At 60.3% G+C, this 57,043-nt stretch carries 51 protein-coding genes and 1 tRNA gene (2 of these 52 cut by a window edge); 22 read left to right on the top strand and 30 right to left on the bottom strand.

The genetic code is table 11. The features are described 5' to 3' along the window. Positions 1 to 903: the 3' portion of a hypothetical protein gene (locus tag J4G38_RS02890; RefSeq protein WP_210518343.1), read on the top strand. The gene continues 171 nt to the left of window position 1, outside the view; 903 of the gene's 1,074 nt are visible here — the last part of the coding sequence; its start codon lies beyond the left edge, outside the window; its stop codon occupies positions 901 to 903. 96 nt (positions 904 to 999) lie between these two features. On the opposite strand, the gene ppk1 is transcribed toward J4G38_RS02890, so the two are convergent. Together ppk1 and J4G38_RS02880 are read right to left on the bottom strand one after the other, a co-directional pair. Beyond that, complete coding sequence (gene ppk1, locus J4G38_RS02885; protein ID WP_226163083.1) at positions 1,000 to 3,057, bottom strand: polyphosphate kinase 1; 2,058 nt, start codon at positions 3,055 to 3,057, stop codon at positions 1,000 to 1,002. A gap of 139 nt (positions 3,058 to 3,196) precedes the next feature. Beyond that, the gene (locus J4G38_RS02880) at positions 3,197 to 3,691 is read right to left on the bottom strand and encodes a SixA phosphatase family protein (RefSeq protein WP_210518342.1); all 495 of its coding nucleotides are present in this window, start codon (positions 3,689 to 3,691) and stop codon (positions 3,197 to 3,199) included. 167 nt (positions 3,692 to 3,858) lie between these two features. Between J4G38_RS02880 and J4G38_RS02875 the strand changes: the two genes are divergently transcribed. Together J4G38_RS02875 and J4G38_RS29360 are read left to right on the top strand one after the other, a co-directional pair. Continuing rightward, positions 3,859 to 4,701: an alpha/beta hydrolase family protein gene (locus tag J4G38_RS02875; protein ID WP_210518340.1), complete on the top strand. Its 843-nt coding sequence runs from the start codon at positions 3,859 to 3,861 to the stop codon at positions 4,699 to 4,701. A 198-nt stretch (positions 4,702 to 4,899) separates the two neighbouring features. Further along, positions 4,900 to 5,739 (top strand): hypothetical protein, encoded by an 840-nt coding sequence (locus J4G38_RS29360; protein WP_262905876.1) that lies wholly within the window; start codon positions 4,900 to 4,902, stop codon positions 5,737 to 5,739. A 175-nt stretch (positions 5,740 to 5,914) separates the two neighbouring features. Here J4G38_RS29360 and J4G38_RS02865 read toward each other — a convergent pair whose 3' ends face one another. Continuing rightward, a complete protein-coding gene (locus J4G38_RS02865) occupies positions 5,915 to 6,892 on the bottom strand; it encodes a PIN domain-containing protein (protein ID WP_210518338.1) in 978 nt (325 codons plus the stop codon). Between the two features lie 381 nt (positions 6,893 to 7,273). Between J4G38_RS02865 and J4G38_RS02860 the strand changes: the two genes are divergently transcribed. Together J4G38_RS02860 and J4G38_RS02855 are read left to right on the top strand one after the other, a co-directional pair. Next, positions 7,274 to 7,834 (top strand): hypothetical protein, encoded by a 561-nt coding sequence (locus J4G38_RS02860; protein ID WP_210518337.1) that lies wholly within the window; start codon positions 7,274 to 7,276, stop codon positions 7,832 to 7,834. Between the two features lie 83 nt (positions 7,835 to 7,917). Next, a complete protein-coding gene (locus J4G38_RS02855; protein WP_210518335.1) occupies positions 7,918 to 8,331 on the top strand; it encodes a hypothetical protein in 414 nt (137 codons plus the stop codon). A gap of 297 nt (positions 8,332 to 8,628) precedes the next feature. On the opposite strand, the gene J4G38_RS02850 is transcribed toward J4G38_RS02855, so the two are convergent. From J4G38_RS02850 to J4G38_RS02835, 4 genes are all read right to left on the bottom strand, one after another. Further along, positions 8,629 to 8,778, bottom strand: coding sequence for a hypothetical protein (locus J4G38_RS02850; protein ID WP_210518333.1), 150 nt, complete (start codon positions 8,776 to 8,778; stop codon positions 8,629 to 8,631). After that, positions 8,754 to 9,146, bottom strand: coding sequence for a GEVED domain-containing protein (locus tag J4G38_RS02845; RefSeq protein WP_210518332.1), 393 nt, complete (start codon positions 9,144 to 9,146; stop codon positions 8,754 to 8,756). The genes J4G38_RS02850 and J4G38_RS02845 overlap by 25 nt, the downstream gene beginning before the upstream one ends. A 146-nt stretch (positions 9,147 to 9,292) precedes the next feature. Next, on the bottom strand, positions 9,293 to 10,600 hold the full coding sequence (locus tag J4G38_RS02840) for a M43 family zinc metalloprotease (RefSeq protein WP_210518330.1): 1,308 nt from the start codon (positions 10,598 to 10,600) through the stop codon (positions 9,293 to 9,295). A gap of 201 nt (positions 10,601 to 10,801) precedes the next feature. After that, positions 10,802 to 14,926 (bottom strand): metallophosphoesterase, encoded by a 4,125-nt coding sequence (locus tag J4G38_RS02835; protein WP_226163082.1) that lies wholly within the window; start codon positions 14,924 to 14,926, stop codon positions 10,802 to 10,804. 199 nt (positions 14,927 to 15,125) lie between these two features. Between J4G38_RS02835 and J4G38_RS02830 the strand changes: the two genes are divergently transcribed. Next, positions 15,126 to 16,439: a Pycsar system effector family protein gene (locus J4G38_RS02830; protein ID WP_226163081.1), complete on the top strand. Its 1,314-nt coding sequence runs from the start codon at positions 15,126 to 15,128 to the stop codon at positions 16,437 to 16,439. Positions 16,440 to 16,481: 42 nt separating this feature from the next. Beyond that, positions 16,482 to 16,553: transfer RNA gene (locus J4G38_RS02825), tRNA-Arg, on the top strand. A 17-nt stretch (positions 16,554 to 16,570) separates the two neighbouring features. On the opposite strand, the gene J4G38_RS02820 is transcribed toward J4G38_RS02825, so the two are convergent. Further along, the gene (locus J4G38_RS02820) at positions 16,571 to 17,119 is read right to left on the bottom strand and encodes an HNH endonuclease signature motif containing protein (RefSeq protein WP_210518328.1); all 549 of its coding nucleotides are present in this window, start codon (positions 17,117 to 17,119) and stop codon (positions 16,571 to 16,573) included. A gap of 48 nt (positions 17,120 to 17,167) precedes the next feature. Between J4G38_RS02820 and J4G38_RS02815 the strand changes: the two genes are divergently transcribed. Further along, positions 17,168 to 18,007 carry a sulfurtransferase gene (locus J4G38_RS02815; protein WP_210518327.1) on the top strand — a complete coding sequence of 280 codons (840 nt, stop codon included), beginning with the start codon at positions 17,168 to 17,170 and terminating at the stop codon, positions 18,005 to 18,007. A 208-nt stretch (positions 18,008 to 18,215) separates the two neighbouring features. Continuing rightward, positions 18,216 to 20,516 carry a GH92 family glycosyl hydrolase gene (locus J4G38_RS02810; RefSeq protein WP_210518326.1) on the top strand — a complete coding sequence of 767 codons (2,301 nt, stop codon included), beginning with the start codon at positions 18,216 to 18,218 and terminating at the stop codon, positions 20,514 to 20,516. A gap of 90 nt (positions 20,517 to 20,606) precedes the next feature. Here J4G38_RS02810 and J4G38_RS02805 read toward each other — a convergent pair whose 3' ends face one another. The 9 genes from J4G38_RS02805 to J4G38_RS02765 form a co-directional block, all read right to left on the bottom strand. Beyond that, entirely contained in the window at positions 20,607 to 21,389 is a 783-nt protein-coding gene (locus J4G38_RS02805; protein WP_210518325.1) for a hypothetical protein, read from the bottom strand. Between the two features lie 796 nt (positions 21,390 to 22,185). Continuing rightward, complete coding sequence (locus J4G38_RS02800) at positions 22,186 to 23,100, bottom strand: Abi family protein (RefSeq protein WP_210518324.1); 915 nt, start codon at positions 23,098 to 23,100, stop codon at positions 22,186 to 22,188. Between the two features lie 111 nt (positions 23,101 to 23,211). Next, on the bottom strand, positions 23,212 to 23,325 hold the full coding sequence (locus J4G38_RS28860; protein ID WP_317198171.1) for a DUF433 domain-containing protein: 114 nt from the start codon (positions 23,323 to 23,325) through the stop codon (positions 23,212 to 23,214). Between the two features lie 237 nt (positions 23,326 to 23,562). Beyond that, complete coding sequence (locus J4G38_RS02790) at positions 23,563 to 23,964, bottom strand: RidA family protein (protein ID WP_210518323.1); 402 nt, start codon at positions 23,962 to 23,964, stop codon at positions 23,563 to 23,565. Between the two features lie 106 nt (positions 23,965 to 24,070). Further along, entirely contained in the window at positions 24,071 to 24,673 is a 603-nt protein-coding gene (locus J4G38_RS02785; protein ID WP_226163080.1) for a Crp/Fnr family transcriptional regulator, read from the bottom strand. 141 nt (positions 24,674 to 24,814) lie between these two features. Further along, the gene (locus J4G38_RS02780) at positions 24,815 to 26,293 is read right to left on the bottom strand and encodes a tetratricopeptide repeat protein (RefSeq protein ID WP_210518322.1); all 1,479 of its coding nucleotides are present in this window, start codon (positions 26,291 to 26,293) and stop codon (positions 24,815 to 24,817) included. Positions 26,294 to 26,369: 76 nt separating this feature from the next. Beyond that, positions 26,370 to 28,751, bottom strand: coding sequence for a ribonucleoside-diphosphate reductase subunit alpha (locus tag J4G38_RS02775; RefSeq protein ID WP_210518321.1), 2,382 nt, complete (start codon positions 28,749 to 28,751; stop codon positions 26,370 to 26,372). Positions 28,752 to 29,041: 290 nt separating this feature from the next. Continuing rightward, on the bottom strand, positions 29,042 to 29,692 hold the full coding sequence (locus J4G38_RS02770) for a YceI family protein (RefSeq protein ID WP_210518320.1): 651 nt from the start codon (positions 29,690 to 29,692) through the stop codon (positions 29,042 to 29,044). Positions 29,693 to 30,266: 574 nt separating this feature from the next. Then, positions 30,267 to 31,226: a ribonucleoside-diphosphate reductase small subunit gene (locus J4G38_RS02765; RefSeq protein ID WP_210518319.1), complete on the bottom strand. Its 960-nt coding sequence runs from the start codon at positions 31,224 to 31,226 to the stop codon at positions 30,267 to 30,269. A 506-nt stretch (positions 31,227 to 31,732) separates the two neighbouring features. Between J4G38_RS02765 and rplU the strand changes: the two genes are divergently transcribed. Both rplU and rpmA read left to right on the top strand, forming a co-directional pair. After that, positions 31,733 to 32,038, top strand: a complete 306-nt coding sequence (gene rplU / locus J4G38_RS02760) for a 50S ribosomal protein L21 (protein WP_210518435.1) — start codon at positions 31,733 to 31,735, stop codon at positions 32,036 to 32,038. Between the two features lie 118 nt (positions 32,039 to 32,156). Next, positions 32,157 to 32,432, top strand: coding sequence for a 50S ribosomal protein L27 (rpmA, locus tag J4G38_RS02755; RefSeq protein WP_168671389.1), 276 nt, complete (start codon positions 32,157 to 32,159; stop codon positions 32,430 to 32,432). Positions 32,433 to 32,781: 349 nt separating this feature from the next. On the opposite strand, the gene J4G38_RS02750 is transcribed toward rpmA, so the two are convergent. The 6 genes from J4G38_RS02750 to hemW form a co-directional block, all read right to left on the bottom strand. After that, the gene (locus J4G38_RS02750; RefSeq protein ID WP_210518317.1) at positions 32,782 to 33,249 is read right to left on the bottom strand and encodes a hypothetical protein; all 468 of its coding nucleotides are present in this window, start codon (positions 33,247 to 33,249) and stop codon (positions 32,782 to 32,784) included. Positions 33,250 to 33,349: 100 nt separating this feature from the next. Further along, positions 33,350 to 34,024, bottom strand: a complete 675-nt coding sequence (locus J4G38_RS02745; protein WP_210518316.1) for a hypothetical protein — start codon at positions 34,022 to 34,024, stop codon at positions 33,350 to 33,352. A 69-nt stretch (positions 34,025 to 34,093) separates the two neighbouring features. Continuing rightward, complete coding sequence (locus J4G38_RS02740; protein WP_210518314.1) at positions 34,094 to 34,858, bottom strand: cyclase family protein; 765 nt, start codon at positions 34,856 to 34,858, stop codon at positions 34,094 to 34,096. Positions 34,859 to 34,878: 20 nt separating this feature from the next. After that, positions 34,879 to 35,535 (bottom strand): alpha/beta hydrolase, encoded by a 657-nt coding sequence (locus J4G38_RS02735; RefSeq protein ID WP_210518313.1) that lies wholly within the window; start codon positions 35,533 to 35,535, stop codon positions 34,879 to 34,881. Between the two features lie 7 nt (positions 35,536 to 35,542). Beyond that, a complete protein-coding gene (locus tag J4G38_RS02730) occupies positions 35,543 to 35,974 on the bottom strand; it encodes a hypothetical protein (RefSeq protein ID WP_210518312.1) in 432 nt (143 codons plus the stop codon). Then, positions 35,971 to 37,134 carry a radical SAM family heme chaperone HemW gene (gene hemW, locus J4G38_RS02725; RefSeq protein ID WP_226163079.1) on the bottom strand — a complete coding sequence of 388 codons (1,164 nt, stop codon included), beginning with the start codon at positions 37,132 to 37,134 and terminating at the stop codon, positions 35,971 to 35,973. The genes J4G38_RS02730 and hemW overlap by 4 nt, the downstream gene beginning before the upstream one ends. Before the next feature lie 167 nt (positions 37,135 to 37,301). Between hemW and J4G38_RS02720 the strand changes: the two genes are divergently transcribed. Further along, a complete protein-coding gene (locus tag J4G38_RS02720) occupies positions 37,302 to 39,167 on the top strand; it encodes a BamA/TamA family outer membrane protein (RefSeq protein ID WP_210518311.1) in 1,866 nt (621 codons plus the stop codon). A 199-nt stretch (positions 39,168 to 39,366) separates the two neighbouring features. Continuing rightward, entirely contained in the window at positions 39,367 to 39,750 is a 384-nt protein-coding gene (locus tag J4G38_RS02715; protein ID WP_210518310.1) for an Hsp20/alpha crystallin family protein, read from the top strand. Positions 39,751 to 40,046: 296 nt separating this feature from the next. Here the strand turns inward: J4G38_RS02715 and J4G38_RS02710 are convergent, their stop codons facing one another. Together J4G38_RS02710 and J4G38_RS02705 are read right to left on the bottom strand one after the other, a co-directional pair. Next, the gene (locus J4G38_RS02710) at positions 40,047 to 40,370 is read right to left on the bottom strand and encodes a hypothetical protein (RefSeq protein WP_210518308.1); all 324 of its coding nucleotides are present in this window, start codon (positions 40,368 to 40,370) and stop codon (positions 40,047 to 40,049) included. Positions 40,371 to 40,376: 6 nt separating this feature from the next. Further along, entirely contained in the window at positions 40,377 to 40,652 is a 276-nt protein-coding gene (locus J4G38_RS02705) for a VF530 family protein (protein ID WP_210518306.1), read from the bottom strand. Between the two features lie 98 nt (positions 40,653 to 40,750). Between J4G38_RS02705 and J4G38_RS02700 the strand changes: the two genes are divergently transcribed. Beyond that, positions 40,751 to 41,599 (top strand): glycoside hydrolase family 25 protein, encoded by an 849-nt coding sequence (locus tag J4G38_RS02700; protein WP_210518304.1) that lies wholly within the window; start codon positions 40,751 to 40,753, stop codon positions 41,597 to 41,599. Between the two features lie 82 nt (positions 41,600 to 41,681). On the opposite strand, the gene J4G38_RS02695 is transcribed toward J4G38_RS02700, so the two are convergent. Further along, positions 41,682 to 41,903, bottom strand: a complete 222-nt coding sequence (locus tag J4G38_RS02695) for a hypothetical protein (protein WP_210518303.1) — start codon at positions 41,901 to 41,903, stop codon at positions 41,682 to 41,684. A gap of 70 nt (positions 41,904 to 41,973) precedes the next feature. Here J4G38_RS02695 and J4G38_RS02690 point away from each other — a divergent pair, with 70 nt between their 5' ends. The 3 genes from J4G38_RS02690 (at position 41,974) to J4G38_RS02680 (ending at position 44,558) form a co-directional block, all read left to right on the top strand. After that, the gene (locus tag J4G38_RS02690) at positions 41,974 to 42,408 is read left to right on the top strand and encodes a septal ring lytic transglycosylase RlpA family protein (RefSeq protein WP_226163077.1); all 435 of its coding nucleotides are present in this window, start codon (positions 41,974 to 41,976) and stop codon (positions 42,406 to 42,408) included. A 40-nt stretch (positions 42,409 to 42,448) separates the two neighbouring features. Continuing rightward, the gene (locus J4G38_RS02685; RefSeq protein ID WP_210518302.1) at positions 42,449 to 42,643 is read left to right on the top strand and encodes a hypothetical protein; all 195 of its coding nucleotides are present in this window, start codon (positions 42,449 to 42,451) and stop codon (positions 42,641 to 42,643) included. A 364-nt stretch (positions 42,644 to 43,007) separates the two neighbouring features. Then, positions 43,008 to 44,558, top strand: a complete 1,551-nt coding sequence (locus J4G38_RS02680; protein WP_210518301.1) for an alpha/beta hydrolase — start codon at positions 43,008 to 43,010, stop codon at positions 44,556 to 44,558. Positions 44,559 to 44,570: 12 nt separating this feature from the next. Here the strand turns inward: J4G38_RS02680 and J4G38_RS02675 are convergent, their stop codons facing one another. The 3 genes from J4G38_RS02675 to glgP form a co-directional block, all read right to left on the bottom strand. Continuing rightward, positions 44,571 to 44,945, bottom strand: coding sequence for a hypothetical protein (locus J4G38_RS02675; protein WP_210518300.1), 375 nt, complete (start codon positions 44,943 to 44,945; stop codon positions 44,571 to 44,573). 80 nt (positions 44,946 to 45,025) lie between these two features. Then, on the bottom strand, positions 45,026 to 45,688 hold the full coding sequence (locus J4G38_RS02670; protein WP_210518299.1) for an SOS response-associated peptidase: 663 nt from the start codon (positions 45,686 to 45,688) through the stop codon (positions 45,026 to 45,028). 181 nt (positions 45,689 to 45,869) lie between these two features. Then, on the bottom strand, positions 45,870 to 47,522 hold the full coding sequence (glgP, locus tag J4G38_RS02665; RefSeq protein ID WP_210518298.1) for an alpha-glucan family phosphorylase: 1,653 nt from the start codon (positions 47,520 to 47,522) through the stop codon (positions 45,870 to 45,872). Positions 47,523 to 48,047: 525 nt separating this feature from the next. Here glgP and J4G38_RS02660 point away from each other — a divergent pair. The 5 genes from J4G38_RS02660 to J4G38_RS02640 all read left to right on the top strand — a co-directional run bounded on the left by J4G38_RS02660 (position 48,048) and on the right by J4G38_RS02640 (position 55,888). Further along, the gene (locus J4G38_RS02660) at positions 48,048 to 49,478 is read left to right on the top strand and encodes a hydrolase (RefSeq protein ID WP_210518297.1); all 1,431 of its coding nucleotides are present in this window, start codon (positions 48,048 to 48,050) and stop codon (positions 49,476 to 49,478) included. Between the two features lie 191 nt (positions 49,479 to 49,669). Next, positions 49,670 to 51,565: an alpha-amylase family glycosyl hydrolase gene (locus tag J4G38_RS02655; RefSeq protein WP_210518295.1), complete on the top strand. Its 1,896-nt coding sequence runs from the start codon at positions 49,670 to 49,672 to the stop codon at positions 51,563 to 51,565. Positions 51,566 to 51,716: 151 nt separating this feature from the next. Beyond that, complete coding sequence (locus tag J4G38_RS02650; protein ID WP_210518293.1) at positions 51,717 to 52,424, top strand: SDR family oxidoreductase; 708 nt, start codon at positions 51,717 to 51,719, stop codon at positions 52,422 to 52,424. A gap of 119 nt (positions 52,425 to 52,543) precedes the next feature. Then, a complete protein-coding gene (locus J4G38_RS02645) occupies positions 52,544 to 54,367 on the top strand; it encodes an alpha-amylase family glycosyl hydrolase (RefSeq protein ID WP_210518291.1) in 1,824 nt (607 codons plus the stop codon). 108 nt (positions 54,368 to 54,475) lie between these two features. Continuing rightward, a complete protein-coding gene (locus J4G38_RS02640) occupies positions 54,476 to 55,888 on the top strand; it encodes an MFS transporter (RefSeq protein ID WP_226163075.1) in 1,413 nt (470 codons plus the stop codon). A gap of 53 nt (positions 55,889 to 55,941) precedes the next feature. On the opposite strand, the gene J4G38_RS02635 is transcribed toward J4G38_RS02640, so the two are convergent. Continuing rightward, on the bottom strand, positions 55,942 to 57,043 hold the 3' portion of the coding sequence (locus J4G38_RS02635; protein WP_210518289.1) for a protoporphyrinogen/coproporphyrinogen oxidase. It continues 200 nt past the right edge of the window; the window shows 1,102 of its 1,302 coding nt (coding positions 201-1,302); the start codon falls outside the window, past its right edge; it ends in the stop codon at positions 55,942 to 55,944.

Genomic DNA, 57,043 nt, shown 5'->3' with positions numbered 1-57,043 from the left:
GAGCGGATACCGGGCAACTTCAGCATCCGCAGCAGCGGCGTGGGCGGCGTGCCCGACTACCGCACTGACGTGAGCAAAAATGCCAACCTCGTCATCAAGGCCTACGCCCCGCTGCTCAACCACCCCCACCTGAAGCTGGTGCTGGGCCTGAACTACGACCGCCAGGAGTACCAGTTCCGCGAGCCCGCCACCAGCGACCAGTACGGGCTGTACGGCAACATCGAGAACAAAGGCCTGAGCATCATCGGGGCGCAGCTGGCTGTGATTCGGCCCGTCGACGCCGTGCATTGGTACCTGTTCCGCACCAAAACCGAGCTAAACGGCGACTACAATTCCGACGAGCTGGACATCAACAACTACCTCAAAGTCACCTCCGAATTCATTTATGGCTGGAAGCGCAGCTCCACCTTTGCCTGGGGCCTGGGCGTGCAGCTGGGCTACGTGCTGGGCCGCCAGAGCATCTACCCCGTGCTGGTCTACAACCGCACGTTCAACCCGCGCTGGGGCGTGGAGGCGCTGTTCCCGGCCCGCGTGCTGGTGCGCCGCAACCTTTCGCCCACGTCGCTGCTGTTTGCCGGCTACGAAGTGGTCAGCAACAACTACAACCTCAAGCTGCGCAACACGTTTCCGACCCCCAATAACCCCGCCGTGCGGGCGCTGGAGCTGCGCCAGATTGACGTAAAATTCCGCCTGCGCTACGAGCACGAGCTGCTGTCCTTCCTCTGGACCGGCGTGGAGGCCGGCTACCGCTACAACTACGAATTCAACGCCTTCGACCGCACCGACAACACCCGCGACCGCATCATCAACAGCCAGCTTGGCGGCACGCCCTACGCCAGCCTCGATTTGTTCATTGTGCCGCCCAGGAAGCTGCTGCAAAAGGCCGAACGGAGCCGGAAGTAGCGCAGGAGGGCAGGAGTACCCCGAAATTTTAGTTCGGCCCGTTAGAAAGTCACTTTCGTTCACGCGGGCCGAACTAAAATCCCGGGGCACTCTGCCTTACTTCCGCTGCCTCCTCTTCAGGCCCTTTAGCCAGGCATAGGTGGCTTCCTGGGCCCGCAGGGGCTTCTCCCCTGCTGCGGGCAGGATGTAATTATTCTCAAAATCGCGGGCTTTCACATTGTCCTGGCGCTGTAGGTCGAGCAGGTGGCGCACTTCGGCGCGCAGGGCGTCGTCGAGGATGGGGAAAGCTACTTCCACGCGCCGGTTGAGGTTGCGGGTCATCCAGTCGGCGGAGGACACGTAGACTTTTTCTTCGCCGCCGTGGGCAAAAACGTACACCCGGCTGTGCTCCAGAAACCGGTCCACGATACCGCGCTGGCTGATGTTTTCACTGAAGCCCGGCTGGCCCGGCACCAGGCGCCCAATTCCGCGCACCACCAACTCGACCCGCACCCCGGCGTGGCTGGCGTCGTACAGCTTGCAAATCATGGCCTCGTCTTCCACGGCATTCACCTTGAGGATGATGTAGGCTTCCCTGCCTTTTTTGGCCTGCTTGATTTCGTAGTCAATCAGGGCGTTGAGGCTGGAGCGCAGGCCGAAGGGTGCCACCAGCAATTGCGCCAGCTCCGGCACCGTGGTCTGGTCGCGCAGGTAGCCGAACACGGCGGTGGCCTCCCTGGTTAGTTCGGCATTGGCCGTGAACAGGCCGTGGTCGGTGTAGAGCTCGGCGGTGCTTTCGTTGAAGTTGCCGGTGCTGAAATAGGCGTACTCGCGGGTGGTTTCGTCGGCCTCGCGGCGGGCAATGAGCAGCAGCTTGCTGTGCACCTTCAGCTCGGGCGGCGTGAAGATGACGTGGGCACCGGCCCGCTGCAATTTGTCGGCCCAGAACAGGTTCGACTCCTCATCAAACCGCGCTTTGAGCTCCATCACCACCGTTACCTGCTTGCCGCGCCTGGCGGCTTTCAGCAGGGCTTTCACCACTTCGCTCTTGCTGGCCACGCGGTAGAGCGTGATGCTGACGGCCGACACGCGCGGGTCGGCGGCAGCCTCGCGCAGCAGGCGCGTCACGTAGTCGAAGCTCTGGTACGGGAGGTGCAGCAGGTGGTCGCGCAGCCCGATGGCGGCCAGCAGGCTGCCCGTGCGCGGCAGCGTGGGGTGCGGCAGCGCCGGCCAGGCCGGGTAATGAAAGTCGGCCTCGTCAAAATCCGGAAAGCCAAAGAAGTCGCGGAAATTGTGGTAGCGGCTGCCTTCCACCAGCTCCTCGTCGGTGATGCCGGTTTTCTGCTTGATGGCCCGCAGGACTTCCTTCGGGATTTCGGGGTCGAAAAGCAGGCGAGCGGGGAAGCCGGTGGCGCGCTTGGCCAGGCTGCTGCGGATTTTCTCCATCAAATCGCCCGATACTTCTTCTTCAATGTCCAGCTCGGCATCGCGGGAAAGCTTGATGGCATTGACCTCGACTTGCTTATAGGCCGGGAACAGCTCAGAGGCGCCCATCCGAATCACGTCATCGAGAAACAGGACGTAGCGCTCGTCGCCCTCGTCGGGCAGGCGCACGAAGCGGCCGCCGTGGCGCCTGGTGGGCAGCTCCATCAGCAGCACCCGCTCGGCGGCCGGCTTGGGTTTGGCGGCGGTGGGCTTGCTGAGCAGGAAGGTGAGGTACACGGCCTGGTCCTTCAGAAACAGGTGGTGCAGGCCATCGTCGAGCACCACGGGCGAGAGCAGGTCCTGCACCTTGTCGCGGAAGTAGCGAACGGTCCATTCGCGCTGCTTGTCGGTCAGCTCGGCCTCGTTCAGCAGATGAATGTGGCGGCGGTTGAGCTCGGGCAGCAGTTCCCGGAACGTGGTCCCGAATTCTTCCTGCTGGCGCGCCACCTCGGCCAGCACCTCGCGCAGCTGCCGCTTGGGACTCTCGCCGAGCTTGGCGCGGGTTTTCTTCTTCAGCTTCGTGAGCCGCCGCAGCGTGGCCACCCGCACCTTAAAAAACTCGTCGAGGTTGCTGCTGAAAATGGCCAGAAACTTGAGGCGCTCCAGCAGCGGCACGGCGGCGCACTGGGCTTCTTGCAGCACCCGGGCGTTGAAACGCAGCCAGCTCAGGTCGCGGGAAAGGGTTTTCAAAAGCAGTTTAAAGTTAAAAGTGAAGGGTTAAAACCGTCTACTCTCTGCAGAGGACGTGCTTGCCACCCGTTTAGCCGGCTTGTACGATACGACCAGGTAAGAAGCTACGCCGATTTTTTTAACTCCTCACTTTTACCTTTTAACTAACATTGCGCGGGTAGTCGTAGAAGTAGAACTCGGCGTTGGCCTTGCTCACCTCCGCCCAATGGTCGCAGCTGAAGCGCAGGCACACCACGGCGGCGGTGGGCATCTCGTTCAGCGCAGAGGGCGACAGCTCGTTGGCCGTTTCGGTGATGGTGGGGTTGTGGCCCACCAGCAGAGCCGAGCCCGCGGTATCGGGCAGGTTGTGGATAATGGTGAGCAGGCCGTCCATATCGGCCCCGTAAATGCCGGGCTCAACCGTAATTTTATCGTGCGGAAACTGCATTTCGCGGGCCACCAGCACGGCGGTGCTCATGGCGCGCACGGCCGGCGAGCTCACGATGATATCGGGGCAGATGCGGCGCTTGGCGAGGGCCTTGCCCATGGCGGGAGCGTCGTCGCGGCCACGGTCGTTGAGGGGGCGTTCCTGGTCGCTGAGCTCGTCGAAGCTCCAGCTGGATTTGGCGTGGCGAAGGAGATAAAGCGTTTTCATGAGGGCGAAGCTAGCGGGGTTTTGCTTACCGTGGCGGTTAGGAAAAGGTTATGTCAGGTATTTCAGCCGCTGGCCCGAATATCCCGAAATTCTATTTCGGCCCGAGCGAACGATGCGGCGATAGATGGCGGCCTCATCGCTCCTCCCCTGTTTCTTATATTCACAGCATGCCGAAACGACGAAACCTCTGCGGCCTGGCCGGCGGGCTGCTCGCCTTGTGCCTGCCGGGCAGCTGCCAGCAGCCCACCGAAACCGCCAGCCAAGCCACAACAACCGCCGGAGCCGGCCAGTGGATTGGCAGTGGGGAGCAGCGGCTGTGGACCCAGACGTACCGCAGCGCGAAGCTTAGCGCCCACCCCACCCTGCTCGTGGTTGTGCACGGCGATGCGGCATTCAACCCGCCTGACTACCAGTACACCCTGGCCCGGCAAGTAGCCGAGGCCAACCCCAGCGTGGTGGCGGTGGGCCTGCTGCGCCCCGGGTACACCGACCCGGCCGGGCGCCAGTCGGCGGGCCAGCGCGGGGAGGCCGCCGGCGACAACTACACGCCCGCCGTCATCGATGCCATCGCGGGCGCGCTCGTCATGCTCAAGGCCCGCTACCACGCGGGGCGGGTGGTGGTGGCGGGCCACTCCGGCGGGGCCGCCATTACCGCCGACTTGCTCGGCCGCCACCCCGGCCTCGCCGACGCGGCCGTGTTGGCTTCGTGCCCGTGCAATGTGGCCACCTGGCGGGTGCACATGAAGCGCCGTGTGGGGGGGCCGGTATGGGACCTGCCCGTCGAAAGCGTGTCGCCGGAGCAGGTAGTGGCCCGCATCCCGTCCACCACGCGGGTAACGCTGCTCGTGGGCACTGCCGATTCGATAGCCCCGAAGGCGCTTACCCAGGAATATTACCGGCGGCTGCGGCAACGAGGCATCCCCGCCAAGGTGCTCGAACTGCCCGGGCTGGGCCACGAGATTTTCTTATCCAAGGCTGTTCAGCAGGAAATCGCGCTGCTGTTGCATTAAGTGAATACCCTCATGACTAAAAAACGGTCATGCTTCGCTACGCGCTGCATGACGTTCTGCTCTTGCCCTGCCACCCCCGCTCTGCCACCATGCTCCCCACCTACCGCCGCCGCTTCCAGAAACTGCGCGTGGCCCGCAGCCGCCAGCACGGCGAAGCGCCCTACAAGCCCGCCCTGCTGCTGGCCGTGCTCGAAGGCATTGCCCGACGGCTCCATCCAGGGCAACCGCATCGAAATCACGCCCGGGCTCATCGCGGCCTTCAAAGCCATTTGCACCGATTTGGGCACCTCGGCGCTGTTCACGGCGGCCAACTTCGCGCTGCCCTTCTACCACCTGCGCTCCGATGGCTTCTGGCACCTGCACACCTGGCCCGGCCTCGAAATCCTGCTCACCCGCTTGGGCTCCATCCGCAGCTTCCGCCACCTGCGCGACGTGGTGGCCTACGCCGCCCTCGATGCCGACCTCTGGCTGCTGCTGCAAGAGCCCGCCCAGCGCGCCGCCCTCACGCAAGCGCTGCTCACGCGCTACTTCCCCCAAACGCAGGGCCGCTACCGCGCCCGCGCCGGCGAGCAGGCCCTGGCCGACATCCGCCGCCAGATGCTGGAAGAGCCCGCCGCCCTCTACCGCCACCATGTCGTGCCCGCCGATGAGCTCGACCTCACCGTGCGCAGCGGCGTGTTCAAGCGCGTGGCGCTCGAAGCCCACGACTACACCTGTGCCGTGTCAGGCCTGAAGCTGCTCAGCACCCGCAGCAGCCCCGTGCCGCTGCTCGATGCCTGCCACATTGTGCCCTGGGCCGTGAGCCACGACGACACCCTCCCCAACCGAAGGTCAGCGAAGCTAATGGCCTCGCGCTGTGCCCCAACCTGCACCGCGCCTTCGACCGCCACCTGTTCTGGATTGACGCCGACTACCGCGTGCGCCTGGCCAACAATTTCGGCGAGCTCAGCGGCGGCGACTACGGCGTGCGCCGCTTCGAGGGACAGGAGCTGCCGCTGCCCCAGCGCCCGGAGTGGCGGCTGGGACGGTAGAATTTGAAGGCGCAGGTGGGTGGTGAGAATCAAGCTTTGTAAAGAAAAGCCATTTCCTTTTACATAGGTCAAGACCCTTTGTAAAGGAAAACGGCTTTTCTTTCTACGTTGACCATTTAATATTCAAATTGCTCTCGCGACTGGAGTAGCGATACTTAATTCTCACACAGATTGTGCGAGAATTAAGTATCAAGAAAATCCCAATCATCGCCCATTACCCAACGGATAGCGGAGAGCTTGCCATTGAGCATGCCCCACTCGAAGTCACTATATGGCCCTAAGTTGGCTTTCCCGTATTGCTCCTCTTTGCTCTTAGCGGCTGCTTTTCCCAAATCCACATCCTTTTGGGTAACGTCATCTATACCTAATCTGGCTTTATAGACCTGATTTTGATGTCTGTTATACCAGATTTTATCATAAAGCTCTTTCTCTACTCCTAGCATTTCCGTGAATGTTCTGGGCACTTCTTCCCATTCTTGCTCGGCTTCAATGTCACTCATAAGCTCAGGCATAAAGTGACGCAGAGCTTCTATCAGCGTCACGAAGTAATAGGATTTGTTGGCGGAGAAACTGGCTGCGAAGTCAGGATGCGGATACTTCTTATTGGTAGCACCGAAGTCTTCTTTATTGTGAGTAACAAAAGCGAATTGAGTTTCTTCTGTTCCTATGTCTTTGATGGCTTCCGCATACACTTCCATAAGAACAGCATCTGCCATACTATTCTTTTGGAGATGAAAAGGAGCCCTTTTATCAATGGCTCTTTGCGCAGCTTTTATAAGCACTGCCTCAGTTGAAGCAATTGCTATTGAACTGCTCAGTATTTTCTCAATCCTTGAAATATTGAAAGCAGCCGTTTCAGTTAAGGATGACAGCTTGTGTCTTACATCATCTAGTTGGCTTACTGCAATGTCTTTCTCTACAGAGTCTCCAAACTCACTTATTATGCCTCTCACTTTCGCAAAAACGCTGGACAGGCTCTTGGTGGCGTCATGAATTACTCGTTTCTTATTCCGCTCAAATTCATCGATGACAATCTGAGGAACAATAAATGCTACCTCTTCAAGCCGAATTAATCCTTCAATAATACCTATGAATTTATTCTGGTCAGCACCCTTTGCCAAGTCAAGCCAAGTGCAGGTATCCACGAGAATTTTTACCATGATGAGAGTATTAACGACTGGGTTATTGAGCCGATAAGAAATAGAAGCTGTTTAGGAAGTCGCCAGCTAGGGGTAGAGACGCATATTTGCGTCTCGTCGTTGAACGATAAAGGCAGTATTCGTTCGACGACGAGACGCAAATATGCGTCTCTACATCAATAGGCCGACTTCATAAACAGCTTCGTCTTAAAGCTACAAAGAAGCCCCAGCCGCCCCGCAGCTGGGGCTTCTTATTGCACCTCTCCCCACCCCGTTACACACCTCCCAAAGAATAAAACCCATGTAACAACCGTTGTTACATCGCGCCGGATTTTCCTGAGCGATGTAACAAAAAGGCCCGCTATACCCCGTGCACTACCTTCTGACTCGCTGGCAGCGGCTGTGCGGGCATATTTCGGCCTGACGCAGGCGGAGCTGGGGCGCTACCTGGGCGTGGCGCGGGAGCAGGTGGCCTTCGTGGAAGCGGGCAAACGCTCGTTTTTGCTGGAGGCGGAGCGGCGGCTGCGCCAGCTGGTGCTGCTGTTGCCGCCCGAAGCGGAAGCGGAGCCTCCGGCTACCCCAGCGGCTGGGGTGACCGAGCCCCTGACCGCCGCCGAGCTGGCAGCCCTGCGCAAGCGCCTGCGCCGCTGCCGGCACGAGGCCGCCCAGCTGCGCTACCAGCTGGAAACGGAGGCCAACCGCACCCGGGCCCAGACGCGCCGCCAGCGTGGCCTGGCGCAATTAGGTGCAGGCCTGCTGCCCGCCGCCGGCGCGCTCACGGCCGAGGAAGAGCGGACCCGCAAGTGGCTCACGCAGCTCGCCCCTGCCCCGGTGCATCCGCCCCTGTCCGGCGGGGCGCAATCCCTGTTGGCGGCTCGCTTGCGGGGGCTCACGGCCGAAGCCGATGCGCTGGCTGATTTACTGGCCAGTAACGATGGTAAAGTTTCTGAAGACCAGAAATAAAAATGGCGGGTCGTGCAATTCGCGGGCGGGCTTACCGTTCAGCTAGCGAACCTCATTTCTTCACCTAACTCATTTAACCTACTATGGCTTACTCCGTGAATTTACTGACCACTGCGGCCGAGTGCGACGCTGCCCTCGCCCTCGCCGCCACCGAGCTGCGCGACCTGAACCACCGCGGCGACAACCTCGACTACACCCGCGAGAACACGACCGACAGCGCCACCGAAATTCAGGCCGAGATGGCCAGCCTTACCGCCGAAATCGGGGCCCTGAATACCATCATTCCCACGCTGGCCGCCGGTACCAAGGCCCGCAAAACCAACGAGGTAAACCTGCGCCGCGCCACCAACCGCCAGGCCGACCTCACCGACCGGCAGGAATCGCGCGGCCCGGTGGCCCTGCTCACCCGCGAGCTTGATTTAGCCCAGGTGCAGGTTCAAATCACGGAAACCAACGCGTACATCGCCGCCGTCACGGCCCGCAAAGCCGTGGTATAGATGTCGCGCGAGTAGCCCAGGCTACCAGGGCGGCCACCTCCCGCTAAACAAAAAAGCCCCGACCATCCGGCCGGGGCTTTTTGTTTAAGTACTCGTGCAAAAGTAAACGAATAACAGAACGTCATGCAGAGCGCAGCGAAGCATCTCGCTTGTGGTAGTAAATCAATCGTTTATCGATGTGAGCGAGATGCTTCGCTGCGCTCTGCATGACGGTTACTTTTGCTTGACTACTTAGCGAATGGGAAAGCTACTCTTTCACGAAACGCTGGTGCGTGGTCGAAGCACCGACTTTCAGCGTCAGCATATAGGTGCCGGGGCCAGCGCCGACGCGTTCAGCTGGCCATCGGTGAAGGTCAGGCCTTTCACTTCGGCCCCGCGCAGGTCGTAGACACGCACCGAGAAGGGCTGCGCCTGGTCGGCGCTCAGCGGACGGGCAATGCGCAGCACGTCGGTAGCCGGGTTCGGAGTGTGTATTGGTCGGCCAGGCCGTTGCCCGGGCGGGCGGCACTGCCATCGAGACGGGCACCGCCCGAGATGGTGACGGTGTAGTCCCCGGTTTCGCCGTAGCTGAAGCTGCCGCAGCTGGTGGTGGCGCTGTTGTCGCTCATCACCACGCGCAGGCGGGTGGCGCCGCTTTTGGCCGAAGCGGACACCGTGAAGCTGCCCGTGCGGGTAGTGGCACTGGTGCCGGTACGGCCGAAATAAACGGGGCTGATAACGACGCCGTTGGCCGCCGCCGCGCCGCCGGGAAACTGGGTGTAGCCCAGGATGCCGCCGCCGATGGTGCCCGCCCACAGGTTGAGGTACTGGCCCATAGGCCAGGCGTTGAGCCCACCGGCCCGGACGCCACCCAAATTCCTGGAACTTGCAAGCACTCAACGGGCTGAACGCAACAACGCCCTGCCGTTAGGGCAAGGCGTTGTTGCGTTTAATAGAAGGTGGAATCAGGTACTGCCGGGGCTTACTGCTTCTCAAAGCGCTGGCGCACGGTTTCGGTGCCATCGCCGATGGCCACGTAGTAGAGGCCCTTGGGCAGGTCGGTGACCTGCACCTGGCCCCGGCCGTCGTAACGGGCCTGCGACATGGCGTGGCCGCTGAGGTCGAACACCTGCACGGTGTATCTGGCGGCGCTGGCGCCGGCCGGCAGGGCCAGGGTCAGCCGTTCGCTGGCCGGGTTGGGGTAGAACGACACGGGCGTGGTTGCGGCCAGGGCCGGGCGCGGCGCCGTGCCACCCAGCGAGGTCAGAATACCGACCCGGGCACCGCCGGGAGCGAACAGGGCGTTCATGCGCGAGCTTTGGCCGGTGGAAAACATGTACATGCAGGCATCGTCCACATAGTCCATGTAGTTCATGCTCATGTCGCCCGAGTTGGAGCAGGACACGTGCGGAAAGGCCGGGCAGCCGTAGTTTTCGGCACCCTGGTTGGGGGTGTCCGTCACGAGGTCGGAGCCGGTGCAGGCGCCGTTGTCATCGCCCCAGATGTGGCGCAGGTTCAGCCAGTGGCCCACTTCGTGGGTAGCGGTGCGGCCCAGGTCGTAGCTGCTGATGTAGGTGCCGGCCGCGTACTTGGCGCGGCTGCCGAAGGCCGAATACAGAATCACGACGCCGTCGGTACTGGCCGAGCCGCCGGGAAACTGCGCGTAGCCCAGCAGGCCCTGGCCCAGGTTGCAGGCCCACAGGTTGAGGTATTTGGTGGCATCCCAGGCATTGTCGCCGCCGCGCTTGGAGTTTTTCACAGCATCGTTGGTGCTCCACGACGAGGTTTTGGTTTGCTTGTGGATGACGCCCGTGGTGGCCAGGCCGGCGGGGTCACGCCGGGCCAGCACAAACTGCACGCCCACGTTGGCCACCAGGCCCGCGTAGATGCCGGGCGTTTTGTTATAGTCGCTGTTCAGCTTCTGGTAGTCTTCGTTCAGCACCGCAATCTGGGATTGCACCTGGGCGTCGGAGATATTCTGGGCGGCCGTGTTGTACAGCACGTGCACCACCACCGGAATGATGACCGTGCCGGCCGTGGTGCGCTGCAGCGTGGGGTTGGCGGCCAGCTGCTGGGTCTGGGCTTCGATGCGGGCCATGCGCTGGGCCAGCGCGGGGTCGGCGGCCAGCTGGGCTTGCAGCACTTCCATGGTGCCGCAGGCGCGGTGCGTAATGGGTGTGGTGGTGGCTTCGAGCTGATAGCCCACCGCCATGCGGCTTTGCAGGTCCTGGGCCAGGGCCGGGGCAGCACTGCCCAGCAGGGCCAGCGCGGAGAAATAAAGCTTGTTCATGTAGGAGTTGGTCAATAGGTTAAAAAAGGTGGGATGAAGCACCTAATTTAAGAAAAATTTGATATTTCCCGAGTTTTTCTTGCTAAATTTTCAATTATATCGCAGGATAAAAGCGAAAATGGGCAACAGAAGCAGGTTTCCCTCTTCTGTTGCCCATTATTAATTTCCCGCAATTTCAGCTTTCCACGGAAATCCGTTGGGCTAAAACAGGAAGTCGAAGCCCACGAATACCAGCTTCTCCTCCCCTACCGAGTACGTGGCGTTGACCACTGCCGCTTTGAGAATGTCGATGTACACGCCGCCACCGAAGCCGCTGTGGAAGGCAGCGAGGCCGGAGTAGGTGCCGGTGTCGTTGTCGGAATACACGCGGCCCACGTCGGCCAGGCCCATGATGCCGAACTTGCCGGGGAACAGGTAGGCATTGAAGGAAAACAGCTCCAGGCGCGGCTCAAAGTTGGCGTATACCACGGTGCGGCCCGCAAAGCGGGTGCGGCGGTAGCCGCGCAGGTTGGTGGTGCCGCCCAGGGTGTTGGCCTGGTAGAAGCGGTAGTCGCCGTAGTTGTGCTGGTAGCCGATGCGGCCGGCATAGGTGAGGTGGAAAGGAAAGTTGGGCGTGAGGTAGGCCCGGAACTCGGAGGTAATGCGGCCGAAGTTCAGGCTTTCCCGGTTGAGCTGCCAGTTGTACTGGAACTCGTTGAACCAGCGCAGGCCGATGCGGGGGTTTTTGGCCGAGGAGCTGGCGTCGATGTTCAGGTACATCAGCCCGCCGAGGTACTGGTTGGTCTGAAAGTCGGAAGCGCGCACGCCAAAGCGCCGGTTCTCGTAGGTGACCACGCCGTTCTTGTTGGTGAGGCTGTCCTTGATGACCGAGCCGATGGGGTCCTTTTCAATCCGGAACTGGTCGAACTGCGGCCCGATGCCGAACTTGAGGAAGCTGAACAGCTTGCGCTCGAAGGTGGGCGCGATGGTGAAGCGGTCGAAGCGCACGCGGTAGGCGCTGTTCACGGTGCGGTTGGTGACCACGCCGCGGTTTTCATCCTTGGTCGCCAGGTTCACGGTATTGTTGCCGATGCCGAAGAAGTTATACAGCAGCTGCGGGCCGTAGTACTGGGCCGCGATGTGTAGGTCCGTCTTCTTGAAAATGCGGGTGAACTGGCCCGTGTAGCGGATGTTGTAGGCCTCGCGGGCCGGCGCGAAGTTGGCCGTGATGGTCTGTTCCCAGGAGTAGGGCTCGCGGCGGAAGCCGTAGTGGCGGTAGGTAGCACCGCCGCCCAGCAGAAAGCCGTCGTCGATGTTGTACCCAAAATACAGGGCCGGGCCGAAGTAGTCGAGCCGGTAGTCCTTGAGGTCGAAGCGGTGCGGGTAGTCGTAGCGGCTCACCTCGTAGCCGGGCTCCAGGCGCAGGCGGGCTTCGGAGCTGGGGGTGATGACGTTGCCGGTATCGGCGTCGTACACCTGGGTTTTGTGGAGCAGGCCGCCCACGTGGTCGCGGGTGGTGATGCTGTCACGGCCCGTGCCGGCAATAATGCGCAGCTTTGCGCCGCTGTGCACGTCGCCGCGCACGTCGTACACGTCCTTGCCGCCGATGCCGTAGAGACGAACCTCGTCGGTCACCTTGTCATCAAACATGCGGTCGTACAGCACCTTGGTGAGGTCGCCGTCCTTGTTGATTTTCCGCATCACGACGTGGGTGTGGTGGTCGGGCAGGCGCTCCACGGTGAATTTCTCGTTCTTCTTCGAGCCCCGGATTTCCACGATTTCGGCCAGCACGTCGGCATATTTGCCGGCCAGGTCGGGCAGCAGGTCGCGGCGGCTTTTCAGCTTGGCGATGATTTCCTTGCCGTGCAGGTCGTAGATTTCCTTGGGCCACTTGTCGAGAAACGCTTTTTCGATGATTTCATCGGTCAGGTGGGCCTTCATGTAGTCGGCCTCGGCAATCCACTGTTCACGGGTCACGGCGCTCATGAATACCCGGTCGTTGCTCAGGCCGGTCTGGTTCAGGCCCTTGTAGTCGGCGTAGTCGTAGCCAAAGTTCTGGAAGTTGCGGATGGCAAACTTGCGCGAAATCAGGTACGGCAGCACCCCATCGCCCTTGAAGAAGGCAATGTCGCGGTCCTCGGGCACGGCCGTGAAGGTGCGGTCGCCGTCCTTGTTCTTCTTTTCGCTCCAGCGCCACTGGTCCTCGTGCCGGTCCCAGTCGCCAATCCACATATCAAACAGGCGCGAGCGGGCGAAGGCTTTCTCGTCGACTTTGTTGTCGTTGTCGTCCAGCAGGCGGCTGAGCATCTTCTCGGTGCCCACCAGGTTTTTGGCAAAGCCGAGGCTTTCCACATTGTCCTGGCTATCCTTGGCGTCTTCTTCCAGGGCGGCGGGCAGGTTGGCAAACTGGGCGTAGTACTGCCCCAGCAGCGGGTCCTGCGGAATGTAAACCGGCACCGGATTGGTGTGCAGAATGCCGGCCGCCGTGCCCAGCGGCGGCAGCACAAACGAGGCGTACGGGTGCTGGGCCGAAATCTGGTCCTGTAGCACGGCCTTGGCCAGGCCGGTGCGCAGCTGCTCGGGCAGCACGGCGGCGGGGTCCTTGTCGATGCCGCGCAGCGAGAAGTTGTAGCCGGCTTCGTTGCGCACTTTCAGCGAGGCGGTTTGCTTGCCGCCGCCGGTTTTGTAGGGCATCAGGCCGCCTTTGTCGTTGGCCAGGTCCAGGGTGCGGAGCTTCACGGGCGTGGCCCATTCCTTGCGGTAATGCTCGCCCAGCAGCCAGTTGTGGAAGCCGCCGTGCTTGTCGTAGCTTGGGTTGATGGCCACGGTCACGGAGCTGTCGCGGAAGTCGGGGCGCTTCGTGGGAATCGGGGCTTTGGCAATGGCTTCGGCCTCTTTTTCCTTTTTCTTCTCCTTGTCTTTTTTCTTTTCTTTGATGGCCTCCTCGGTCTGGGGCAGCTTCTTGCCGTTGGCCTCGCCATTGGTGGTGCTTAGGGCCGTATCGGAAATCGGCTGGGCGGGCGGCTGAATGGCAATGCTGCCGGTGGTTTTGGCGTAGAGCGGCGTACGGAACACGCGGCGGGCCGTCTGGCCGTTGCCCTGCGGGATAAAATACTCGGCCCACACCTGGCCGTCGTCGTAGTAGTTCACTTCGGCCCAGCCCTTCTCTTTATCCGAGAAAATGGCCCCGCCGCCATCGCCGGGCTTTACGTGCTGGGTTTTGCAGCCCGAACCGCTGATGATGAAATGGGCGCTGCCTTCCTTATAGTATTGCAGGTTGTGCTCGTGCCCGGCCGCGTAAATGACGTTTGGGTACTTGGCAAAAATATCGAGCAGCCCCTTGCGGTACGCCTGGTACAGCGGGTGCGGAATGTCCTGGCTGATGCCGCCGTACTTGCGGGCAAACGGGTAGATGGAGCCAATGACCGGCAGCGGCAGAAAGGCGTACTTGAAAACGATGCTAAGCGGAAAAATATGGTCGGCGAGGGTGAAATAGCCGCCGTGAATGCCGTCGGAAAACAGCGGGTGGTGGGCAAACACCATGATGTGCTTGTCCTTGTTGCGGGCGATAATTTCTTCCACGGCCGCAAATACGTCGTCGGGGTTATCGGCCCCGCAGGCGCCGTTGAGGCCGAAGGGCCGGTTGGTGGGCGCCGTCAGAAACCACTGCGAGTTCAGGGCAATCAGCACCAGGTCGTCCTGCACGCGCACTTCGAACGGGCCGGGGCAGCCGTCGCGCGGCAGGAAGAAGTCGCCGGTGTAGCCAAACTCCACCGAGTCCTTCCGCATGTAGTTTTCCACGAAAGCCTGCTCGCGGTTCACCTGGGCCAGGCCGCCGGCCGCGCCCTGAATCCAGTCGTGGTTGCCGGGCGTCATGTACTTTTCGCCGGGGTAATTTTTAAATACATCGAGCTGGGCGGTGAGGCGTTCTTCGGCGTTGTGGCGGTCGTAGGCGCCTTCTTCGGGCATGCCGTAGTTGTACACGTTGTCGCCCAGGAAGATGGTGGTGCTGTTTTTGCCGGCTCGCATAATTTGCTGGCGCAGGAAATTGAGGCTGGGCTCGCCGCCCTTGGCCACCGGAATGGGGTTTCCCACGTCGCCGATGAGGAACACGCGGTAGCGAATCCGGGTCGAATCGGGCGGAATATTCTTCTGCCAGCTCACGCCGGTTTTGCGGTAGTTGGGGCGGCTGCGGTGGGGGTTCTGGTCCGATTCGCCGGGTTCGGGCAGTTCCCGCTGGGTGCCTTTGGACTCCTTGAGCGGTTTGAGCGGCGCGGCAAGTTGGGCACTGGCGGCCAGAGGCAGGCAGCAGGCAAGCAGAAAAGTGAGGCGACGAAGTAGGGTCATGTAAGCAGGTGCGAAGCGAGGCCGCCGGGTGTCGGCGGGGCAATACGTAAATTTACAACAGGCGCGGTCCCGGCCCGAGTACGGCCCGTTACGCAAAGCGCAGTAGTGCGGTTAGGGCCGGGGGTTTTAACTTACGTCTGATGCTTCGCGTTGAAAGCCGGCGAGCCCGCCGGATAAACCGGCCGTAGCTTCGCTTATCATGGAAGAAATTGTCCCCAAATCCGTCGAGCTGGCGGCCGCGCCTGCGCCGGCCGAACCCACGGACGTGCCAAAGAACGCCCCGGCCGAAAAGCCCGCCAAGGCTCCCGCCTCCGCCCTTGTGAAAGAAGCGCAGGCCGATGTCACCGAGTTGTTAACGAAGGGCTTGTCGCCCATGCTCACCTACCACTCGCTGCGCCACACCGAGGCCGTGGTGAAAGAATGCCGCGCCCTGGCCACGGCCGCCGAGCTCACCCCCGACGACACCGAAGCCCTGCTGCTGGCCGCCTGGTTTCACGATTCCGGCTACCTTGACGTGTACGACGGCCACGAATTCCGCAGCATGGAGCGCGCCGCCGCCTGGCTGGCCGAGCACGGCGTGCCCACGCCCCGCATCGAGCTGATTCAGGGCCTCATCAAAGCCACGCACCGCGACTCCACGGCCGAAACCGACCTGCAAAAGCTGCTGGTGGATGCCGACATGAGCAACCTGGCCCGCGACGACTTCCGCTCCCGCGCCGAGCTGCTGCGCACCGAATGGGAGCTGGTGCTGGGCAAGTCCTACACGAACCCCGAATGGGCCGAGCTCCAGCTTAATTTCATGCTGGGCCACAAATTTCACTCGGAAGCCGGCAAGGAGCGCTACCGCAAGGAGTTCAAGAAGAACGTGGACGAGCAGCGCGACCGCCTCAAGAAAACCGAGAAGAAGGACAAGAAAAAGAACAAGGAGAAGAGCGAAACCTTCGCCGAGCCCAAGCGCGGCATCGAAACCATGTTCCGCACCATGTACGGCAACCACGTGAAGCTGTCGGCCATGGCCGACAAGAAGGCCAGCATGATGATTCAGCTCAACGCCGTGCTTATTTCCGTCATCATCACCTACCTGGGGGCCAAGATGGGCAAGGCCGGCAACCTGGCCCCGCTGATGGGCAACAACCCCGTGCTGGGCATCCCTATCAGCATTTTGCTGATTACGGCCCTGGGCTCGGTCACCACGGCCATCCTCTCGGCCCAGCCCGACGTCACCAGCTTCAACTGGCTGAAGAAAAGCCCCGAAATCGCCAGCAACCGCCGCGTCAACCTGCTGTTTTTCGGCCAGTTCACTAAGCTCAGCCTCGACCATTTCCAGAGCGGCATGCGCGAGATGATGCGCCAGAAAGAAGCCATCTACACCAACATGGTTACCGACGTGTACTACCTCGGCGAGGTGCTCGCGCGCAAATACGCCCTGCTGCGTTCCAGCTACACTATTTTCATGGTCGGGCTGATTCTCACGGCCCTGTCGTTCGGCATCGCACTGCTGTATAAGTCGTAGTTTATCCTCTGGCAGCGAGCCCCGTTCTTATCTTTGCGGCATGGCTGCGTAGTTCAACGGATAGAATAGGCGTTTCCTAAACGCTTGATATGAGTTCGATTCTCGTCGCGGCTACTTTAATAATCAAGCACTTACAAGAGTCTGTTTTCAATCTGAAAGCAGACTCTTGTTTTTTTATATCGATTCCGGCTTGTTTTCCAGCGCGGCCGCAATGAAGGCGGGGACAGAAGTCCGTGGTCGAATTCCCAGTGATGATTGGGACACAGCACCACCAGATTGCTCAGCTTGTTGACTTCGGCCACGAAATCAACTGGCAAAAACTCGTTAATGGGGTTGATATGACACACCTCGTAGTGCGTATCATAGCCGCAAACCGTACACGCTTTGGCTCTGCTTGACTTACGGTATATCATCCGCGCCAGGCTGCGTATCTGAGCCGCGTACTGTGGTAAGGCCCTGGCTTTGAGCTGGTGCAATGCCACCGTCCACCAGTCAACCAGGCTGGGGTTGCAGTTATCACAGGTCGTCCGACGGGTTAGCAAAGCCGCGCCGCAATGCTTACAGCTGCGTGCGGTGCGCTGGCGACTGGGAAAAAGATGTCCGTCTACCCGGTTGGCACAAGAGCGGGAGCAATATTTCGCGTTCGCTGTTTGCGCGCCGCAGTGCAGGCAGTTATTCATGGCCCAAATTACCGGATATTGCCGGTCAATTCCCTCGCTCATACCCGGATGAATCCCCTCATTACCCCCGCCGAGCTACTGGCCCTGCTCCCCACCAGGCCCGTGGTCCTGCTCGATGCCCGCAGCGGCCCCACCGCCCGCCAGGCCTATGAAGCTCAGCACCTGCGCGGGGCGCTGCCCATTGATTTGGACCAGGACCTGGCCGGGCCGGCCGCCAATCCAGCCGAAGGGGGCCGGCACCCGCTGCCCGATTTGCCGGCCTTTGCGCGGGTGCTGGGCCGGCTCGGTATTGGCCCCGACTCGCAGGTAGTGGTGTACGACGACAAAGCCGCCGCCAATGCCGCCGCCCGCTGCTGGTGGATGCTACGCGCCGTGGGCCACGCGGCAGTGCAGGTACTGGATGGCGGCCTGGGAGCCGCTCTTACGGCCGGCGTGCCCACCAGCGCGGGGACGGAAACGCCCATCCCCGCCCCGCCCTATCCCGTTGATGTGTGGCAGCTGTCCACGGCCACGGCCGATGACGTAGAGCGCGCCACCCAGAGCAGCAGCCACTTGGTTATCGACGTGCGCGAGGCCGGCCGCTACCGGGGCGAATTTGAGCCCATCGACCTGGTTGCGGGCCACATCCCGGGCGCTGTCAGTGTGCCCTTCGGCAGCAACCTCGCCGAGGATGGCACCTACCTGGCGCCGGCAGAGCTGCGCCAGAAATACCAGGAAGTTTTCGGCAGCCATGCCCCGGCGGAGGTGATTTTCCACTGCGGCTCGGGGGTCACGGCCTGCCACTCGCTGCTGGCCATTGCCCAGGCGGGCTGGCCGATTCCGCAGCTGTACGTTGGTTCCTGGAGCGAATGGTCGCGGAGCGGGCGTCCCATTGCCACCGGCGAATAAGCGGTAGAGCCGCAATAGCTGCAGGCTCGTCGTTGCTGATGTTGTTGTAACTCCGTAGGCGCAGTTCCAGTCGTTCGACGACGAGACGCAATATTTTGCGTCTCTACAATCCATATACTCACCTGAAAATCGCCCCGTTCAGCGGTAAGCACGGCGGGAGAGTGGAACGCACGGCTTCAATTCCTGATGCGCTGGCATAATTTGCCGCATGAAGCATTTTCTGCCCCTGCTGTTGCTCGCCGCAGCCCACCCCGCCTCCGCTCAAAAATCACCCGAAAACCTCGTCCAGTACGCGCACCCCATGGTGGGCACGCAGAAGATGGGCCACACCTACCCCGGTGCCACCGTGCCCTTCGGCATGGTGCAGCTCTCGCCCGATACCGACACCCTCAGCTACGAGCAGAACGGCAAGTACAACCCCGACATCTACAAGTACTGCGCGGGCTACAACTACGATGACCGAACCATCGTCGGCTTCAGCCACACGCATTTCAGCGGTACGGGGCACTCCGATTTGGGCGACTTCCTGCTGATGCCCACCACCGGCCCGCTCCAGCTCAACCCCGGCACCGCCGACCGCCCCCAAAGCGGCTACCGCTCCGCCTTCTCGCACCAGAACGAGGTGGCCGAGCCCGCCTACTACAAGGTGAAGCTCGACGACCACAACATCACCGCCGAGCTCACGGCCACCGCCCGCGTGGGCTTCCACCAGTACACGTTTCCGGGCACGGAGCCGGCCCACGTCATTCTCGATATGATGGCCGGCATCTACAACTACCCCGACAAGAACGTGTGGAGCTACGTGCGCATCGAAAACGACTCGCTCGTGACCGGCTACCGCCAAACCACCGGCTGGGGCCGCACCCGCACCGAGTACTTCGCCATGCAGTTCTCGAAGCCCTTCAAAAGCTACGGCGCCAAGAAATACGACGCCAGGGAAACCTACCGGGGCTTCTGGGGCCGCTTCGACCAAAGCCAGAACTGGCCCGAGCAGGCCGGCCGCCAGCTGCGCCTCTACTTCGATTTCACCACCGTGGCGGGCGAGAAAATCAAGGTCAAGTTTGCCCTCTCCTCCGTGAGCAGCGCCGGCGCCCTGGCCAACATGCACGCCGAGCTGCCCGGCTGGAACTTCGACCAGACCCGTCGCGACGGCCAGCAGCTCTGGCAGCAGGAGCTAAGTAAAGTCACCATTCAGACGCCCAACCGGGCCGATAAGGAGAACTTCTACACGGCCCTTTACCACGCCTGCCTCAGCCCCACCGTGTACCAGGACACCGACGGCCAGTACCGCGGCCTCGACCAGCAAACCCACCGCGCCGAGGGATTCGTGAACTACACCACCTTCTCGCTCTGGGACACCTTCCGGGCCCTGCACCCGCTCTTCAACCTCCTCCAGCCCAGCCGCAACGCCGATATGGTGCAGTCCATGCTCGCCCACTACGACCAGAGCGCCGAGCACATGCTGCCCGTCTGGAGCCACCACGCCAACGAAAACTGGTGCATGAGCGGCTACCACAGCACCTCCGTGGTGGCCGATGCCGTGCTGAACGGGACCATGCCGCCCGCCCAGGCCGAGCGCGCCCTGGCCGCCTGCGTAGCCACCGCCCGCCACCGCTGGTACGACGGCCTTGATGCCTACATCGACCACGGCTACGTGCCCAGCGAGCGCAGCGGCACCTCCGTGTCCGCCACCCTGGAGTTTGCCTTCGATGACTGGTGCATTGCCCAGCTCGCCCAGAAGCTCGGCCATGCCGATATTTACCAGGAGTTCAGCAAGCGTGCCACCAACTGGCAGAACGTGTTCGATGCCCACACCAACGCCATGCGCCCGCGCCTGGCCGACGGCAGCTTCCGCCCCAAGTTCGACGTGCTGAGCACCAACGGCCAGGGCTTCATCGAGGGCAACGCCTGGAACTACACCCTCGCCGTGCCCCACGACCCCGCCGGCCTCATCACGAAAATGGGCGGCAACGCCCGCTTCGTGCCCCACCTCGATTCGCTCTTTACCATGCACCTGCCCGACTCGTTCTTCGCCGAAACCGAGGACATCACCCGCGAGGGCATCATCGGGGGCTACGTGCACGGCAACGAACCCGCCCACCACGCCGCCTACCTCTACAACTACACCGACCAGCCCTGGAAAACGCAGGCCCAGGTCCGCAACATCCTCGCCCGCCAGTACCACCCCACCCCCGACGGCCTCGGCGGCAACGACGACTGCGGCCAGATGAGCGCCTGGTATATCTTCTCGGCGCTGGGGTTTTATCCGGTGGCCCCGTCGTCGGGCCAGTACGCGCTGGGCAGCCCGCTCGTCCACGGCGCCGTCCTGCACCTGGAGAATGGCAAGAAGTTCACCATCCAGGTCAAAAACCAAAGCCCCAAAAACGTCTACGTGCAGTCGGTCACGCTCAACGGGCAGCGGCGGGCGCAGCCGTTTCTCCAGCAGCAGGACGTGGCGAAGGGCGGCACGCTGGTGTTTGTGATGGGCGCGCGGCCGGCGCGGAGGTGAAGCGGGTTACCCAAAGTATCAGCCCATAAATTCAACTTGAATCCATCAATTAAACAGGCAGGCTCACGGAGACTGATAGTCGAAAATCCTTCATGCGGCAAGCCCCCCCCAAAAACAACCCCGCCGCTGCCGAAACGGCAGCGGCGGGGCGCAACAGGCGAGGCCGGGCCGGGGCCTAGTAGCCCTCCTTCTGGAAGCCGAACTCGCGCAGCACGTTTTATAGGTGTCCGGGTGGTGGGCCTTGATGAGGCTGATGAGGGCCTTGAGCACCTTGCGCAGGGGCTTTTCCTGCACGTTTTTCTGGCCGACCGCGCCGGCGGCGGTGCTTTCGGTTTTGGTGCGCTTGCCCACCAGTTCGGCGTATTCCCGGGCGATGGGCGTCCAGAAGGCCTGGCCGTACTTGCGGGCGTCGTAGCCGTGGGCGCTGATGGCTAGCACTAGCCTGGCCAGGGCCTTGGCGCGGGCGGGGCGGGCGCTGGGCAGGCGCTTATTCCGGCCCTCGGTTTTGAGGCCGAACTCGTCGTAGTAGGCCTTGTCGGCGTCGCCTTCGTGGTCTTCGGCCAGGTAGCCTTTCACGAAGTTCAGGGCTTTGTCCACCTGGGCATCGAGGGTGCGCAGGCGCTGGGCCTGCGGGCTGCGGTCGTTGCCGGCCGCGTCGGCGGTGTCGAGGCTGTCGAAATAGGCCTGCGCCTGGGGCAGGAAGGCCGCCTTGGTTTTCCAGAGCAGGTCGCCGAGCTCGGAGGTTTGCCAGAATTTGGCCGCGTTCAGGCCCAGGGTGGCCAGCTCCAGCTGGCCGAAGGGCAGATTGGGGGTGTAAGTAGGCTCGTTGCCGGATGGGTCGGAGGCAGGCGTACCGGGAGCTTCAGGGCTCATAAACAAATTGTGGTTAGGTGAATGGAGGGCCGGAAGGCAGCCGTTAGTCTTCGTATTCCACCCGCCTGTTTCGTCCCGCAGGGCTACTCGGGTTGCGAGTACCGGTCCGGGACGGTCCCGGACCTTGCCCCGAACCGGAATAGGGCCCTGGGACGGTCCCGCAGGCCTACTCGGGTTGCAAGTAGGCCTGCGGGACCGTCCCGGACCAGTACCCGCAACCCGAGTAGCCCTCCGGGACCGTCCCCCGGCCCCAACCGCCCACCCGCCGCGACCGGGGCCGCAGCGGCTGGAGAAGATTGAGTTTCTACTCCGTTTTCAATTGTACTTGAAAGGTGCCTCCTACTGAATCACCAACTACCCAAACGTAATAAGTGCCATCCTTCAATTTGCTTAAGGGTAGAACTATTTCGTTCCTCTCGCCCGCCTCGGTGCTTCCTGTTCTATGAAGTGGCTTATAAGCGCCTTTTCGCTTTATCATACTGCCATAGTTTTCTTCATCCCAAATGGTAACTGACGTTCTAGATAATTGAGGCAACACCAGTTCCAATTGCTCGTCTCGCTTTCGGCTCACGACAATTGGCTTGCACACCGGTCCTAACCCGCAAGCTTCCATGTATTCGAAACTTACTCGGATGGCTCTGGGAAGCTGACCATCCGGTATCTGCGCGCCGCTCGAAAATGCTAGCGTCAGGATGATTCCTAATAGAAGGCATTTCATATCGCAAGCTAATGGCCCAACCGCCAACCAGCCGCGACCGGGGGCGGCAGCGGCTGGCAGAAGCTTAGAGTTGCTTTCCTATTGCCAGAAGGCATCTTGTTCCCAACCGGCAGGAAAGCCCATTTCCTGCGTCGGAACCGCCGCGAATGAACGTAGCAATTGCTTCAACTCATGGATGAATGCGACGGCAGTTGGTCCATCAACAGCCTTTAGCAGGTAAACCATGCACGCCAGCAGTCCATATAAATCTGCATTGGGGAGTGACGAAGCATTTGCAGGCCACGCATATACCGGCTGTTTTACGGCTAGCGTCGGGCGCACGGTCAGCTTGCGGTTCCAGACGCGGCTGTGATGGGCGCAACGGTTGCGTATGTTGCACAGGGCCGTAATCCAGCTCACCAATATTGGCTGGCCGACGCCGAAAAACCGGGCTACATCGTTGGTAATAGCCGGCTTCAAGTGGGTAAATACTTTCGACAACGTTCCAAACGATACCACTTCGAAGACCATCCAGGCTGGCGGCAAAGCAGGCGAGGAATACTTACTGAAATAGTGCTTGATGAAAGCTTCGCCCGACCTTTTTACTTCTTTGCGGATATGTCGGACGTTGGCATTGTGAATATCCTGGCCTTTGCTATCGGTTCGGCCCAAGGTGTACTGCCGGTCCTTATACCAGAATGGTCCGGCCTTTACAGCTCCCTGATAAGCTAACTGAGCCCGCAACGCCACTTCGATGGGGCTGATTCCTTTGAAAATCAAGGAGCGTAACGCCTCATCAAAATTGTAGAGCGTCAATACATCCTCCAAAGTAGTGCCGGCTCGAAACTGATGCCCTTGCCCAGTCTGAAAGTAGAGAAAATACCCCGCTAAACGGTAATAGCTCAATCTACCCAGTGCCTTCTCTGCCTCGGCCACGTCCGGCACTACCAATCCCCGGCTGATAAGCAGATTTACTTGGTCGGTGAGCGTCAGGGCAAGCTTACGGTATCTCATCGACGGGCAAAAAATAACCCGCCTGGTGCGCGTTGGTCGTGAAACCTAGAGGCGTGGCGGGTTTTGTTGTTGCAAATATAGAACGACGAGGCGTTAAAACAAGTTTCCCGATTATGCCGCGTAGGCCTGGCAGGCGCGGAGGTCCTCCGCTTCCAGGTCCTCATAGTCGGCCAGGATTTCGGCCTCCGTCATGCCGGACGCGAGGTATTCGAGCACGTTCTGCACCGGGTAGCGCAGCCCGCGCACGGTGGGCTGCCCGTGGCTAGCTATTCGGGTCGAGGGTGATGCGCGGATGCGCCGCTGAAGCAGCAGTTTCCATGTGGCTAAGATACGAAAGCGCCGCCCCGACCCCGGCCCTACCCGCCCCCGGGGCCACAGCAGCTGAAGAAGCTTAAGTTTCAAAAACAAACCAGCCGCTACCGGGGCGGCAGCGGCTGGGGATGTCGACTTTATAGGGCGCCACTAGCGCACGGCCGTGGCTTCTACTTCCACTTTCAAGCCCTCAAAGGCCAGGAAGGCCACTTCCACCATGGTGGCGGCCGCCTGAATTTCGTGCCGGGCTACCCAATCGGTGAATACCTCAAAACACCCCCCTTCGCCAAACAGCGCGGCGGTATCGGTGGTGTACAGGCGCAGGTGCACGATGTCGCGGCACTGGTAGCCGGCCTCGGTTACTACCTGCTCCACGTTGCCGAGTACTTGGTGGAGCTGGGCCCGCATGTCGCCGGTGCTGGGGTTGCCCTGGGCGTCGATGGCGGCCTGCCCGGCGCAATAGAGCGTGGCCGACGCTTGTTTCACTTCTACGGCTTGCTGGTAGGCGCTCTGCGCTTGCCACTGCCACGGGTTGATTGCTCGCTTTTCCATGAGGGAGATTATTAAATGCGCCCGGCCCAGGAGGGCCGCTGCGCAGGGTGAGGTTGCGGAAGCAAAGGTCCCGGCCCGCCACACCTCCTCTCCGTGACCTAGCTCACTATTTTGGGCCCGGCTCGGCCAGCCGGCTCAGGGTTTCGCGCGATACGCCCAGATAGGCCGCCAGCAGCGTCTTGGACACCCGCTGCGGCAGCGTGGGGTACTGACGCAGCAACAGCTCGTACCGCTCGCGGGCCGGCAAGGACAGCAGCGACAAGATGCGCTGTTGCGCGGCCACCCCGCCCCGCGCAAATTTGACGAGGAAGAAGCGCGCCATTGGGGGCAGGTGGCGGCAGAGGTACTCGTAGCCTTCCAGCGGCAGGCACCACACGGCCGTGTCTTCGAGGCACTGCAGCGACAGCGTGGCCGGCGTCTGGGCCAGGTAGGCCGCGAAGTCGCCCTCCCACCAGTCTTCTAGCGCAAACGACACGACGTGGGCCCGCCCCGCCGTGTCGGTGTGCACCAGCTTCAGCAGCCCCGTCACCACGAAGTACAGCTCCCGTACCCGCTCCCCTTCCCGAATCAGAAACTGATGCTTGCGAAACTGCCGGCTCGTGAACTGCGCCAGCACCAGCGCAAATTCCTCATCGGTCAGCGACACTATTTGTTCCAGATGCTGTCGTAATTGCTCCTGCATGGCCACTAACATACGCAGCCGCTTCATTTCGGCAAGCATGCTGCTCCACCCGCCAGCCGCCACCCCGCCACCCCGGTCCCGCAGCGGCTGAAGAAGCTGAGGTTTCAAAACCAAACCAGCTGCTACCGGGGGCGGCAGCGGCTGATTGAAGCTTAAGTACTGGCGGAATTATGCTGCCTTTCTAATCGTTTTTACCGATTTCCTTGCCGATGCCTTTGCCGTAAAAGCATTTTTAATTAGAAACCTCGCTTGTGTGTCTAGTGCTCTATACCTGGGCTCCCCGACAATATCTGATTGAAATTTATTCATGAGTCTTACACCCTCTTTTGTGTCCACTAAAAGAATCGTGTGAAAAGCAATAGCATAGTCAAAAAAGAGCTTCTTATCTGGATGCTTAGCGTATTGCTCAGCATAAAATTCTATTATATCTAATGCGTTATAGAACTGGCCAGCTCTGCCTGCCTTTTCATATTTCTGAATCTGTTCAATAATATTCTTATAATTCCTACTCAATTCATTTGGGCTATTGTCAAGTATAGCGAAGAAACCTCTGTTTAATAAAACAGTAGCAGAGTTAGGCATAACTAAAGCAGCCTTTTCGGTATACTTTCGGGCAGCTTCTACATTGCCAAGGTCATAGGAATACCTTGCCAGCGGCGCATATGTAACTATTGCCTCGCGGCTGCCGCTTAGCAATTTTTCGTACTCTTTAAGAAAACCCATTGTTAGGTTTGGGTCCTTGCCTGAATTATGATAATCCAAGAATACTGACTGGCAGAGACCGGACAGTATTTGTACTAGTCGGCTAGCCAAAAAGAACTTTTTATTCTTACGTATTCTCTCTTCTTCCGATATAGATTCATCATTCGCACCAACTAAATCAGTACTGTAATTGATTGGCGTTATTAAGCGTTTCAGAATCTCCAATCCAAGCTCTGGATTGCCATTGCAGACAGAACTTAACCCTAGGTAGTAATAGAGTATATCTCTTAACTCTAATCTTGTCTTTTTAGTACCCTCATATTCATCAGCCATTGTAAATGACCATTGATTAGGGTTTCTTAACGCCACCTCCTTATTTATATCGACAATTACACCGAATACCGGAAATTTAGTAGGCATTCCATAAGTGCGAAAAACTGCACTATCGATTATGAACTTTTCTTTATCATCAACTTTACCTATATCAGCCTTTATGTGAAGCAATTGTTTCAGGCCATAATCATTATTCTTTAAAAATTCATTTGCTTGAAATTCGGTTGAAAACAGATTAGAATCCAACTCAATAAACTTAATGCCGCGCACTTCCGACTTCACTTCTGAGATTATGGGCTTTATAATTCTATGAATTTCTTCCGCGCTTCTGTTTTCGTGATTAATTATCACTCCAAAAGTAGTATGACGTACTGCTAGTTTATACTTGAACCGGGCGTAAAACCATACACCAGTCACCAAGAAGAGTACTAGTACCAAAAAGGGCAAAGAATTTTCATTGGGCTCAAACCCTTTGACATACTTCTTTACCTCAAAGAAATGTACATAAACGACAGAAATGAGCACTAGCACTAGTGCTATCGGCCTTCTCCAGTTTTTTACTAAAAAGCTTTTGAGTAGAGAAAGTAGCTCTGAAAATAATTTAGAAAGCATCTTTATGAAAATAAATCACCCTGCGAGATTTATAATACTCTCTCGCAGGGTGATTATATATTATGCAAATTAACCCTTACGACCCGCAGGCCTCGCACCCGTCCGGGTTATCCAGCGAGCAGCTCATGTCGGATTGGTTTTGCTCCACCAGGGCCATGGGCTCCAGGGTTTCGGCGGCTTGCTTTTCCACCGTGAACTTGATGGCGTCGGCGGCGGCTTTGGTGCGCAGGTAGTACATGCCGGTTTTCAGGCCGCGCTTCCAGCTGTGGAAGTGCATGCTGGTGAGCTTGCCGAAGTTCACGTTTTGCACGTGCAGGTTCAGGCTCTGGCTCTGGCAGATGTAGGCCCCACGGTCGGCGGCCTGGTCGATGATGCGGCGCTGCGAAATCTCCCACACTGTCTTGTACAGGTCCTTGATGTGCTGCGGAATGCGGGCAATGCCTTGCACCGAGCCGTTGGCCGCGATGATTTCCTGCTTCATGGCGTCGTTCCAGAGGCCCAGGGCCACCAGGTCCTTCAGCAGGTGCTTGTTCACCACCATAAACTCGCCGCTGAGCACGCGGCGCACGTAAATGTTGCTCGTGTAGGGCTCAAACGACTCGTTGTTGCCCAGAATCTGGGCGGTGCTGGCCGTGGGCATGGGCGCCACCAGCAGCGAGTTGCGGGCCCCGTGCTTCACCACCTCGGCGCGCAGGCTTTCCCAGTCCCAGCGGCCCGAGTCGGGCGTCACGCCCCAGAGGTCAAACTGGAACTTGCCCTGGCTCAGGGGCGAGCCGGGGAAGGTTTCGTAGTACCCATCCTTGATGGCGAGGTCCTTCGAGGCCGTCATGGCCGCAAAGTAGATGGTTTCGAAGATGTCCTTGTTCAGGCCCGAGGCTTCGTCGCTCTCGAAGGGCATGCGCAGGGCAATAAACGTGTCGGCCAAGCCTTGCACGCCCAGCCCGATGGGGCGGTGGCGGAAGTTCGACTTCTGCGTCTCGGGCACCGGGTAGTAGTTCACGTCAATCACCTTGTTCAGGTTCAGCGTGGCCTGGTAGGTTACCTCGTACAGCTTGTCGTGGTCGAAGGTCATGTTGCCCGCCTTGTCGGTCACGAGGTAGCGGGGCAGCGCCAGCGAAGCCAGGTTGCACACCGCAATTTCGTCCTTGTCGGTGTACTCAATAATCTCGGTGCACAGGTTGCTCGACTTAATCGTGCCCAGGTTTTGCTGGTTCGATTTGCCGTTGGCCGCGTCCTTAAACAGCATGTAGGGCGTGCCGGTCTCGGTCTGGCTTTCCAGGATGGCAAACCACAGCTCCTGCGCCTTGATGGTCTTGCGGCCCCGGCCCTCGCGCTCATACTTCAGGTACAGCTTCTCGAATTCCGGCCCCCAGGTGGTGTCCATGCCGGGGCACTCGTGGGGGCACATCAGCGTCCAGTCGCCGTTTTCCTCCACGCGCTTCATAAACAAATCGGGCGTCCAGAGGGCGTAAAACAGGTCGCGGGCGCGCATTTCCTCCTTGCCGTGGTTCTTCTTCAGGTCCAGGAACTCAAAAATATCAGCGTGCCAGGGCTCCAGGTAAATGGCGAAGGCACCCTTGCGTTTCCCGCCGCCCTGGTCCACGTAGCGGGCCGTGTCATTGAACACCTTCAGCATGGGCACCAGCCCGTTCGAGTTGCCATTGGTGCCCTTGATGTAGGAGCCCGTGGCCCGCACGTTGCTCACCGACAGCCCGATGCCACCGGCCGACTGCGAAATCAGCGCGCAGTTCTTCAGCGTGTCATAAATGCCGTCAATCGAGTCGTCCTTCATCGTAAGCAGGAAGCAGCTCGACATCTGCGGCTTCGGCGTGCCCGCGTTGAACAGCGTGGGCGTGGCGTGCGTGAACCACCGCTCGCTCAGCAGATTGTAGGTTTTGATAACCGACTCAATGTCGTCCTTGTGGATGCCCACCGACACGCGCATCAGCATGTGCTGGGGCCGTTCCACCACCTTGCCCTCCAGGCGCAGCAGGTAGCTCCGCTCCAGCGTCTTGAAGCCGAAGAAGTCGTAGTTGTAGTCCCGGTCGTAGATGATGGCCGAGTCCAGGGTGTGGGCATTCTTATGAATCACCTCCCACACGTCGGTAGCCAGCAGCGAGGCGTTGTCCCCGTTCTTCGGGTCCTCGTAAGTATAAAGCCGCTTCATCGTGGACGAGAAGGACTTCGAGGTCACCTTGTGCAGGTTGCTCACCGCGATGCGGGCCGCCAGAATGGCGTAGTCCGGGTGCTTGGTGGTGAGCGAAGCGGCGGTTTCGGCGGCCAGGTTATCCAGCTCCACGGTGGTCACGCCGTCGTAGATGCCGTCAATCACCTTCTTAGCCACCTCAATCGGCGACACGAAATCCATGTGCAGGCCGTAGCAGAGCTTCTCGATGCGCGCCGTGACTTTGTCAAACTTCACGGATTCGCGGCGGCCGTCGCGTTTAATTACTAGCATACCAGTGGTGTTTGGTTGTGGGTTTTTTCGTATAAAAAGCAGCCGGCTTTGGCAGGCCCGGCGGCAACTTGTTCGTACAGTTGTGAAAGAGTGGCACCGAAAGCGCCGGGCTGTGGCAGCCCTTGGGTATTCAATCCCGGAAATTACCGCTTCTGTTTTCGAAGGACAAGCAAAAATTCCAGAAGTTTTCCACAAAGGACTCAAAATAGGACGCCCGGCCACTTTTTAGAAGCAGCCGGGCGGCACGAAGAGGAAACAGGAATAATGACTCTGAATATTCCGGTATTAAACTACCGGCTGGCCGTCACGGCCGCCACTGGCTGGCAGCTCAGTATCACGCTTATTTCAATCGACTTGGCGATGTTATTCCGCACCAGCGCCGGGATTTTGATTTTGTAATCGGCCGGCGCCACCGAGAACTTAGACGTGACCACCAGGGCATTGTCGCGCAGCTGCAAAGTGCCGGGCACGCGCACCTTCCGCTTCACATTGTGAATGGTGAGCAGGCCCTGCACATACACGGGTTGCGGGCCAAGGCGCAGCTGCGCCTCATCGGGCATGGTCACCAGCTTGCCCGTGAACCGGGCCCGCGGGTACTTCTCCGATTCGGCGTAGTTCTCGTTGAAGTGCTCCTGCATGAGCGTGTTCTTGAACTGGAAATCCCGCATCAGCATGGAGAAAGCCAGCTCGCCCGTGCGCATCTCAAAAATGGCCGCCACCTTCCCATTCAGCGCCTCAATATCCTCCAGCGGCGCCGAGGAGAAGAAGGTGATTTGGCCGGTGGCCGTGGTATAGCGCGGCAGTCCTGCTATTCCTCCCGGCAGCGCCGCGGCAGGTGCCTGGGCCGCAGCAGCAGCAGCTGGGGTTTGCGGTGTGGTGGGGTTTTGCGCGGCCGGCGTCATCGCCACCAGGCCGAATAAAAGGAGTAACCCGTATTTCATATGACAACTTACCAATGGACACGAACGAAAGCAATAGCCGCAGCGCGGAGCCGGTATTCAGCAACTCGCTACTGCTCAGCCAAAGGTTGCTTACCGTTCCGAATTTATCACCATCCCGTCTCTACTGAATACTAAATTCACAGGAAGAATTGTTGATTTTGTTCACCTTCCCCCAATTGTACGGCAGTGCTAATCTCAAGCGTCTACTTGCGGCGGACCAGCCACCGCAACCCGCCCAGCACCTGCACCGCCCCCCACCGCCAGTGCGCCAATGGTCACGGGTGGCCCCAGGGCTTTGCACGAGCAGGTGAGAAACACAGGCTCGCTATTCACCCGCAGCCGGCGGCGGCAAAAGGTACTGGGCGTGATGTTGGGGTCGCCCTGGCCGGGCAGCGGCTAATTACCGTACGTTTCGATGGAGTAAATTATGGCATTCAATACCAGTAACTTACCAATAAAAACCCACTAAAAAGCCCGAATCCAAACTGGAATCGGGCTTTTTAGTGGCCTCCGCGAGGCCGCGCGGTTAACTATTCTGGTATACGCGGACTCGCAGCGTCCGGGCTATAGTGCCTTAGAAATCCTCGTCCAGCGAGAAGACGTTGTCGTTGCGCTCGCTCATCACGCCGGATTTCTGGTACTCGGCCACGCGCTTCTCGAAGAAGTTGGTTTTGCCCTGCACCGAAATCATTTCCATGAAATCGAAGGGGTTGGTGGCGTTGTAGATTTTGGCGCAGCCCAGGGAAACCAAGAGGCGGTCGGCCACAAACTCGATGTACTGCGCCATGTTCTTGGCGTTCATGCCGATGAGGCTCACCGGCAAAGCATCGGTCACAAACTCCTGTTCGATGCGCACCGCGTCGGCGATGATGCCTTGCACGTGGGCTTCAGGCAGCTTGTTCACCAAGTAGCTGTAGAGCAGGCAGGCAAAGTCGCAGTGCAGGCCTTCGTCGCGCGAAATCAATTCGTTCGAGAACGTGAGGCCGGGCATCAGGCCGCGCTTCTTCAGCCAGAAAATGGAGCAGAAAGAGCCGGAAAAAAAGATGCCTTCCACCGCCGCGAAGGCAATGAGGCGCTCGGCGAAGTTTTCGGAGTTAATCCACTTCAGGGCCCACTCGCCTTTTTTCTGGACGGCAGGCACGGTTTCGAGGGCGTTGAAGAGGTAGTCCTTCTCCTTGGGGTCTTTGATGTACGTGTCAATCAGCAGCGAATAGGTCTCGCTGTGAATGTTTTCCATCATAATCTGGAAGCCGTAGAAGCAGCGGGCCTCGGGCATCTGCACTTCCTGCATGAAGTTCACGGCCAGGTTCTCGTTCACGATGCCATCGGAGGCGGCAAAGAAGGCCAGGACGTGCTTGATGAAGTGGCGCTCGTTGTCGTTCAGGCCGTTCCAGTCCTTCTGGTCCTGGCTGAGGTCTATTTCCTCCGCGGTCCAGAACGAGGCCTGCGACTTCTTGTAGTACTGCCACACCTCATCGTTCTGGATGGGAAAAAGCACGAAGCGGTTGGGGTTTTCGGCGAGGAGCGGCTCCATAATTGCGGGACGGTTAGTGGCGGGTTTCGGCGAGAAAGATGGTAGGCAAACTGCCACTATCGGGCTGATGTTTGGCGGAGGCCTCAGAAATTTCGGTCACCTTTCAACATCAAATATAGCCCGGCCGGCGAGGCAGATTGCCACCGCTTTTAGCTTTTTTATTCACTAATTTTTAGTTAAGACCAATCTTTTTCACTCACAAATGCAGGAATTTTTGCGCCTCGATTAGCCGAAGGGCTTCACCAAATCCTCCTCAAAATCAGGCATTTTCGCACCACTTATCCACATTCACTCTGTGGATAAGCTCACTTGTCCCCAAATCGGGGCCGACCACGTGCCGATTGCGCAATTTCTTCACCCGGCCTTAATCTGCGCTTCATCTGTCTCCGGGCGGTTTTGGGACGATGGGCGCGGGCCAGCCAATGACGATTAACAACTTAGGCTTGGATATGCAAAACCAAATCCGTACTTTTGCCTTCCCATTTCAGAAAAACCCGCGAAAGCTGATGTACGCAATTGTCAACATAGCTGGCCAGCAGACCAAGGTTGAGGCCAACAAATTCGTTTACGCTCACAAACTGGCCGGCAACGTCGGTGACACCGTAACGCTGGGCAACGCCCTGCTGACCGATGACAACGGCACCCTGACCATCGGTGCACCCGAGTTGAACGTAGCCGTAGTAGGCACCATTCTCGCCCACGTAAAGGGCGACAAGGTGCTCGTCTTCAAAAAGAAGCGCCGCAAGGGCTACCAGAAAATGAACGGCCACCGCCAGTCGTTCACCAAAGTGATGATTAACAGCATCGGCTAGTTTTAGTTGAGCTTTTAGCTGATGGCCTTTAGCCGTTAGCTTATTGTTCTACTGGCAGTTGCCTTTATTTTAACCAGACGCTAACAGCTAAACGCTGTTAGCTAACAGCTCCAACAAAATGGCTCACAAGAAAGGTGTCGGCTCGTCCAACAACGGCCGCGAATCGCATTCCAAACGTCTCGGCGTGAAAATTTTCGGGGGTCAGGCCCTCGTTGCCGGCAACATCATCGTGCGTCAGCGCGGCACGGCTCACCACCCCGGTGCCAACGTTGGCATGGGCAAAGACCACACGCTGTTTGCGCTGGTCGACGGCGAAGTGCAGTTCCGCAAGGGCCGCAAAGACCGTTCGTTCGTGACGGTTATTCCCCGCGAAGTGGTGTCGGTACCGGCTTAATTGCTGACTGATTTAAATTGAAAAGGGCTGCTCCATCGGGCAGCCCTTTTTGCGTTGGAGATAGCGAGGCGGGCTTACCGGCCGAAGTACACGCCCAGGTTGAGCTGGGTGGTAAGTAGTCAGGCAAAAGTAACCGTCATGCAGAGCGTAGCGAAGCATCTCGCGGGCAGCAATAATTAACACAGTTAAACAATTGATTTACTGCCACACGCGAGATGCTTCGCTACGCTCTGCATGACCGTCTTTTACTCGTTTACTTTTGAACGGCTACTTAATGTTAAGGTTGCTCGGTGGGTTGTGGTAGCCGAAGCCTGCGTCGGAGCGGACAGGGCCCAGGCCAATGCCGGTATTAAAGCTGAACAGAAAATTGCGGCCCAAGCGGCGCTGCATGCCCCTGGGCTTCCAGGGCCAGGTAATTGCCCACAAAAGGGCCCTGGGCGCGGTTGTGCCGCTCGCGGCCGGCCTGGTTGTAATAGTGGCGGGCGCCCACGCCCAGCGCTCCGGTGGGAATGACAAAGCGCTGGTCGCCATAAGCGACGTTCTGGGTAGATAGCCGGAAATCGGAATCAAACTGACCGCATAAAGTGAACCTGGAGCCGAGGGAATATTCGGCACCGATTGAAACTGGTAAACGCGCCGCTAGCCCATAAAAGCCACTCCACCGCAAGGACCGTCCGGGGTTCAGTCCCACTTTTAGCAGTAGCTTGGAAGCGCTGGCAACGGTTGTTTGGGCTGGCGCGGCAGGCACCGTTTGGCCCAGGCTGCTACAAGCGGCGGCCAGCAGCAGGCCGGGCAAGAGGGGAAGACGAAAGCGCATAAGCCCGCAGCAGATAAAGTGGAAATTCATCTGCGGGATGCCAGGGCCACTGTTTTGGTTGCACGAGGGGCGGCGGGCGCACCACGCGGCGGCCGTGCGGCTACCGCCTGAAGTATAGGCGCATATTGACTTGTGCGGCCACGTCGAGGCGGGAAATGGCGGCTCGGTCGGGCCCGTACCGGGACAAGACCTGCACGCCCAGCCCGGCATTAAAATCGAACAGCAGCGGCAAGGTGGCCCAGCGGTGCTGGGTGCCCCAGAACCCGTAGAGCGCGGGCGTGAAGCTGAGCGTGATGCCCCGGCCACGCCGGCCGCCGGTGCCCCCGGCAAAGTCGGCGTTGCCTTCCAAGGCCAGGTAGTCGCGAGCGAAGGGCCGCACCCGGAGCGAATCGAGCGGACGGAGATGGCGGTAGTAGTAGCGCAGACCCAAGGCAGCGTCGTTGCCCTGGGCCGGGGCCGCCCCGCCCCGCCGGCCGCCCCGGCCCATCACATCGGCTTCGGCCTGGCCGTAGAGGCTGAACTGAGAAGTGAGGCGGTACTCGGCACCCACGGAAATCGGGAGCACAAGCACCCGCCCGCGCGGGCCAAATGCATAGGCAAAATGCGACAGGCGCAGGCCCGCTTTCAGCCACAGCCGGTGCTCGCGCCGGGCCGGCGCCTTGGCCATAGGGGCTGCCGCCAATGAATGCATCTGGGCTTTGGCCGCCGGCCCGGCCAACAGCACGGCGCTGAGCGCAACAATGCCTAACCCCCTGGTTGACGACTGTAAAAACATTGGCAAGCAGGGGGTAAGAACAACAGCCGGATGGGTGCGAAACAAATGTACTTCGCTCGCGATGGGTTCTTACTGCAGGGCGTAGAGCACCGGCTTGCTGGGGCTGGCGTCGAGCTCCAGGCTGGTGATTTGGATGTTGAGCAGGTACAGGCCATCGGCTACTTCGTCAGGAACGAAAATCAGTTCCGTAATGGTGGCGCCGTAGCGGGGCTGCGCGGGGTATTGCCAGAAGGCGTGGTGGGCCAGCAGCTGGCCGGCGTCTTCTTCGCGGTCGACGCTGGGAAGGTCGAGTAGGAAATGCTGGACGTTGTATTCGACCAGCCACTCGGCCAACGCGGGCTCGATGTAGGTGGGGTTGGTGCCGGAGTAGTGGCGGCGGCGCTTGGCGGGGTCGTTGGGCAAAGTGCGCAGAACGAGGGCTTCGGGAATGGAGCGGTCGAGCTGCCGGGCCAGGGCGGCCTGCACGTCGGCCAGTAGCACCACCAGGTCGCCATTGGGCTGGGGCACTGGGGCCACGCTCACCAACCGGGCCACGAACAGGAAGCGGCGCAGGCACTGGTTGAGCGTGATGGCCGGGTCGGGCGAGATATGGCCGTAGCATTCGGTGTGGGTGCCGTTGCCGTGCGGCGTGACGTGCACGCGCTGGTAGTTGGTGCTGCCGCCCAGCGCCACGCTGCCCACGAAGCTGCCCACCCGAATGGTGTCGAACTGCACGGGCTCGGCCCAAAAGCAGTTCACCTGGTTTTCGCCGGGAGCCAGCGGAAGGGAAATATCAATCGGCGCGGCGGGGTCGTAGGAATAGGTGCGGCCGGCGTGGGGGAAGGTTGGTTTCACAGGGAGCAGGGGGGCATGGGCTAGTTTTCAGCGGCAAGTTGGTTCAAAATCTGGCTGATTTCGGCGGCGCGACTGATGATGATGAGGTGGCCACCGGCCAACTGATACTGGCCGGGCGCGCCCCCGGCAGGCAGCAGCCGGTCTTCGGTACCGTGAATGCGGACGACGGGCGGTGCCGGCCGGCCCGGCCACTGCAACAGCTGCGCGATGGCCCAACGGGTGAAGTCCGGGTCGGTGTCGCACAAAATTTGTCGCAACAGCTGGTAGTCGCGCCCATTTCTGACGCCAAAAAACCATTGGGCTACGCGGGGTATCCGCGGCAGCAGCTGCGGGGGCAGCAGGTGGTGCAAGCCCGTGGCGCGGGCCAGCTTGCCCAGCCACGGCAGCTCCGACGGCCCCGCAAAGCTGGAAATAAGCACTACCTGCGCCAGGGGGCGCAGCTGGGCCACTTCCAACGCCAATACGCCGCCGAAGGAAACGCCCACCAGCCAGCAGACCTGCGCCGCGGGCACCGCCGCCGCGAGACGCGCGGCGTAGTGTGGCAGCGGCTCGTTGCGGCTTTGTGGAGGCAACCATTGCAGCACGTGCGTTTCGCCCCGCAGATGCAGGAACTGAAACACGCGCTCATCGGCCCCCAGCCCGGGGATGAGGTAAAAAACCTGGAGTGAAGCGGGCATGCGCCGGCTACGAATCGAGCCGCACGAACACGCCTTCGAGGTAGAAGATGTTGTGCGGCTGCGGGTCATCGGGGCCTTCCTCGTCGGTTTCGTCGTCCTCAGCGGCGGGGTACGTCACCGACAGTTTCAGGGCCACGCTGGGCAGGGGCACGGGCGGCTGCTCGTCGGAATTGTATTCGAGCAGCGCGGGCCAATCGGCACGGGCCAGGGCATCGGCGACTTCTTCCTGCAAGGTTTCGGCGCGGTCGTGCGCGAGGCTGAGAAGGGTGTCGAGGGCCTTAAATGGCAGGGCCAGGTGGAAGAAATGCGTGTCGTTGTCGAAGAACGTGGTGGCCCACACGGTCACGTCGTCGGTGTTGTCGAAAACGATGGCGACGATGTAAATCTGTTCAATGAAGAAATCGGCGTCATCGGCCAGGCTGTCGCTCAGGAGTTTCATTCGGCTACGGCAGGGGTTTGGAAGAGCTCCAGCGTGATGTGGTCGGCCAGCAGCTTGCCCGCGTCGGTCAAGGTAAGGACTTCATTCTGGATAGTGGCCCAGCCGTTGGCCTGCAGCTCGGCGAGGTAGGCGGCGCGGGTGCCCGGCAGGTCGAGGCCGTGGTGAGTGCGCAAATGGGCCAGGTCGCAGCCGCGGGCGGTGCGCAACGTGGTGAGCAGGTACTCGTTGGCGCGGTCGGTAGCCGTAAGAACGTCCACGGTCACGGGCACTTCGCCGCGCTCCAGCACGGCGACCACGTACTGCGGGTTGTTGGCGAGGGTGAACTGGCGGTTCTGGCCGTCGTAGCTGTGGGCGCTGGGGCCCAGGCCGAGATAGGGCACGCCGCGCCAGTAGTTGCCGTTGTGGCGGCTCTCGCGGCCGGGCTGGCAGAAGTTGCTGATTTCGTACTGCTCGTAGCCGTGGGCGCGCATGGCGGCCAGCAGCATCTCAAACTGCGTGGCCACGAACTCATCGGGCGCGGGCTTGAACGTGCCTTTTTGCAGGCGATGCCCGAAGGCCGTGCCCGGCTCGATGGTGAGGGCGTAAGCCGAAACGTGCGGCACACCCAGCGCAAAAGCATTGGCCAAATCGGCCTCCCAGATGTGGTGGCCCGGCGCGGGCACCCCGTAAATCAAGTCGATGGAAATATTCTCGAAGCCGGCATCCTGCGCACGGCGCACGGCCGTGGTCGATTCCTCGGCGGTGTGGGCGCGGTTCATCAGGCGCAGGTGCGGCTCATAGAAGCTTTGCAGGCCGATGCTGAGGCGGTTGATGCCGGCGGCTTTTAGTTCCTGAAGCTTGGCAGCGCTCAGGTCGTCGGGGTTGGCTTCGAGGGTGATTTCGGCCTGGGGCGCAACCGTGAACTGGCGGTGGATGGCCGTAAAAATCTGGTCCAGCTCACTCACGGAAAGCAGCGACGGCGTACCGCCCCCGAAGTAGATGGTTTCCAGTGTCGCATTGGCACCCAGGTAGTCGCGCCGCAGCGCCATTTCCTGCCCAATTGCCTCTACCAAACGGCTTTTCAGCCCCAGCGAGGTGCTGAAATGGAAGTCGCAGTAGTGGCACGCTTGCTTGCAGAACGGAATGTGGAGGTAGAGGCCAGCCATGGTTTTGATGAACATCGGGCAGTGAGCAATCCATTCCAAACGCTTCGGAAAGGTGGCCCTGGATGCCGGGTGGCAATGGAATCTGAAGCTGCAAAGGTAGCCGGGCGGGGCGCAAGCCATTCGGGGAGCCGGCCGTTTTACCTTCGGGAAATTAAACGCCGGCTTTCGCGTTATCGCCCCGAATGACTACTCGGTTACTGTTGTGCTATTGGGGAATGCTGGTCCTTGGCTGGCTGGCCGGGCAGCCGGTGGCCCGCGCCCAAACGCCCAGCCTGGACCCCAACGCGCCCAATCAGCCGGGCCTGGCCTCCCCGGCCCTGCCGCCGCGCGCCGCGCCGCCCGCCACCGCGCCCGCCCGCCGGGCCCTGGCTCATCCGCGCGTGCTGGTTCTCGATGCCGAAGCCGCCGACCGGCCCCTGCTGCGCCGCTACAAGCTGAAAGCCAGCGTGCCCGATTCGCTCAGCGCGCTGCGCGAAGTGCGGGAGCTGGTGCTGGCCCTGCAGGGCGATGCTTACCTCACCGCCTCGGCCGACGAGATGCACTGGACCCGCGACACCGTGCGGGTGCGCCTGTACGTGGGCGAGCAGTTCCGCTGGGCCTACCTGCGCAACGGCAACCTCGGCGATGGCTTGCTGACCCGCGCCGGCTACCGCGAAAAGTTCTTCCGCCACACGCCGTTTGTGCCCGAAGACTGGGCCCGGCTCCAGGAGCGCATTTTGGTGGAGGCCGAAAACCAGGGGTTCCCGTTTGCCACCGTCGGACTGGATTCCATCCACCTCAGCGGGCACGACATTGCCGGGCGCGTGGTGCTGAAACGGGGTCAGGTGGTGGTTTTCGATTCGCTGCAAATCGTGGGCAACTCCAAGACCAAGAAGCGTTTCCTCACCAAATATCTCCAGATTTTCCCCAACCAGCCGTTCAGCCAGCAGCGGGTGGCCGCCGCCGCCCAGCTGTTGCGCCAGCTGCCCTACGTAAAGCTGCGGGCCGAGCCCGAAGTCCGTTTTGCCCGGGGCCGGGCGCGGGTGTACCTGCTGCTCGACGACCGGCCCTCGAACCAGTTCGACGCCATCGTGGGCATTTTGCCGAACTCGAACGCCAGCCCGACGGGCGTGCAGTTCACGGGCGACGTCACCATCAACCTGCGCAACATCAAGGGCGGCGGCAAGCAGCTGGGGCTGCAATGGCGCAAAACCGACGCCGCCTCCCAGCTGCTTGATGTGCAGTACGTTCACCCCAATTTTTTCGGCACGCCGCTGGAAGTGGCCGGCTCGTTCAACCTGTACAAGCAGACCGACGCCTTCCTCACCCTGCGCCCACGCCTGCAGGTGACTTACCCCACGGCGCGGGCCGGCCGCATCAGCTTCTTCGCCGAGCAGCGCAGCTCGTATCTGCTCGACACCCTGCTGAAGGAGAAGACCGTGCTGCCCGATACCATTGATTCCCAATACAATTCCTACGGCCTGGCCTACGCCTGGAACAGCCTCGACGACCTGTTTTTTCCGCACCGCGGCTACCTTGTGAATGCCCAGGGCGCCGTGGGCACGAAAACCATCATCAAAAACGCCGAAATAAAGCCCGAGCTCTACGATGGCCTGCCGCTGCACTCCACGCAATATTCCTTTGCGCTACGGGTGGAGCGCTACCTGCCGGTGAAGCGGGCGGGCGTGCTGCTGCTGCGCCTGCGGGGCGAAGGGCTGCTCAATTCGCGCCTGTTCACCAACGATTTGTTCCGGCTGGGCGGCTTGAATTCGCTGCGGGGCTTCAACGAAAACCAGTTCTACACCAGCTCCTACGCCGTGGCCACGGCCGAATTCCGGCAGTTCATCGGCCCTGATTCTTACGTGTTTGCGTTTGCCGACCAGGCCTACGCGCGCCACGACATTTCCGACGACCGCCGCGTGGAGCAGCCCACCGGCCTGGGGGCGGGCCTGAGCTTTCGCACGGCGGCGGGCATGTTCCAGTTCGTGTATTCGGTGGGGCAGTACAGCAGCCAGGGGTTTGAGCTGAAGTCGTCCAAAATTCACTTCGGCCTGACAAGCCGCTTTTGAGGCCCGCCGAAGCGCCCGCCATTTCGTCCGCTATTTTCCGGCTCAAATACTGCTTTCCGCCACTGTGGCCGGAACCGGGAAATTGCGGCTAAATTTCCCGTCAATACGACTGATATTCAGCATTGGTAACCCATAATTCAGATTGGTACATCATTTGTAATTACGGGACCGAAGCCGCTCCTAAAACCGGCTCCCTTCCATGAAATTTATCAGCCCGAAATTTATTCGTTCCATTGCCCCGCAGCTCGACTTGCTCAACACCATTGGTGGTGGCGTGGCCCAGCCCCAGCTTCGCGTCGACCAGCGCCCCAAAGGCGTCGTGCTGCGCGTGGCCATGCCCACGGTGTCGGCCGACAGCTTCCGCGTGGTACTCAACCAGCAGAAGCTCACCGTGTTCGGCGAGTACCGCCACGAGCCCGATGACCAGATGGCCGCGCCCCTCTTCGTTCAAACCCTTGACCTGCCCACCAACCTGGACCTGGCCCGCATCGATGCCGTGCACGAAGGCAATGAGCTGCGCGTGCGCATCCCCTTCCTGAACCCCTCCGACCAGCAGCGCGAAATCGACATTCGCCACAACTGAGTAGAGAGTTGGTTTGGGAATTTTATTCAGGCGGTCATGTCGAGCGCAGCCGAGACGTCTCGCATGCAGCAGTAAATCAATCGATTGGTTTGCTTGAAACCCGCGACATGTCTCGGCTGCGCCCGACATGACGTTCCTTAATTAAATTAAGGCATAAGCTTACTCTCCTCTCGATAACGCCGGGACCGACCGGCACCACAGTCCACTGATAACGCCGGGACCGACCGGCCGAGTACCTCGTCTTTTGGGTTTTCACTCTTGAGCCACCGCCAGCAGCGGTGGTTTTATTTTTGTACCTACCCAAACAGCGGGATAATCAGCACAAAGCTCATCAGCAGCGCGAGGTAGAACCAGCCCATTATCTGGCCCCGGTACCGGCGCGGCATGCGGTTGCTGAGCACCAGCATGGCTACGATAATCAGCAGCAGATGGGCCACAAAAAACACCATCGTCTTCACCCAATTGCTGACAATGGTGTTTTCGGCCTGGTATTGATTCGATTCGCCCAGCCCCGACGTGAGGTAGCGCAGGCCGTAGAACGCCACAGTTTCAAAAACCACAAACAGCCCTAGCCCCGCCAACAGCGCTGTTTTCGAGGATTTTTCGGATACGTCGGCCATGGTGAGTTACGGGCGGGGACGGCCCTGCACTTCGGCGGCGCGGGCTTTGATGTACAGCTCCTCCACTTTGGTGCGGGCCCAGGGCGTGCGGCGCAAAAAAGTAAGGCAGGACTTGATGCTGGGGTTTTCGGCGAAGCAATTCATCCGCAGGCGCACGTCCAGCTCGGGCCAGCCGTAGGCGGCCACGAGGTACTCCAGAATGGTGGCGAGCTTGACGCCGTGCAGCTCGCTGATGAGGTGGCCGGATTCGTCGCGGGCATCGGCGGCGCGGAGGAAGGACATAGGAATGAAAAGCAGCTGGAACCGCAAAGTTGGCGAAAACCCACGGCCCGGCGCACGATGGTGGCCGGAAGCGCGTTATTTTTGACGTTCACCGCCCCATGCCGCCCTCCCCCACCACCGCCCCTGCCACTTCGGCCATTCCGCGCCCGGCCCCGCGCTGGCCGTGGCGGCGCGGGCTCCTGGCGGCACTGCTACTGGGGCTGCTGGTGGGCTTTTCGTACTACCTGCGCCATCAGGTGCAAATGAACCGCTACGCCCGGCGGGCCTGGGCCACTTTCACCAAAGGCGGCCTCACGGGCCACGAAAAAACCCCGCTGCTGGCCGGCTACTCGGTGCACGGCATCGACGTATCGGCCTACCAGGGCCGCATCGACTGGCCCGAGGTGGCCCGCAACCGGGTGCGGTTTGCCTTCATCAAAGCCAGCGAGGGCGCTACTCTGCGCGACCCGCGCTTTGCCCGCAACTGGCGCGAAGCCCGCGCCGCCGGCGTGCTCTGCGGCGCCTACCATTACTTTCAGCCCAACCGCGACGGCCAGACCCAGGCCGATTTGTTTGCCCGCACCGTGCCCCTCGCGCCCGGCGACTTGCCGCCCGTGCTCGACGTGGAAGCCGCCAATTTCCACGACGTGGCCATCTTCCGGCGCGAAGTGGCCCGCTGGCTGCGCCTCATCGAGGCCCACTACGGCGTGCGCCCCATCCTCTATTCCAACCACAGCTTCTACCAGCGCCACCTCGCCGGCCATTTCGACAACTACCCGTTGTGGCTGGCCCACTACGAAGTGGAGCGCCCCACGCTGCCCCGCAGCAAGTGGATAATCTGGCAGCACTCCGACGAAGCCTACGTGCCCGGCATCCGCGGCGTAGTCGATTTCAACGTATTTCAGGGCAATTTTGAGGACCTGCAAGCGCTGCGGGTGCCCAAGCCCGTGGCGCCCGCCTACCGCTAGGCACCCAAAAAAACGCCCGGCCCGCCGCCTCCGAAGAAGCCAGCGCGCCGGGCGACCAGAGAGGCTCAACGAGCCCGGTAGCCTACATTTTGTCTTTCGACGCCATTTTGCCATCCTTCTTCATCATCTTGCCGTCTTTCTTGGCCATTTTGTCTTTCGACGCCATTTTGCCGTCCTTCTTCATCATCTTGCCGTCCATTTTGTCGTCTTTTTTCATCATCTTGCCGTCGCCCTGCTGAGCGTGAGCGGCCAGAAACGTACAGGAAAGCGCTACGGCCGAAGCCAATTTGAGGAGGTTTTTCATCGTAGTATTTGTAAAACGGTGTTGGAGTGAGAAATGTGGACGAAAGGTTACCCGCAATCATAAAGTTTAGATGAAGATATATTCCCAGGCCAAAATCTTGCACCTCAAACCGTTTTGCCTGCTGATGCTCTCCCTGGCGTTTTTCGCCTCGTGCAGCAGCAGCCGGGGAGTGAGCAAAGGCGCCACCGGCTCGCGAGGTGCCTACACCCAAACCGGCCTGGGCTCCTACTACGCCGATAAATTTGTGGGCCGGCCCACGGCCAGCGGCACCACCTACCGGCCCGGCGAAATGACTGCCGCCCACAACACCCTGCCCTTCGGCACCCTCATCCGGGTGACCAACACCCGCAACGGCCGCTCCGTGGAGGTAACCGTAACCGACCGGGGCCCGCACACCAAAGGCTACATCGTGGACGTGTCGCGCCGCGCCGCCGCGCAGCTCGACATCATCGGGGCCGGCGTGGTGCCCGTGCAGCTCACCGTAGTGAGGGCAGCCAGCCGCTAAAGCCTTTCCCCTATTAGCTTTCCCCCAAAATCCACCCTGCATGAATATCCGCAAAAAAGTGCGCTGGACCCTGCCGCCCGGCACCAACCGCTACGCCGCTCTCGACCTCTGGGTGCCTGCCGCCGAAGACGAAGGCTGGAACGAAGACGAAATTCAGTACGTCATCACCGAGGTAGTGGAAGCCGACGGCGATGCCGCCGGCCTGGAAGTGCTGGCCTGGTACACCTACCAATAATAGCGACGAAGCACTCCCGAAATTTTGTATTCCCGGCTTTAGTAGCCAAGCCAACCAAATGCCGTTCTCACGCCTTGCTGCTCGCGGCGAGGTGTGAGAACGGCATTTTCGTGCGCAATACCTACGCCATCACCTCTTTACTCCTGCCCCAAAGCGGCTTTACGTAGTGTCATCAAATGGTGTAGTTAAATAATTTTTTCAACAAATTATAAAGCTATTCAAATAAAAAATCATTAAAAAGATGAGCTTTAATTTCATTAAGTAAGAAATGATTGTACTTTTGAACAGTTAAATTATCTTACCTCTAAGAGTCTTGCTATTAGCTTTGGCGAACTAGTGAGCCCCCACAATGAGCCCCCGCAATATGAATAAACTTCTCCTTCTGCTGATAATCGCGGCTTTTACCTCTGCCAATAGTCACTTGGCTGGAGTAGCCCGGGCAGGAGCAGTTGACAAAGCAATATTAGTGGGCCAGTGGACCGGGCCGCTGCCGGTACCTGGCGGCAGTCGTCAGATTTCCATCACCGTGAGCCAGTTGTCGGATGGAAGCACGTCGGCGACACTTCACGTAGCAGTTGCCCGGCTGAACAACAGCCCCATGCGGGTAGTGAGCAACGCGGACAGCGTGGTTTTCTACGCCGACAACGTGGGCTGCCGCTTTGCGGGCCAGCCCGTGGCCGACGGGCAACAGTTGCGCGGCCAGTGGCAGCAGCCCGGCTTCCGCGCCACGCTGGTGCTGGACCGGGTGCCGCCTACCAACGCGGCAGCAGTGGCCCAAGAAGCGCCCGCTGCTTACAAAACCGAAGATGTCCGGGTGAGCAGCGCCAACAGTCCGAACAGTGAAATCGGCTTGGGCGGCACGCTCAACATGCCCGCCGGGGCCGGGCCTTTTCCCGCCATTGTGCTGCTGTCCGACGTCGGCACTGCGGAGCACCTGGATGGCACTTATAGCCTGCTCACTAGCTTGGCTGACTACCTCACCCGGCAAGGTATTGCCGTGCTTCGCCTCGACGACCGGGGTACGGGCCGGTCGGAAGCCGTCCCCAGGGCCAATACGGGCACGGAGCTGGTGGCAGATGCGCAGTCGGCCATGAACTTTCTACGCACCCGGCCGGGCATCGACCCCATGCGCGTGGGCCTGCTCGGGCACGGCGAGGGCGCCAACGTGGCCCTGCTGGCGGCGGCGCAAGCATCTGCCCCGGCTTTTGTGGTGGCGCTCGGCGCGGCCGGTGTGACGGGCCAGGAACTGCTGGCGCGGCAAACCTCGCTGGTGAACCAGCCCGGTGAGCCCGACACGGCTCAAGCCACATTTGCCCGGAAGCAGGCCCAACTAATGGCTCTGGCCCGCCGCGAGGCCAAAAAGCAGCTAGCCGGCGGTGCCAACGCCGAGCAGGTACAAATCCGGCTGGCCCAGGAGCAGCTGCGGCTGAGCATGGAAGCCAAAAAGCGCAGCGACGCCTTATACAAGCGGCAATACGCCATGCTCGAAATCATTCGTCAAACCTCGGATAATGCCCAGGCCCGAGCCATTGTGGCCAACATGCTGAAGCAGATTTACCCGGCCTTGTCGTCGGCCACGGCCCAAACCCGGGCCGGCCAGCTCACCAGCCCCTGGTACCGTTCGTTCCTCATCTTCAACCCGCAATCGGAGCTCGGCAAAGTGACCTGCCCGGCCCTGCTCCTTCACGGCACCGCCGATACGCAAGTACCTGCCGCCGCCAACCTGACGCCCCTGGAAAAAGGCCTTAAAGCCAACAAGCGGGTGAATATTCAGAAGCTGGAAGGAGTGAACCACTATTTCCAGATGCCCGCCAGCGAACAGGCATTGGCCGCCGGCACTGAGCAGCCATCGGTGGCCTCGACCGATGCGCTGGAAACCATTGGCGAGTGGGTATTTCAGCAAGTGAAGCAATAAGCAACCACTGCGTTAGCTGGGCTGCGGCGCAGGACGCAATGCTTCGCGCAGCCACGCCCCGGCCAACGCGGCCAGGCCGCCCACCAGGCCGGCCACAATTCCGGTTACCAGGAGTAACGCAATGGCTGAGCCGCCCAATGGCAGCAGCTGGGCTACCCGGTGCGCCAGCAGACTATCGTTTTGCTGCGATAGCCAGGCAGCGGGCAAAATCCAGCTCAGCCCGGCGCCGCTGAAACCTGCCCAAAAGGCCACCCGGCCGGTAGGCGCCATGAGTAGCCCGATGGCAAACGCCACCACGGCCAGGCTCCACCAGGGAAAATCTAACTGCGCGGCCGAGGCCAGCACCAAAATAAGAATGGGTAAAAGCCAGGGATTGCGCCAGTTCATGCCAGCAAAGTAACACGAATTGCGTGGTTGCGGCACAATACATTGGCAGTGGAATCCTCCGGCACACCCGGCGGCTAAAATCAGGCGGCAGCCAAAACTTCGGCGTCGTTGTTGGCCGGCGAATTTACCCGCTTGCTGATGACGTACTCCTGCATGGCGGCTGCATCATACGGCAGCAGCAGTTGCTGGTGCGCGGCCAGGCCCAGGCCGTCGTCCAGCCAGGCCTGCTCGGCGGCGCGGCCGGGCAGGATAACCGGCATCCGGTTGTGAATATTGGCCATCAGCGCGTTGGGTTCGGTGGTGATGATGGTGAACGTGGGATGCAGCTCGCCGGTACCGCGGTCAAGCCACTCATCCCAAAGGCCGGCGAAGGCAAATGGCTGCTCGTCGCGCAGCAAAATGCGGTGCGGTACCTTGCCCGCCGGCGTGGCCTGCCACTCAAAAAAACTATCGGCCAGCACCAGGCAGCGCCGCCGCCCCAGCAGCTGCCGAAACGAGGGTTTCTCGGCCAGCGTCTCGGCCCGGGCGTTGATGGGCCTGGGGCCGGTGCTGGGGTCCTTGCTCCAGCTGGGCACGAGCCCCCAGCTCAGCAGCTGAATCTGGCCGGGCGCGGCGTTGGTGATGATGGGCAGCCGCTGCGAGGGCGCGGCGTTGTAGGTAGCGGGCGCAGGCTCGGTGAATCTGGCGTCGAAACGCTGTTCAACGGTTGGCGCGGGGGCGATGAAGGTGTAACGGCCACACATAGGACCACAGATTTGACGGATTTCAACGGATAAAACGGATTTTTTGTGGTTGCCAACCGATGAACGAATCGCCGGGGCATTGGCAACAGAAAAGCCCCAACACGGCAATGACCGCGTTGGGGCTTCTTTACGGAACCACAAAAAATCCGTTTTACTCCGTTGAAATCCGTTAAATCTGTGGTCAGATTTTATACAGCAACTCGTAGTATTCCTTGGCCATGCGGCCCGATTCGAATTCGGGCTCCACGTCCTTCATGGCGGTTTTTACCACTTTCAGGAAGTTCTTGGGCTGGTCGTAGTACAGCGGCAGCACCGTTTTTTCGAGCACGTCGAGCAGCGCGGTGGCCTCCGAATCGTCCTTCACGTTATCGGGCAGGGTCACGTCGGCAATGGGGATGAGGAAGCCGTTTTCACCGTCTTTGCAGAATTCGGGAATCCAGCCATCGGCGATGCTCAGGTTTACGCTGGCATTCATGGCGGCGGTCATGCCGCTGGTGCCGCTGGCCTCGCGCGGGAAGCGCGGCGTATTCAGCCAGACGTCGGAGCCCTTCTTGAGGGCGGCCGACAGGCCCAGCTCGTAGCCGGTGAGGACGGCGCAGTTCTTCAGGTTGGCCGTGCGCTTGATGATTTCATTGAACGAGGCCACCGCGCCATAATCCTTCGGGTAGGGCTTGCCGGCCCAAATCACCTGGATGGGGTGTTGCGAATTATTGGCCAGCTCCACAAAGCGCTCGAAGTGGCGCAGAATCAGGTCGGCACGCTTGTAGGCCGCAAAGCGGCGGGCCCACACGATGGTAATGACGGCGGGGTCGAAGATGTTGCCGGTCTGGTCGGCCACGATTTTAAACAGGTCCTTTTTCAGCTCCTGCTTGCGGGCCAGCAAGGCGGCATCGTCCTTGCTCTTGTTGGCGGCCGCCAGCTGCGGGTCGCGCCAATAGGTGCCGTTCTGGGCGTTGGTGATGGGAATGATGGGGCAAATGCCTTCGTAGTGGCCCCACATTTCGTTGGCCACTGTGCCGTGTACTTTGCTCACCGCGTTGGCCTTACGGGCAAAGCGTAGAGCAGTGAGCGTGTAGTTCAGCGCGTCGCCGTTGCCGATGCGGGTTACGCGGCGAATTTCGGCTTCCGGCACCGAGCCGAAGAACGTCATGTCCGTCAGCAGCTTCATGGGGCGCTCCTCGTTGCCGGCCAGCTCCGGGGTATGCGTCGTGAACACGAGGCGCTTTTGCACCTCGGCCAGGTCGCGGCCATGCTTTTCGTAGAGATAAAACGCCAGCGGCAGGCCGTGGCCTTCGTTGAGGTGGTAGACGTCGGTTTTGCGGCCGAGCACGTCGAGCAGCTTGCCGCCGCCCACGCCCAGCAGGATGCTCTGGGCCACGCGAGCCGCCGCGTCCGGGTCGTAGAGGTGGTGCGAGATGGTGCGCGAGAGGTAGTCATTCTCGGCGATGTCGGTGGTCAGGAAGAACATCGGCACCGTGCCAAACACTTCGGGGGCCAGGTACAGGGCCTTCACGTGCACATCAGCGCCGTGAATGGTGATGGGGAAAACGATGCCCGTGTCTTCCAGAAAAGAGTAGTGCTTCTGGCGGAATTCGGCGCGCATGCTCTGGTCTTCGCCACGGCCCTGGTCGTAGTAGCCAAAGCTCCACAGAATGCTGATGCCCACCAGGTTTTGCTTCAGCTCGTAGCCGGAGCGCATGTGCGAACCGGCCAGAAAGCCGAGGCCGCCGGAATAGGTTTTGAGGGCCTGGTCGACGGCGAATTCCATCGAGAAATACGCGGCGGCCGTCTTGTATTTGGCCGCGGGCGCGTAGGATTTGAACGTAAATGCCATAGAGAGGTAAGGTGCACGCCATTGCGCGTGCCGGTAAGAAAATGCTGGATTAAAAACGGGGACACCAACCCAGGCTCCATAGGTCGGCGCGGCCGCAAGGTCCGAAGCATTCCGCCAAAAAACGCAACAACTTGATACATAGAACCTACTTGCACAAACGTTAGCATTACACAACCTGTACATTATCAGCAGTATACCAACCAGCAATTTGTAACACCCGAAGGCAGTAGGTTCAGTCTAAATTCATTGCCGGGCGGCTGGGCAATCCTCCGGCAGCAAGCGGCAAGGCAGCACTGCCAGCAGGCTTGCTCCGTAAGACCTGCCATTTTTGGTGAAATTGGCAGCACAACGTGGTAAATCAAATTAAAAAGTGTCAATAATTCAATTATATGCAATTATTATTAATGATTTTTTAATATAATGACATAATCTTGTAATCTCGTGTATTGCAACGTAACTGACTACTTGCTCTAGCTTTGATGCTTTGTTCTCGTACTTTTCAACCTCAGTTTCACACGTATGCGCATGACATTTTCCGCCCGCTACCTGGTAGCGCCGCTGCTGGGTGCAGTCCTATTCGCAAGCTGTTCCAAATCGGAACCTACGCCGGAAACGCCGGTCGCCGCCGCCACTACGCAGAACGTATCGGCGCCGGGTTTCCCGGAGGGGTTTGAGACGGGAACCAAAACGGCCTACACCACCGGCTCGGTTACGCTCGGCTCCGGCTCCTGGACGCTGAACGACGCCCTGATTGGCAACACCACGGCCGATGCCAAAACGGGCACGCAGTCGACCCGCGTGCGCAACAGCGGCTCGCTGAGCATGAACTTTGACCTGACCGCCGGCGCCGGCGTCGTGACGGTGGGCCACGCCCTCTACGGCACCGATGCCAGCGGCACCTGGGAACTGTGGGCCTCGGCCAATAGCGGCTCTTCCTACGCCAAAGTGGGCAGCACCATCACCACGGGCAGCACGGCACTCAGCACAGCCTCCTTCACGGTGAACCTGGCCGGCACCGTGCGCCTGCAAGTGCGCAAAACCGATGGCAGCACCAACCGCCTCAACTTCGATAACATCACCGTGGAAAGCTACAGCGGCGGCGGCGGTGGCACCGGCGGCAAGAAATTCCTGTTTGACGCCACCAAGGCCGAAACGGCCGGCAACGCCGACTGGGTGCTGGACGTGGACGGCGGCGTAGTGCCGCGCTACCCCACGCCCGCCGCGTCGGGCATCACGGCCAGCACGCCGGAAAGCTACTGGACGGCGGCCCTTTCCTCCTGGGGCGTGGCCCTGGTGAAGCTGGGCAATAGCGTGGAAAACCTGCCTCTGGGCACGGCCATTACCTACGGCAATGCTTCGAACCCGCAGGATTTGGCCAACTACAGCGTGTTTGTGGTGGATGAGCCGAATACGCTGTTCACGGCCACAGAGAAATCGGCCATTGTCAACTTCGTGAAAAACGGCGGCGGCCTGTTCATGATTTCCGACCACACCGTGTCGGACCGCAACAACGACGGCTACGACTCGCCCGCCATCTGGAACGATTTGATGACCAACAACTCAGTGCAGGCCAACCCCTTCGGCTACAGCATTGCCCTGACCAACATTTCGGAAACCACCAGCAACGTGTTGGCCAGCAGCACCAACACCATCCTGCACGGCTCGCAGGGCGACGTGACGCAGCTGAAATTCTCGAACGGCGCCACCATCACCAAAACCTCGGGTTCGGCCGCTGCGCCGCTGATTTGGCAGAGCACCGCCTCGCAAGGCAACACCAACATCATGTGCCTGAGCAGCACCTACGGCACGGGCCGCGTGGTGTGCATCACCGATTCGTCGCCGGCCGACGACGGCACCGGCAGCCCCGGCAACACCGTGTACCCCGGCTGGACTGAAATCGCCAGCCATGCCAAGCTGCACATGAACGCCTCCCTCTGGCTGGCCAAGCTGCAGTAAGGTTCGATATCGGCTGCCCGTAGCGGCCACCTGAACAAGTAGAGAAGCGCCCGCTGCCAGTTTCGGTAGCGGGCGCTTTTGCTTTCCTGAGATGCGACAAATTTATTTCCGGAATGGAAACGGTTGCGCAGAATGCGCCAAGCTGGAAAGCCGTACTTTTGGCCCTGATGCTATCCTAACGCCCTTTTTGCATGAAATTCCCACGCCTTTTGCTGGCAGCAGCAGTGCCGCTGCTCGCTTTCGCTCCGCCCGTTGCAGCTACAGCCCGCCCGCTCCAAAACACCGTCAGTAGCGCCGACCATTCCAAAGCGGCCCCTGCCGTCCGCATCGACCCCACGTACTGGTGGGTAGGCATGAAAAACCCCAAGCTGCAGCTGCTGGTGCACGCGGCTGGTATTTCGGGGGCCACGGCTAGCCTGGCCGCCTACCCCGGCGTGGCGCTGGAAGGCAGCCAAAAGCTGGAAAGCCCCAACTACCTCGTCGTCAACCTCACCATCGGCCCCGAAGCCAAGCCGGGCCAGTTGAAGCTCACCTTCAGCGGCGGCAAAAAGCTGGCCTACAGCTACGAGCTGCGCGCCCGCAACACCGACCCGAACCGCACGCAGGGCCTCACGCAGGCCGATTTTATTTACATGCTGATGCCCGACCGGTTCTCGAACGGTGACCCGAAGAACGACGTGGTGAAGGGTACCCGCGTCAACCACATTGCCCGCGACTCGATGTATGCCCGCCACGGCGGCGACATCAAGGGCATTCAGAACCACTTTGCTTACTTCAAGCAGCTGGGGGCCACGGCTATCTGGCCCACGCCGCTCATTGAGAACGACATGCCCAAGGCCAGCTACCACGGCTACGCCGTGACGGACTGCTACAAAATCGACCCACGCTACGGCACCAACCAAGAGTACCAGCAATTTGTGAAAGCCGCGCACGCCGACGGCCTGAAAGTGGTGCAGGACATCGTGCTCAACCACTGGGGCAGCTACCATCATTTATTCCTCGACAAGCCGGCGGCCGACTGGTTCCACGCCTTCCCCACCTTCACGCGCAGCAACTACAGCGCTTACGCCCTCAACGACCCTTACGGCTCGAAGCGCGACTACACGTTGTTTAATGACGGCTGGTTTGACACCACCATGCCCGACGTAAACCAGGGCAACCCGCTGGTGGCCACCTACCTGATTCAGAATTTCCTGTGGTGGGTGGAAAGCACCGGCCTCGACGGCTACCGCATCGATACGTACCCGTATTCGGACCCGCAGTTCCTCATGACCTGGGGCAAGGCCATTGCCGAGGAGTACCCCAAGCTGGCGCTGTTTGGCGAGGCCATGGAGGCCACCGAAGCCCAGCAGGCGTTCTTTGCCCAGAACATTCTGCCTCCGGTGAATGGCTTCAAATCGAACCTGCCGGCCGTGCTGGATTTTCAAACCTGCTTCGCCATCCGCGACGTCCTCAAAACAGAAAACGGCGACCTGGGCCAGCTCTACCACGCCCTGCAGGCCGACTGGCTGTACGTGGATGCCACGCGCAACGTAACCTGCCTCGACAACCACGACATGAGCCGCATCTATTCGGTGATTGGGGAGGATTTCAACAAGTTCAAGACCGGCATGGCCTGGCTGCTCACGTTGCGCGGCACTCCTCAAATTTATTATGGCACCGAAGTACTGATGAAGAATTTCTCGAACCCCGACGGCAAGGTGCGCGAGGATTTCCCCGGTGGCTGGGCCGCTGACAAGAACAATTATTTCGCGGCGCGCACCGGCCAGGCCGGCCTGGCGTTCGACTACGTGAGCAAGCTGGCCAACTACCGCAAAACGCACCCGGTTTTATCGAGCGGCAAACTCATGCAATTCATTCCGCAGGACGGCGTGTACACGTATTTCCGCTACAACGAGGGCGGCGAGTGCGTGATGATTATTGCCAACAACACCAAGGAAGAGAAGAAGGTGGACGGCACCCGCTTCGCGGAGCGAACCGACGGCTTTTCCTCAGGAATTGAGGTAGTGAGCGGGGCCACCATTTCGGATTTGAAGGCCCTGAATGTGCCGGCCCATACGGCCTGGGTAGTGGAGTTGCGAAAATAGCGCGCTAGGCTTCGCGAAGTTCACAATCAAGTCTCGCAAAGGCACTGATTTCTTGTAACTTCTTGCAACTATTTTTTCTTAAATTCGGCGAAGCAGCATTACCATTCGCCTTTGCGGGACTTGATTGTAAACTTCGCAAGACTCTGCGCTTATGACTGACCTCACCAACCAAGTAGCCATCGTTTCCGGGGCAAGCCGCGGCATTGGCCGGGCCACGGCACTGCTGCTGGCCATGCAAGGCGCCAAAGTAGTGGCCGTGGCCCGCAGCGAGGCTGAGCTTGACGAGCTTACGCAAAAAACCCAGGGCCTGAGCATTGTGGCCGACGTGGCGGACGAGACGGATGCGCAGCACGTGGTGGCCGAAACGCTGCGCCGCTATGGCCGGCTCGACATTGTGGTGTGCAACGCCGGGGTGGGCTCCTTCAACGAGCTGGAGCACTTCAGCAGCGCCGAGTGGGACCGGATATTCGACACCAACGTGAAAGGCACTTTCCTGCTCTGCAAGGCCGCCGTGCCGCACCTGAAGGCCCAGCGCAAAGGCCACATCGTGGGCATTGCCTCCGATGTTTCCAAGCGCACCTTCGCCAACGGCACGGCCTACGGCGCCAGCAAATATGCCCAGGACGCCGTGCTGGCCAGCCTGCGCAAGGAAGTGCGCCCGCACGGCATCAAGGTGAGCGTCATCTACCCGGGGTTTGTCGACACGTATTTCAACGACACCAAACCGGGCAGCGCGGAAACGGAGAAAACCCATCTGCGGCCCAGCGACATTGCCCAGGCCGTGCGCTACGTGCTGGAGGCCCCGCCCCATGTGGTGGTAGATGAGCTGATGCTGCACCCGCTCACACAGGAATGGTAATTTTTCGGTGAACAATTAGCAGTGAACAGTGAACAATGCGGTGCTGCCAACCGGCGGGTAAAACCGTCCGGTTCACTGTTCACTGCTAATTGTTCACTGACCTGTTATCTTGCCGCACCATGAAAAAACTGTTGCTGGCCGGCGGCCTCCTCACCTTGGCTGCTTTCTCTTTGCCTACTCCGCCCGTGCACAAGACTCATCCCCCGGCCAACGACCCCAACACGACGGCGGAAGTACCCCAGGACCATAAGCTCGTCATTTACCAGCTGATGACGCGCCTGTTTGGCAATAAAGTGGCGCTGAACAAGCCCTACGGCACCATTGGTGAGAACGGCTGTGGTAAATTCAACGACATTACCGACCAGGCCCTCGCCGAAATCAAGAAAATGGGCGTGAGCCACGTCTGGTACACCGGCGTGATTGAGCACGCCACCATGACGGACTACACCACTCAGGGCGTGCCCGCCGACGACGCCGACGTGGTGAAGGGCCGCGCCGGCTCGCCCTACGCCATCAAGGATTATTACGATGTGGCCCCCGACCTGGCCGTGGTGGTAAAAAACCGCATGCCGGAGTACGAAGCCCTCATCAAGCGCACCCACGACCACGGCCTGAAAGTCCTCATGGACTTCATCCCGAACCACGTGGCGCGCTCCTATAAGTCGGATGCCAAGCCACTGGGCGTGGTTGACCTGGGTGCCCAGGACGACAAAACCAAGGCCTTCGCGCCCAACAACAACTTTTACTACCTGCCCGGCAAAAGCTTCGTGGTACCGGCCAACTACAACCCGCTGGGCCCGCTGAAAGGACCGCGCGAGGACGGCAAATACCTCGAAACCCCCGCCAAAGCTACCGGCAACGACGTTTTTTCGGAAGCGCCCAGTGTGAACGACTGGTTTGAAACCGTGAAGCTGAACTATGGCGTGGACTACGAGAACGGCCGCAAAACACACTTCGAAACCGTGCCCGACACCTGGAAGAAGATGCGCGACATCCTCGTGTTCTGGGCCGGCAAGGACGTGGACGGTTTCCGGTGCGACATGGTGGAAATGGTGCCGGTGGAGTTCTGGGCCTACGTGATTCCGGAGCTGAAAAAGGTGAAGCCCGGCCTGGTTTTCATTGGCGAAGCCTACAATCCGCAGGAATACAAAACCTACCTCGACAAAGGAAAATTCGATTTTCTCTACGACAAAGTGGGCCTCTACGACGGCCTGCGCAAGCTGATGCGCCAGGAAGGCACCACGGAGGACATCACCAAAGTGTGGAAGGACGAGAGCAACGGCTTCTCGTCGCACATGCTGCGCTTTCTGGAAAACCACGACGAGCAACGCATTGCCTCTAAAGACTTTGCCACCGACCCGCGCCGCGCCATTCCGGCCATGACCGTGACGGCCACCCTGGGCAGCGGCCCGGTGATGCTCTACTTCGGGCAGGAAGTGGGCGAGCCCGCGCGCGGCGCCGAAGGCTTCAGCAGCGAAGACGGCCGCACCTCAATTTTCGACTATTGGGGCGTGCCTGAACACCAGAAATGGCTGAACCAGGGCAAGTTCGACGGGGCCAAGCTGAGCCCGGAGCAAAAGAGCCTGCGCGACTTCTACAGCCGCCTGCTGAACGTGGCCAGCACCAACGAAGCCATTCGCAAAGGCCGCTTCTACGAGTTGCAGGACGCCAACAACCTGGGCAAGGAATACGACCAGCGCCACCTCTTCACCTACCTGCGCTACACCGACAAGCAGCAGCTGCTGATAGTCGTGAATTTCAGCGCCGACAAGACCTACCGGCCCGTCATCAACCTCCCCGCCGAAGCCCTGGCGGCCATTGGCCTCAGCACCAAGAAATTCTATACCTACACCGACCTTCTCAACCCGGAGGAGCCGCGCAATACCCTAAATCTCACGTTAGCTCCGCTGTCGGCCTATATTTTCGAGATAAAGTCCCGGTAACGTTGCCGGAGTACGCAAGTCAATCAGTAAATTTGAAGGCTGCCGGGCACCAGGTTTTCCTGGGCCGGGCAGCCTTCTTTCTTTTCCCGCAATTCCCACCTACGTCCGATGGCATCTGTCGCTGCGGCTCCGGCCACCACGAGTACCCGCAAGAAGCCGCGCCTGAGCTTCTGGCAAATCTGGAACATGAGCTTCGGCTTCATGGGCATTCAGTTCGGCTTCGCGCTGCAAAATGCCAACACCAGCCGCATTTTCTCCAACCTGGGGGCCAACGCCGACGACATTCCGATTCTGTGGGTGGCCGCGCCGCTCACCGGCCTCATCGTGCAGCCCATCATCGGCTACCTCTCCGACCGCACCTGGAGCCCGCGCTGGGGCCGGCGGCGGCCGTTCTTTTTGGTGGGGGCCATCATGGCATCGCTGGCCATGCTGGTCATGCCCAACTCGCCCACCCTCTGGATTGCCGGCGGCATGCTCTGGATAATGGATGCCAGCATCAACATCAGCATGGAGCCGTTTCGGGCTTTCGTGGGCGACATGCTGCCGGCCGAGCAGCACACCACGGGCTTTGCCACGCAGTCTTTTTTTATTGGCATCGGGGCCGTGGTGGCATCGCTGCTGCCCACCATCCTCACGCATTTTGGGGTAGCCAATGAAGCGGCGGCCGGCCTGGTGCCCAACTCCGTGAAATATGCCTACTACATTGGCGCAGCGGCCTTTTTCCTGTGCGTGGTCTACACCGTGATGACGACCACGGAGTACCCGCCGGAAGACCTGGAAGCCTTCGAGCGCGAGAAAAACAGCGTCACGCTGTGGGAAGGCGTGAAAGAAACCTTCACCGGCGTGCTGCACATGCCCAAGGTGATGAAGCAGCTGGCTTCGGTGCAGTTTTTCACCTGGTTCGGGCTGTTTTGCATGTGGATTTTTACTACCCTGGCCGTCACCAAGCACCTGTACCACACCACCGACACCAAATCGGCGGCGTTCAACGAAGGGGCCAATTTTGTGGGCGTGGCGTTCGCGGTGTACAACGGGGTTTCGGCGGGCTTCAGCCTGCTGCTGCCCCTCATTGCCCGCAAGTTCAGCCGCAAGCTCACCCACATGCTCTGCCTCACGGCGGGCGGCCTGGGCCTGCTCTCGGTGGCGTTCATCACCGAGCCGTGGATGCTTTATCTCTCGATGATAGGTGTGGGCGTGGCCTGGACCAGCATCCTATCGGTGCCCTATGCCATGCTGGCCGGGGTCATTCCGGCCAATAAAATGGGGCATTACATGGGCGTTTTCAATGCCTTCATCGTGATTCCCCAAGTGTGCGCATCGCTGGGCCTGCCCTTCATCATGAAGAAATTCCCGGCCCTCGACCCGCTGAACGTGGTGGTGCTGGGCGGCATTCTAATGATAATCGGCGGCCTGCTCACGCTGCGCGTTTCCGACGACGAAAAAATTCACCTGCCGGTTGAAGGCGCGCAGGGCCTGGCACCGGCCTACGAAAGCCCGGCCCTGCCCAATCCAGCCGTTTAACGGGTGGGCTGAAACCCCAAAGAAGGCTGCCCACAAACGCGGGCAGCCTTCTTTTATGCCTTGATAATGGCCTCGGCAACTTCGCGGCCGGTGGCCAGGGCGGCGTTCAGCGACGGATAGGCGGCCCAGTCGCCGCAGCGGTAGAGCGTATCGGTCAGCTTCAGGGGCTGCTGGGCGGGCTGGCCGGCCAGGTACACGGGCAGCGCGGCCGGGATGCGGTAGCTGCGCAGGTGCTCCCATTGCCGGGCCGCCGGCCCAAACCAGGTGACCAACTCCTCGTGGACGCCCGCCGTGATTTCGGTTTCACTCAGGCCGCGTTCGCCGTGGGTGCTGACGGAGACCAGCGCCCGGCCGGCCGGCGCGTAAGCTCCGCTCACATCGGCGGGGAATGCCACGTTGTGGGCCAGTGCGCCGGGAGCGGCATTGAGGCGCAGCAATTTATCGTTGCGGCCCGGCGAGTGGCCGCCCTGGGTGGCAAAATAGGTGCAGGTAGTGATGCGGGCGGCGGTGGAAAAGCTGGCGGCCTGGGCACTAGCCAAGTCGTCGGCGTTGCCGCTGCGGCCGGCCAGCAGGCGCAGGGCCGCGAGCCCATCGGTGGCCAGGACCACGGCCGCGCCATTCAGCACCTCCCCCGACGTGAGGCGGACCTGGGTGCCGTCAACCAAGCCGGCTACTGACGTGTTCAGGCGCACCGTGCCGGCCGGCAGGCGAGCCGCCAGCTGCTCCGGCAGCTGTTGCATGCCCAGAGCCGGCACCGCCGCCTCGCCGGTCACGAATTGCTGGAACACGAATTCGAAGAAATTGCTGGCCGTGGTCAGCTCCCTATCCAGAAAAACGCCCCCGAAAAACGGCTTAAAGAACGAGTTTATCATCTGCTCACTCCAGCCGTAGTGCTGCAAAAACGTGATTGTATCGGTGGCCGGCCGGGCCAGCAGCTCCTCCGGCGTGTGTTTCAGCACGTGCCGCACCAGGCTGAGAATGCGCAGCTTATCAGTTAGGGTGCCGATGGGCGAGGTGAGGGCCGAAAAGGCGGCCAAAGGGCGTTGCAGCGGGTTTTGCAGGGTGGTTTCCTGCCCATCGGCCAGCCGGATAACGGCGCCGGAACGGAAGGCTTTGAGGCGGAGGGCGCCGTAGTCGAAGATGCGCCGGGCCTCG

Origin of the sequence: Hymenobacter terricola (assembly GCF_017921975.2) — a bacterium.
GTDB classification, from domain to species: Bacteria; Bacteroidota; Bacteroidia; order Cytophagales; family Hymenobacteraceae; genus Hymenobacter; species Hymenobacter terricola.
Note: the sequence above shows the minus strand (reverse complement) of the source record. Positions and strands in the feature narration are given on the sequence as shown.

Coding starts and splice junctions, on each gene's coding strand:
- J4G38_RS02880 (WP_210518342.1), bottom strand. CDS start 3,691: ATGAAAACGCTTTATCTCCTTCGCCACGCCAAATCCAGCTGGAGCTTC.
- J4G38_RS02875 (WP_210518340.1), top strand. CDS start 3,859: ATGCCGAAACGACGAAACCTCTGCGGCCTGGCCGGCGGGCTGCTCGCC.
- J4G38_RS02865 (WP_210518338.1), bottom strand. CDS start 6,892: ATGGTAAAAATTCTCGTGGATACCTGCACTTGGCTTGACTTGGCAAAG.
- J4G38_RS02855 (WP_210518335.1), top strand. CDS start 7,918: ATGGCTTACTCCGTGAATTTACTGACCACTGCGGCCGAGTGCGACGCT.
- J4G38_RS02845 (WP_210518332.1), bottom strand. CDS start 9,146: ATGGGCCAGTACCTCAACCTGTGGGCGGGCACCATCGGCGGCGGCATC.
- J4G38_RS02840 (WP_210518330.1), bottom strand. CDS start 10,600: ATGAACAAGCTTTATTTCTCCGCGCTGGCCCTGCTGGGCAGTGCTGCC.
- J4G38_RS02835 (WP_226163082.1), bottom strand. CDS start 14,926: ATGACCCTACTTCGTCGCCTCACTTTTCTGCTTGCCTGCTGCCTGCCT.
- J4G38_RS02830 (WP_226163081.1), top strand. CDS start 15,126: ATGGAAGAAATTGTCCCCAAATCCGTCGAGCTGGCGGCCGCGCCTGCG.
- J4G38_RS02820 (WP_210518328.1), bottom strand. CDS start 17,119: ATGAATAACTGCCTGCACTGCGGCGCGCAAACAGCGAACGCGAAATAT.
- J4G38_RS02815 (WP_210518327.1), top strand. CDS start 17,168: ATGAATCCCCTCATTACCCCCGCCGAGCTACTGGCCCTGCTCCCCACC.
- J4G38_RS02810 (WP_210518326.1), top strand. CDS start 18,216: ATGAAGCATTTTCTGCCCCTGCTGTTGCTCGCCGCAGCCCACCCCGCC.
- J4G38_RS02805 (WP_210518325.1), bottom strand. CDS start 21,389: ATGAGCCCTGAAGCTCCCGGTACGCCTGCCTCCGACCCATCCGGCAAC.
- J4G38_RS02800 (WP_210518324.1), bottom strand. CDS start 23,100: ATGAGATACCGTAAGCTTGCCCTGACGCTCACCGACCAAGTAAATCTG.
- J4G38_RS02790 (WP_210518323.1), bottom strand. CDS start 23,964: ATGGAAAAGCGAGCAATCAACCCGTGGCAGTGGCAAGCGCAGAGCGCC.
- J4G38_RS02785 (WP_226163080.1), bottom strand. CDS start 24,673: ATGAAGCGGCTGCGTATGTTAGTGGCCATGCAGGAGCAATTACGACAG.
- J4G38_RS02780 (WP_210518322.1), bottom strand. CDS start 26,293: ATGCTTTCTAAATTATTTTCAGAGCTACTTTCTCTACTCAAAAGCTTT.
- J4G38_RS02775 (WP_210518321.1), bottom strand. CDS start 28,751: ATGCTAGTAATTAAACGCGACGGCCGCCGCGAATCCGTGAAGTTTGAC.
- J4G38_RS02770 (WP_210518320.1), bottom strand. CDS start 29,692: ATGAAATACGGGTTACTCCTTTTATTCGGCCTGGTGGCGATGACGCCG.
- J4G38_RS02765 (WP_210518319.1), bottom strand. CDS start 31,226: ATGGAGCCGCTCCTCGCCGAAAACCCCAACCGCTTCGTGCTTTTTCCC.
- rplU (WP_210518435.1), top strand. CDS start 31,733: ATGTACGCAATTGTCAACATAGCTGGCCAGCAGACCAAGGTTGAGGCC.
- rpmA (WP_168671389.1), top strand. CDS start 32,157: ATGGCTCACAAGAAAGGTGTCGGCTCGTCCAACAACGGCCGCGAATCG.
- J4G38_RS02750 (WP_210518317.1), bottom strand. CDS start 33,249: ATGCGCTTTCGTCTTCCCCTCTTGCCCGGCCTGCTGCTGGCCGCCGCT.
- J4G38_RS02745 (WP_210518316.1), bottom strand. CDS start 34,024: ATGTTTTTACAGTCGTCAACCAGGGGGTTAGGCATTGTTGCGCTCAGC.
- J4G38_RS02735 (WP_210518313.1), bottom strand. CDS start 35,535: ATGCCCGCTTCACTCCAGGTTTTTTACCTCATCCCCGGGCTGGGGGCC.
- J4G38_RS02730 (WP_210518312.1), bottom strand. CDS start 35,974: ATGAAACTCCTGAGCGACAGCCTGGCCGATGACGCCGATTTCTTCATT.
- hemW (WP_226163079.1), bottom strand. CDS start 37,134: ATGTTCATCAAAACCATGGCTGGCCTCTACCTCCACATTCCGTTCTGC.
- J4G38_RS02720 (WP_210518311.1), top strand. CDS start 37,302: ATGACTACTCGGTTACTGTTGTGCTATTGGGGAATGCTGGTCCTTGGC.
- J4G38_RS02715 (WP_210518310.1), top strand. CDS start 39,367: ATGAAATTTATCAGCCCGAAATTTATTCGTTCCATTGCCCCGCAGCTC.
- J4G38_RS02710 (WP_210518308.1), bottom strand. CDS start 40,370: ATGGCCGACGTATCCGAAAAATCCTCGAAAACAGCGCTGTTGGCGGGG.
- J4G38_RS02705 (WP_210518306.1), bottom strand. CDS start 40,652: ATGTCCTTCCTCCGCGCCGCCGATGCCCGCGACGAATCCGGCCACCTC.
- J4G38_RS02700 (WP_210518304.1), top strand. CDS start 40,751: ATGCCGCCCTCCCCCACCACCGCCCCTGCCACTTCGGCCATTCCGCGC.
- J4G38_RS02695 (WP_210518303.1), bottom strand. CDS start 41,903: ATGAAAAACCTCCTCAAATTGGCTTCGGCCGTAGCGCTTTCCTGTACG.
- J4G38_RS02690 (WP_226163077.1), top strand. CDS start 41,974: ATGAAGATATATTCCCAGGCCAAAATCTTGCACCTCAAACCGTTTTGC.
- J4G38_RS02685 (WP_210518302.1), top strand. CDS start 42,449: ATGAATATCCGCAAAAAAGTGCGCTGGACCCTGCCGCCCGGCACCAAC.
- J4G38_RS02680 (WP_210518301.1), top strand. CDS start 43,008: ATGAATAAACTTCTCCTTCTGCTGATAATCGCGGCTTTTACCTCTGCC.
- J4G38_RS02675 (WP_210518300.1), bottom strand. CDS start 44,945: ATGAACTGGCGCAATCCCTGGCTTTTACCCATTCTTATTTTGGTGCTG.
- J4G38_RS02670 (WP_210518299.1), bottom strand. CDS start 45,688: ATGTGTGGCCGTTACACCTTCATCGCCCCCGCGCCAACCGTTGAACAG.
- glgP (WP_210518298.1), bottom strand. CDS start 47,522: ATGGCATTTACGTTCAAATCCTACGCGCCCGCGGCCAAATACAAGACG.
- J4G38_RS02660 (WP_210518297.1), top strand. CDS start 48,048: ATGACATTTTCCGCCCGCTACCTGGTAGCGCCGCTGCTGGGTGCAGTC.
- J4G38_RS02655 (WP_210518295.1), top strand. CDS start 49,670: ATGAAATTCCCACGCCTTTTGCTGGCAGCAGCAGTGCCGCTGCTCGCT.
- J4G38_RS02650 (WP_210518293.1), top strand. CDS start 51,717: ATGACTGACCTCACCAACCAAGTAGCCATCGTTTCCGGGGCAAGCCGC.
- J4G38_RS02645 (WP_210518291.1), top strand. CDS start 52,544: ATGAAAAAACTGTTGCTGGCCGGCGGCCTCCTCACCTTGGCTGCTTTC.
- J4G38_RS02640 (WP_226163075.1), top strand. CDS start 54,476: ATGGCATCTGTCGCTGCGGCTCCGGCCACCACGAGTACCCGCAAGAAG.